The sequence below is a fragment of the Microbispora amethystogenes genome (assembly GCF_016863015.1).
GTDB classification, from domain to species: Bacteria; Actinomycetota; Actinomycetes; order Streptosporangiales; family Streptosporangiaceae; genus Microbispora; species Microbispora amethystogenes.
Window position 1 is genome coordinate 57,672 of sequence record NZ_BOOB01000053.1, and the last position, 47,559, is coordinate 105,230.

Here is a 47,559-nt window from a genome sequence, read left to right on the forward strand (position 1 = left end):
GTGGTCACAGCGTCGTTGAGCTCGCCGAGCAGCCGCATCACGGGGCCGTCCGCGTGCCGGGCCTGGACGCCGATCGTGCCCGCGCCGACCGCGGGCACCATGGAGACGACACCGGTGTCGCAGGAGTGGAACTCCACGGGGAGCACCTCGTGGTGGTACCGGTCGAGAATGCCCAGCCGTACCAGCCCGGCTCGGGCCAGGACCAGGGCGGCGTAGTGGCTCCCGTCTTCAAGCAGCTTGTCCAGCCGGGTATCGATGTTGCCGCGGACGCGTTCCGTGCGAAGGCCGGGCCGGTACATGGTCAGCTGCGCGCGGCGGCGCACCGAGCTGGTACCGATCAGGGATCCGGGGGGCAGGCCGGCGAGCGGTGTGCCGTCGCGGGTGATGACCACGTCGTGGACGTCGTCTCGGGGCAGGTAGGCGCCGAAGGCGGTGCCCTCGGCCAGGGGAACGTCTCCTGGGACGTCTTTCATGCAGTGGACCGCGATGTCGATCTGGCCGGACACGAGGGCGCGGTCGATCTCCTTCGAGAAGGCTCCCTTGCCGCCGACTTCGGCCAGGTCACCGGGCCACAGGTCGGCGCTGACCTGGGTGGGCGCGATCTCGGTCTCGATGCCGGGCGCGTGCTTGCCGATCAGCGCGGCCACGTTCTCGGCCTGGACCCTGGCAAGGGCCGAGGTGCGGGTGCCGATCCGCAACGGGCCGGCGGCGAACCGGGAGAGCAGGATGTCGGGCAGGGCATCGGTCATGGATTGATCTCTCTCGGCGGCTGCGGTTCGGCGGCGGGCCGCGGAAGAGGCGGCCCGCCAGAACGGAAGGTAGCCCTCGCCCGCCTGCCGTACGGGCGATATCGGCGGGCGGGCGGGCGGATGGGCGGTCCCTTCTCGCGGGGGCCGAGGAGGGACCGCCGGGCCCCGTTCGGCGGGGGGACCGCATCGGGCTGGGTTGCGCACCGATGTGCATACTTGCCCCAACCCATGCCCGGTCCACGCCAGTGGGACGGCGAAGGGCTGCGCCAGGTGACGCGTCGTGCGAGCGGAGCGTCCGCCGGGGGGTTCGGGAGTGAGGAGCCGGTGGTGATCGAAAAGCTCATCGCGGAGCTGGGGGCGAGCGTCGGAGTCGCCCTGCCCGCCGTGCATGTCACGGGCCAGGACCCCGTGCTGCCGTCCGTCTTCCGGCTCGGCACGATGGCCGCGGCCTCGGCCGGCGCGGTGAACGCTGCCGTGGCCGCGTACGCCGCCGGGCGCGGGCGCGCCGTTGAGTCGGTCCCTGAACCGAGCCCCGAGCCGAAGCCAGCGCCCAACTTCGGGCTGAACCCAGCGCCGGACCTTGCGCCGAACTCCGGACCGAACTCTGCGCCGAACTCGGGGCCGGGAAGCCGTGATCCCGAGGTGGCGATCGACGTCCGCCACGCCGCCGTGGCCTTCCAGAGCGAGCGCCACTTCCGTACGGACGGGAAGGCCATGGACGTCTGGGCGGCCCTGTCGGGGGACTACCCCGCCTCCGACGGCTGGGTCCGGCTCCACTGCAACTTCGACCACCACCGGGACGCCGCCCTGCGCGCGCTCGGGCTCGCCCCGGGGTCGGGCAGGGAGGCCGTCGAGAGGGCCTGCGCCGGTCGTACGGCCGTGGAGGTCGAGGAGGCGGTCGTCCGGGAGGGTGGCTGCGCCGCCGCGATGCGGAGCAGGGCGGAATGGCTCGCGCACCCGCAGGCGCAGGCCCTCGCCGGCCTTCCTCTGGTCGGTCTCTCCCGCCTCTCGGGCCCCGGCGGCCGGGACAACGGCCGTGGGGCCGGTCACCGTGCCGGTGAAGTTGAAGGCGGAGCGCGAGGTGGGGCCCGCGGCGCAGGTGGTGGCGTGGACCTTTCCGCGGGGCACGGTCCGGGTCTGGGTGAGATGGGGGAGCGCGGCGCGGGTGTGGGGCACGGTTCGGGTCCGGGTGAGGTGGGGGAGCGTGGCGCGGGCGGCGGGGAACGACCGCTCAGCGGCGTCCGGGTGCTCGATCTCACCAGGGTGATCGCCGGTCCGGTGGCCGCCCGCACGCTCGCTGCCTACGGCGCGGAGGTCCTGCGGGTGGGCGCCGCGCACCTGCCGGAGGTGCCGGGGCTCGTGGTGGAGACGGCGTTCGGCAAGCGGTCGTGCCACGTCGACCTGCGCTCGGAGGCGGGCCGGGACCGGCTGCGGGAGCTGGTCCGCGGGGCCGACGTCGTCATCCAGGCGTATCGGCCCGGGACGCTCCAGGCCAGGGGCTTCGGGCCGGACGACCTGGCCGCCCTGCGGCCCGGCGTCGTCCGCGTCGACGTCTCCGCCTACGGAAGCCGGGGGCCGTGGGCCTCCAGGCGGGGGTTCGACAGTCTGGTCCAGATGGCGAGCGGGATCGCCCATGAGAACGGCGACGGCCAGCGGCCCGCGCCGCTGCCCGCCCAGGCCCTCGACCACGGCACGGGATATCTGGCGGCCTTCGGCGCGGTCGCGGCGCTGATCCGGCGCGCGGCCGAAGGCGGCTCCTGGCACGTCGAGGTGTCGCTGGCGAGGACCGCCGCGTGGCTCGACGATCTCGGCCGGATCGACGGCGGGGGAGTGTCGGTCCCCCCGGCCGAGGATCTGCTGGCGACGATGGACAGCCCCTTCGGCACTCTCACCTATGTGACGCCTCCCGGCCTCGCCGGGGGTGCGCGACCGGGCTGGACGACCCCGCCGCCCCGCCAGGGGGAGCATCCCGCCGCCTGGCTCCCCTGAAGCCGCCTCGGCGCCCCGAAGCCGAGGGGGTGCGCCGAGCGGGCCGCACCCGTGGGAATCGCCGAGGTGAAGGTCACTTTCCGGGGTGCCGGGAGGAGTGTGCGGGGTGCCGCCGGGGGCCGCGCCCGTGGAGGGTCATCGGAAGGGGCGGATCCGGGTAGACTGTTCGACGGCCTGCTAGGCCGAATTCGCACGCCCATTCACGAGCCGCCTTTCTCGGTCCGGACCGCGTCCGGTGAAAGCGGCGGCCCGGGGCGTCAGGGCGCGGGCAATAGGGCCCGCGTGACCAACCGAGACCGTGCCCGAGGGCACACGACCATGGAGGACCATCACCATGGCCCCTGTCGTCACCATGCGGCAGCTGCTGGAGAGCGGCGTTCACTTCGGCCACCAGACCCGCCGGTGGAACCCGAAGATGAAGCGCTTCATCTTCACCGAGCGCAACGGCATCTACATCATCGACCTGCAGAAGTCGCTGTCGTACATCGACCGTGCCTACGACTTCGTGAAGGAGACCGTCGCGCACGGCGGCACCATCATGTTCATCGGCACGAAGAAGCAGGCGCAGGAGTCGATCGTCGAGCAGGCGTCGCGCGTCGGCATGCCGTACGTGAACCAGCGCTGGCTGGGCGGCATGCTCACCAACTTCTCCACCGTGCACAAGAGGCTCCAGCGGCTCAAGGAGCTGGAGGAGCTCGACTTCGACAACGTGGCCGGCTCCGGGCTCACCAAGAAGGAGCTCCTCATGCGCCGCCGCGAGAAGGAGAAGCTCGAGCGCACCCTCGGCGGTATCCGTGACATGGCCCGTGTTCCGAGCGCGGTCTGGGTCGTGGACACCAAGAAGGAGCACATCGCGATCAACGAGGCCAAGAAGCTCGGCATCCCGGTCGTCGCGATCCTGGACACCAACTGCGACCCGGACGAGGTCGACTACCCGATCCCGGGCAACGACGACGCCATCCGCGCCGTCAGCCTCCTCACTCGCGTGATCGCCGACGCCGTCGCCGACGGCCTGATGACCCGTGCGGGCGCCGGCCGCGGTGACGAGAAGCCCGCGGGCGTCGCCGCCGCCGAGCCGCTGGCCGAGTGGGAGCGCGAGCTCCTGGAGGCCCCCGCCGCCGAGGCTCCGGCCGCCGAGACCGCTGAGGCTCCGGCCGCCGAGGCCGCCGAGGCCACCGAGACCGCCGAGGCTCCGGCCGCCGAGACCGCTGAGGCCCCGGCTGCCGAGGCCCCCGCCGCCGAGCAGGGCGAGCAGGCCGAGCAGGCCTAGGGATCGGCCACCGGTCCCCGCCGGCTCGGCCTCCGGCCGCTTCCGACAGGCGGGGACCCCAGGGAAGACCTGGTCCCAGGCGCCGGTGCCTCAACCGGGCACCGGCGCCCACGGCTCCACCGGGCGGGCGCGCCACACCGGCCGGCCCTGCCCCCATGACGATTCGCATCCGGGTCCCGAAGAGGAAATGGACAATGGCTTCCGTAAACATGGCCGACGTCAAGCGGCTTCGTGAGCTGACCGCCGCCGGCATGATGGACTGCAAGAAGGCGCTCGAGGAGTCCGAGGGCGACTTCGACAAGGCCGTCGACATCCTGCGCCTCAAGGGCGCCAAGGATGTCGGCAAGCGCGAGGCCCGCACCGCGTCGAACGGCCTCGTGGCCGTCAAGCACGAGGGCGACTCCCTCGCGGCGCTGCTGGAGCTCAACTGCGAGACGGACTTCGTCGCCAAGAACGAGCGTTTCCAGGAGCTCGCCGCCGACATCGTCGCGCACATCGCCGCGAGCAGGCCCGCCGACGTGCCGTCCCTGCTCGAGTCCGAGCTGAACGGCAAGACCGTCAAGGAGCTGCTCGACGAGGCCAACGCGGCGCTCGGCGAGAAGATCGAGATCCGCCGGTTCTCGGTGCTGGAGGGTGGCTTCATCACCTCCTACATGCACAAGACCGACCCGCAGCTCCCGCCGGCCGTGGGTGTGCTCGTGCAGCTCGACACGCCGAACGCCGAGATCGCCAAGGACATCGCCCAGCACACCGCCGCGATGGCCCCGAAGTACCTCAGCCCCGCCGAGGTGCCCGCCGAGGTCATCGAGAAGGAGCGGTCGCTGTTCGAGCAGATGACCCGCGAGGAGGGCAAGCCCGAGGGCGCCATCCCGAAGATCGTCGATGGCCGGGTCAACGGCTGGTACAAGGACTTCACGCTCCTTGAGCAGGCGTTCGTCAAGGACAACAAGAAGACCATCGCGAAGGTCGCGGACGAGGCCGGCGTCAAGGTCCTGGCCTTCACCCGCTACAAGGTCGGCCAGGCTTAGGCTTAATTGCCAGGATCGACCCACGCGACACGAGGAGGCCGCCGCCGTGCAGGAGAACACCAGACCCGCCACGCCGGCGGCTTCGTCGTACGACGGGCCGCTGCGGTGGAAGCGGGTGATGCTGAAGCTGTCGGGTGAGGCGTTCGCCGGTGGCGAGTCCCTCGGGATCGACCCGCGCGTCGTCGCCCAGCTCGCGGACTCGGTCGCCGAGGCCGTCCGCGAGGGCGTGCAGGTGGCCGTCGTCGTCGGCGGGGGCAATATGTTCCGCGGCGCGGCCCTGTCGCAGGGCGGCATGGACCGCGCCCGGGCCGACTACATGGGGATGCTGGGGACGGTCATCAACTGTCTCGCCCTGCAGGACTTCCTGGAGAAGCGCGGCATCGACACCCGGGTGCAGACGGCCATCACGATGCAGCAGGTGGCCGAGCCGTTCCTGCCGCGCCGCGCGATCCGCCACCTGGAGAAGGGGCGCGTGGTCATCTTCGGCGCGGGCCTCGGATCGCCGTTCTTCTCGACCGACACCTGTGCCGCGCAGCGCGCGCTGGAGATCGGCGCCGAGGCGCTGCTGAAGGGCACCCAGGTCGACGGCGTGTACGACTCGGATCCGCGCAAGAACCCCGACGCGGTCCGGTTCGACCAGCTTGAGTACGGTGAGGTGCTGACGCGGGGCCTCGGGGTCATGGACGCCACCGCGATCAGCCTGTGCATGGACAACGGCCTGCCCATCGTGGTCTTCGACCTCATGGGCGAGGGCAACATCCTGCGGGCGGTCCGCGGTGAGAAGATCGGCACGCTGGTGAGTCCGGCAGGGAAGTAGGGAGCCGCAGTGATCGACGAAACCCTCCTCGAGGCCGAGGAGAAGATGGACAAGGCGGTGACGGTCGCCAAGGACGACTTCGCGAGCATCCGCACCGGCCGCGTCACGCCCTCGATGTTCAACAAGATCAACGTTGACTACTACGGGTCGCCGACGCCCGTCCAGCAGCTCGCGTCGTTCCACGTCCCCGAGGCGCGCATGGTGCTCGTGCAGCCGTACGACAAGGGCTCGCTGAACGCGGTCGAGAGGGCCATCCGCGACAGCGACCTCGGCGTCAACCCCAGCAACGACGGCTCCGTGATCCGCGTGGTGTTCCCCGAGCTGTCGGAGGAGCGCCGCAAGGAGTACATCAAGGTCGCCCGCAACAAGGCCGAGCACGGCCGGGTCTCCGTGCGGAACATCCGGCGGCACGCCAAGGAGATCCTCGACAAGCTCGTCAAGGACGGCGAGGCCGGCGAGGACGAGGTCCACCGTGCGGTCAAGGAGCTCGACGACCTCACCCAGAAGCACGTCGCGAAGATCGACGAGCTGCTGAAGCACAAGGAAGCCGAGCTGCTCGAGGTCTGACGCCGCGGTCTCCGGGGAGTGCCTGACAGGGCTTGGTATGTCAGACACGACCTGGGGCCGTACGGCATGACCGTGATCCTTGTGCCGCGCCATGGGCAGGTGCGGCACAAGGATCACGCGTATATGGAGGGTGAGACGCTGTGGACGGAACTGCTGCCGCCGGCGACCGGAACCCGGCGGGGGGCGCGACCGGCCCCTCCGGTGCGGGACACGGCACCGAGAGGGATGATCCGGCGGACGCGGGCGTGCCGGGGCACCCGTCCGGAGACGCCGGGAAGGCGACCGGCCGCACCGGGCGCAACCTCCCGGCCGCCGTGGCGGTCGGCGTCGCACTGGGCGCGGTGGTCATCGGCTCGCTCTACTTTGTCAAGGTGGCGTTCCTGGTCGTGGTCCTGGTGGCCGTCGGCGTGGGAGTGCACGAGATCGTCAAGGCGCTCGGCGACCATGGTGTGCGGGTGCCCCTCGCGCCGCTGCTCGCGGGCATGGCGGCCATGGTGCTCGGCCCCTACTGGGGCGGTGCCACGTTCCTCGTCGGCGCGTTCGCGGTGACCGTGATGGTGCTGCTGACCTGGCGGATGTTCCAGGGCGCCGAGGGCTTCGTCAAGGACGCGACGGGCGCGCTGTTCGTCGCCGCCTATCCGGCGCTGATCGCCGGGTTCGTACCCCTGCTGCTGGCCCCCGAGGACGGGCCCGACCGGGTGATCGTGTTCGTCGCGGTGACGGTCTGCAGCGACATCGGGGGCTACTTCGCCGGGATCTTCCTTGGCAAGCACCGCATGTCGCCGCTCATCAGCCCGAAGAAGACCTGGGAGGGCTTCGCCGGGTCCACCCTCGCCTGCGTCGTCGCCGGCGCCTTACTGGTGCACTTCCTGTTGGGCGGCGATTACTGGGCGGGCGCGATCGTCGGGCTGGCGGGAGTCGCCTGCGCGACGCTCGGCGACCTGGTCGAATCGGTGATCAAGCGCGACATCGGGATCAAGGACATGGGCACGCTGCTGCCGGGCCACGGCGGCGCGATGGACCGTCTCGACTCGCTGCTGTTCACGCTCGTCCCCACCTGGCTGCTGCTCACGCTGCTCGTCCCGGTCGCCTGAAGAACCGGCGGCAGGGTCAGATCCGGCTGGTGAGGGCGAGCCGCTCGGTCACCGCCCGGTGACCGTGCTCGGCCACCAGGCGGAGTTCGGCGTCGGTGAGCGGGAGCAGCCACAGCCACCGTACGACGTCCCCGCCAAACATGAATCCGGACATGTCCGGTAGTCCTGGCGGGTCCATCAGCATGAGGACCCCCTCGTGCCCGCCGCCCAGGGGAAACGTCGCCGGCTTCTGGAACCAGCGGGCCGTGTGACCATGCCCCAGCCAGGTCACCGAACGCCACGGGTACTGCCCGAGCCAGGCGAACACCCGTGCGGCGACCCTCGGATCCTGCCTGGTCGCGAGCGCGAGTTCCACCCGGCACGCCGTGTCGTACATCTCCGCGGTAGGCATCCGCTGGCAGCTCATGCCCACGGTCGACAGGACCGTGTAGTCCCTGGTGAACGTCGGCGGGCGTTCGCTCACGCCGACGAGGGGGAGACGGTCGCCGCCGACGTCCCAGTAGCGTCCCGGCGGGCCGAGTCTGCTGTCGAGGTGGCCCAGCACGAACTGCTGGAAGGTGGCCCAGCTTCCCTCCGCCTGCCGCCACTGCCAGTAGGCGCGGGCCTTGGCCACGCGGGGGGCCAGGCCCTCCAGCGCCTCGGTGAGCGACCAGGCGTACGGCGACTCCCCGACCGCGTCCCTGGCGTACCCCGGCAGGCCGCGTTCCAGGTCGGCCCACGACGGAATGACCGCGAGGAGTTCGCCGTTCTCGTACAGGGCGACGCCGTCGCCCTCCTCGAACCACAGCACCGACAGCGCCGCCGGGTCGAGCGGCGCGGTGCCCTGCGGCCGCGTGGTGCGGGCCGCGGGCAGCACCGGGGGCAGCCCGGCGTCCACCCGCGCGAGGTCGTCCTCGGCGGGCGCCGGCACGTGGTTGGCCAGCCAGACCGCTCCGTGGACGATCCCCCGCGCGTCGCGAAGGTAAGCTACGGAGGAGGTCCGGTCGGCTTCGATCGTCAGCGTGCGGCTCCCGTAGGGGTTGGGGCTGGTGAGCACGACAGTGATGTCCACACCTCACCTCTCGTAGGCCTGCGGGATTTCGCCGCCAGACAGAATGTAGAACCGCTCGCGGCAGCCGTTAAGAGGACGGCCGCGACGAGATGGAAAGGGTTTCGCGTGAGCGAGCAGCCGAAGACCGGGCAGCTGACCTTCGTCGCGCCCCGACGGGCCAAGCCGCAGCGTCATCTGGCCGACCTGACGATGGCCGAGCGCAGGGCGGCCGTGGCCGAGATCGGCGAGAAGCCGTTCCGCGCCGACCAGCTCTCGCGGCACTACTTCACCCGGCTGACCGGCTCGCCGGAGCAGATGACCGACCTGCCGGCGCCGCTGCGCGAGCGGCTGGTGGAGCAGCTCATGCCTCCGCTGCTGACCTCCGTACGCGAGATCACCTGTGACGGCGGCACCACCCGCAAGACCCTGTGGAAGCTGTTCGACGGCTCGCTGGTCGAGTCGGTCCTCATGCGTTATCCCGACCGCGTCACGATGTGCGTGTCCTCCCAGGCCGGGTGTGGCATGAACTGCCCGTTCTGCGCGACGGGACAGGCGGGGCTCACCCGCAACATGTCCACCGCCGAGATCGTCGAGCAGGTCGTCGCGGGGGCGCGGGCGCTGGCCCGGGGCGAGGTCCCGGGCGGGCCGGGCCGCGTCACCAACGTGGTCTTCATGGGGATGGGCGAGCCGATGGCCAACTACAAGGCCGTCATCGGCGCCGTCCGCCGCATGGTCGATCCCTCGCCGGAGGGCCTCGGCATCTCGGCCCGCGGGGTCACCGTCTCCACGGTCGGCCTGGTGCCGGCGATCGGCAAGCTGGCCGAGGAGGGCCTGCCGGTGACGCTCGCCGTCTCCCTCCACGCCCCGGACGACGAGCTCAGGGACACGCTCGTGCCGATCAACACCCGGTGGAAGGTCGCCGAGGTGCTCGACGCGGCCTGGAGCTACGCGGCCAAAACCAAGCGGCGGGTCTCCATCGAGTACGCGCTGATCAAGGACGTCAACGACCAGGAGTGGCGGGCCGACCTGCTCGGCCGCCTGCTCAAGGGCAAGCTGGTGCACGTCAACCTCATCCCGCTCAACCCCACCCCCGGCTCGAAGTGGACCGCGTCGCGTCCCGAGGACGAGCGGGCCTTCGTGCGCCGCCTGGAGTCCCACGGCGTCGCCGTCACCGTACGGGACACCCGGGGCCGGGAGATCGACGGGGCGTGCGGCCAGCTCGCCGCCGCGCCGCAGCCGTAGCGGGTCGGCCGTGGCGGGCTACGGCCGGGTACGGCGCAGCCACCCGTAGGCCGCCAGGCCGATCGCGGGCCACAGCAGCGACTGCGCCGTGAGCAGGAGTGGCTGCTCCAGCAGCACACCGTGGTGCGCGTCCCGCATCCAGGCCATCACCGGCACGGTGAGCCAGCGGGCCCCGGCGAAGCTGAGCGCCAGCATCCACAGGTAGCCGAAGATCAGAGCCATCGTGGAGACCGCCGGGGAGCGCAGGATCGGGCGGCTCGTCAGCGCCCCGAGGACGAGCCCCGCCGCCACCGACAGCAGGTGCAGCCACACGCCGGTCAGCAGCACGCCGAGGGTGGGGGAGCCCGCCAGGCGGGCGAGCAACGCGGCCTCGGCGATCGCGGCCAGCACGAGCAGTGACGCGAACGCCGCCAGCAGCCCGCTCACCGGCTCCCGCCCTCCCAGGGCGGACAGGGCGACGGCGCGCTGTTCGTCCGGCTCGGTGTCCAGCAGGCCGCGGGCGGCCCACGCGAGCACCGGCACGAGCATGGCCGCCGAGTCGGCCGTGGCGGCGATCTCCTGACCGGCGGGCACGGCGCCCGCGTAGAGGATCGCGAGCAGCGCCAGCAGCGCGAGCAGCGGCTGCAGGGCCCGGTGCGAGGCGACGTATCCGGCGACGCGGAACCGCGTCAGGGCGATCACGGGGGTCATTCCGCGGCCTCCCGGGCGACGCGGGCCGTGACACGCACCGTGCAGCCTTCGGCGCGCAGGCGGTCGGCCAGTTCCGCGGCCCTCACCGCGGGCACCGCGACCTCCAGCACGGTCAGGGGCGCCTCGCCGGCCTTCTCAACCGGCTCCAGTTCCCGTACGGCGCGGTCGCGGACCTCGAAACGGCGCAGGCCGGGGAAGTCACGCAGGTCGCCCTGGTGGTCGCTCACCACCACGATCCCGCCGCGCGCGCTGATCTCCGCGATGATCCGGGGAAGCTCGGCGCGGGTCGCGGCGTCGAGCCCGGCGAACGGCTCGTCGAGCACGAGCAGCCCCGGCTCGGCGAGCAGCGCCTGGGCGAGGCCCACCTTGTGGGCGCTGCCCTTGGACAGGTCCGGCAGGTCCCGGCCGAGCAGGTGGTCCATCCCGAGCCGTTCGCTCCAGTGGCCGATCGCGTCCTGGGCCACCCGGCGGACCGCCGCCATGTGCCGCAGGTAGGCCGCCACCGTGAACGGCTGGTCGGCGGGGAAGCGCTCGGGGGCGTACCCGACGACCCGGGGGCGGTCCTCCACGCGTCCGCGTACGGGCCTGAGCAGCCCGGCGGCGAGCCGCAGGAGGGTCGACTTGCCGGTGCCGTTCGGGCCCGCGACCTCGGCGACGTCCCCCGGGTCGAGGACCAGATCGGCGTCGGACAGGACCCACGGGTCGCGCCGTCCGTATCGGAAGGAGACGCTGGCGATCCGCATAGGTCCCCGAGCCTATCGGAGGATTTCCGCCCGTTTCGGGGATTCGTGATCATTGGTCCAGCCTGAAAACCCCATAAATCGCGACAAGTGCCAATCTCGCGGCGTGATGCACCACGATGGTGCCCATGCTTCGCAGATCATCCCCCCTGGCGGCCGCCCTCGCCGCCGGTCTCACGTTGACCGCCTCCCTGGTCGCCGCCCCCGCGGCCGTGGCCGACACCTACACGCCGGGCTCCGCCGGCCTGGGAGACCCGTACTTCCCGCACGCGGGCAACGGCGGATACGACGCCGGCCACTACACGATCAAGCTGAGGTTCACGCCGAAGACGCACCACATCAGCGCCACCACCACGATCACGGCCACGGCGACCACGAACCTGTCCCGCTTCAACCTCGACTTCTCCGGGCCGAGGATCAGCCGGGTCGAGGTGAACGGCAAGCGGGCCGCGTACCGCCGGAAGGGTCAGGAGCTCGTCGTCACTCCCCGGCACGGGCTGCCGTCGGGGGAGAAGTTCACGGTCGAGGTGTCCTACGCGGGCCGGCCCAAGCCGATCCAGGACGAGGCGCTCGGCGCCTCCGGCTGGATCGACACCACGGACGGCGCCGTCGTCGTGGCCGAGCCGGACGGCGCCCGCAGCTGGTTCCCCGTCAACGACAACCCCCGCGACAAGGCCACCTTCAGCTTCCAGATCTCCGCGCCCCACGGCGTCACGGTCCTCGCGAACGGCGAGCCGAAGAACTCCGGGATCGTCGGAGTCCGCGGCGGCTACAGCACGTGGAGGTGGGAGATGTCCCAGCCCATGGCGCCGTACCTCGCCACGGTAGCGATCGGGAAGTTCAAGGTCACCGAGGGCGTCGTCGACGGCATCCCCAACATCACGGCGTACGACCCCTCCCTGGCCAAGGAGTTCAGGTACCTGCACCGCACCACGGCCAAGGCGATCAGCTGGGAGTCCAAGGTCTTCGGCGCCTACCCGTTCGCGTCCACCGGCGGCATCGCCGACCGCCTCGGCGTCCTCTACTCGCTGGAGACCCAGGGCAGGCCGGTGTACGACAAGGGCATGGCCGACGACCTGGTCATCGTGCACGAGCTGGCCCACCAGTGGTTCGGCGACAGCGTCGGCCTGCGGAGCTGGAAGGACATCTGGCTCAACGAGGGCTTCGCGACGTACGCCGAGTGGCTGTACGAGGAGCAGCACGGCGGCCCGTCGGCCGAGAAGACCTTCGCGAAGCTCTACAAGAAGAAGAGCGGCGGCGACTTCTGGAAGCTGAAGACGGGCGATCCGGGGCGCGCCGGCATGTTCGACGGCGACGCGATCTACACGCGCGGCGCCATGACCGTGCACGCCCTGCGCAAGAAGATCGGCGACGAGACGTTCTTCACGCTGCTGCGCACGTGGACGGAGGAGAACCGGCACTCCACCGTCACTACGAAGGACTTCGTGGACCTCGCCGAGCGGCTCTCCGGCCAGGACCTCGGCGCCCTGTTCGACGCCTGGCTCTACCAGGCGCACAAGCCCAAGCTCTGACGGCGGCCAAGCGTTCGCGGCGGGCGCGGGCGGCAGGTGAGACACCTGCCGCCCGCACACCGCCCCCGCACCCGCCGTCTCCGCGCGGCCGTCACCGTGACGCCCACGGCGTTCGCGGCCCCGCACGGCCGCGACACCGGGTCACGCGTCCGCCGGACGTCCCGCGCGACGTCCGGCCTCCACGCGCCCGCGACGCGGGCGCCACGCGACGACGGATCCACGCCGGAGCGGCGGGCGGGGCTCAGCCCGCGGAGGCCGCGGGAGCGGGTTCGAACCCCGCCGTACGGTACCGCTCGATTTCCACCCATGCGGCCGACATCCCGGTGAGGCACCGGTCGAACACCTCCGCCTGCCGGACGTACGCCTCCCGGGCGGGGCCGGGACGCACGCACAGATCGTCGGTGTCGCTGACCGACCAGAGCACGTCGCTGTGGCCGAGCGCGGCGGGCAGCAGTGAGGCGACCCCCCGCGCGCCCAGCTCGCTGGTGAGCTGCCGCCGGACGGGCCGGCCGAGCACGTCGGCGAAGACCTGCGCCCAGACCTCCGACCGCGCGCCGCCGCCGGCCAGCCGCCAGGGCCGGTCGCCGACGTCGGCCCCGCTGGCCAGGACCCGGTCGAGCTGGACCCGGTGATACTGGGCGACCCCCTCGATCACCGCGCGGGTGAGGTGCCCGCGACGGTGGACGGCGGAGAGGCCGAGGAACGTCCCCGAGGCCGCCGGATGCTCGGGGGCGCCGTTGACGAAGGGCAGGAACAGCAGCCCGCCGGCGCCCGCGGCGACCGTCGCCGCCTCCTCCAGCAGGTCCGCGGCCGGGACGCCGCCGCCGGTCTGCCGGTGCGGGGCCGAGGCCGAGCTCAGCCAGTCGAGGTTGGCGGCCGACGTGGGCGCGACCTCCATGGCGAGCATCGTCCCGGAGTCGGGCATCAGCGCGCTGAGCGTGACCTCGGGCGCGGGCGTCGCCGCGGGGACGACGACCCCGTTGATGGCCCACGTCCCCACGATGATCGTGACGTCGCCCGGCGCCCGGCCGCCCGCGCCGAGCGTCGCGGCCACGCAGTCCATGCAGCCCGCGATCACCGGCAGCCCCTCGGGCAGCCCGGTCAGCTCCGCGACCCGCGCGCTCAGCCCGGCGACGATCTGCCCCGACTCCCGCAGCGGCGGGAAGCGGCCGAGGTCCGCGGCCGGCAGCCCCACGAGTTCGAGCGCCGTCGGGGTGTAGGCGCGGGTGTCCAGCGCGACCATCCCGAACGCGCTCGCGTCGCTGTAGTCGGCGCTGGGGACGCCGGTGAGCCGGGACGTCACCCAGTCCTTGCACGACAGCGCCCACCGGGTCCTCGCGTACGCCTCCGGCTCGGCGTCGTGCATCCAGCGCAGCAGCACGGCGGGCTGGGCGGCCCACGGGATGGAGCCCGTCTCGGCGGCGAGGCGGCGGGCCGCCTCCGGCTCGATCGCGTCCACGATGTGCTGTGCCCGGCTGTCGGACGACGCGATGGCCGGCCCGACCGGCCGCAGCGACTCGTCCACGGGATAGAGCCCGTTGCCGTGCGCCGCGACCCCGATCCCGGCCGGCACGTAGCCGTCGGCCGCGAGCTTGCCCGCGAGATCGCCGAGCAGCGACACGACGGTCTCGGCCAGCCCGGCCATGTCCACGTCATGGCGGTGGGCCGTCACGCTGGTGCGCGGCGTGCGGGCGTGCACCACCCCCACCTCGCGGCCCTCCGCGTCGAACGCCGCCGCCTTCGACGCGGTGAGGCCCACGTCGACCCCGATGTAACACGTGGCCTGGTTCGTCATGCCGTCCTCCCGCTGCCGCTGCCGCTGCTCCCGCCCACGCCCCCGCCCGCCGCCTCGGCCAGAGCCCGGGGACGGTGACGCCGCAACTCCTTCTCGTACGCGGCCACCTCCGAGCGGGCCCGGTCCTCGTCCCAGCCCAGGTGGCGTACGGCGACATCCGCGCAGGTCGCGGCGCTGTCCAGACCCATGTCGCCGTTGAGACCGACAAGGATACGTCGCAGCATGACGTCGCCCAGCGTCACCGCCCCCTCCTCGCGCACGGCCATGACGACCTCGGCGGCGAGCGCCCCGGTCTCCTTGTCGACCACCTCGGCGAGCGAGGGGTCCCCGGCGGCGATCTCCAGCACCCTGCGGGCGCGGACGCCGTAGAGCTGGAGCAGGCGGCGGGAGGACGCCCGGTCGAGCGGGGAGTCGCGCAGGAAGTCGCGGACGAACTCCGGCCAGGCCGAGGTCTCCGCGCCGGGCAGCGGCCGTTCCCGGGTGACGCACGGGCGGGGGCGGCGGCCGAGCACGCGCAGCGCCGCGTCGGTGACGTCCTCCGCGAGCGCCCGGTGGGTGGTGAGCTTGCCGCCGATGACGGTCAGCAGCCCCCGGTACGCCGGGCCGTGGTCGAGCACCGTGTGCCCACGGCTGATCTTCGCGTTGTCCGACACCCCGGCCGTGTACGGCAGGGGCCGGATCCCGGCGACGCTCCACAGCACGTCGCCGGAGGTCAACCCGGCCCCCGGGAAGATCCGGTTGGTCTCCGCGAGCAGATAGTCGATCTCCGCGTCGCTCGCGACGACCTCGTCCAGGTCGCCCTCGTACGTCAGGTCGGTGCTGCCGAGCACGTAGCGGCCCTGCCAGGGAAAGACGAAGATCGGCCTGCCGTCGGCCGCCGCCTCGAAGAAGATGCAGGTGTCGGGGGCGCCGGGGAACGGGTCGAGCACGACGTGGCTGCCCTTGGTGCCGCCGTTCAGGCGGCGGCTCTCGATCTGCCCGTCGAGGATCCGGTCGATCCAGGGCCCGGCGGCGTTGACGGTGACGGCGGCCCGGATCTCGCCGCTCTCCCCGGTCCGCACGTCCTCGGTGCGCAGGCCCGCGACGCGGTCGCCCTCGACGACGAGTCCGGTGACGGAGGTGTAGGTGAGCACCCGCGCGCCGAGGCGGCGCGCGTCGAGGAACAGTTCGACGCAGAGCCGCTCCGCCCAGGGCACCTGCGCGTCGTGGAAGAGCGCGGCCCCGCGCAGGCCGTCGCGGGACAGCGTCGGCCATCTGCGGGCCACTTTGCGGACCGGCACGGTCCGGCTCAGGCCGCGTCCCCGGTTCAGGGCCAGCACGTCGAACGCCAGCAGGCCGAGGCGGATCAGCGTGCCGGGCCGGGTGTTCCCCTTGTAGAAGGGGATCAGCATCGGGTAGTCGCGGACGAGGTGGGGAGCGGTGCGGAACAGCAGGTGCCGCTCCCGGATGGATTCGTTCACGAGCGCGAAGTCGTAGCGCTCCAGGTACTTGAGGCCGCCGTGGATGAGCCGGCTGGACGTGCTCGACGTGCCCGAGCCCACGTCGGCGCGGTCGACGACGACGACGCGCAGGCCGCGGGCCGCGGCGTCCCGGGCGATGGCGAGCCCGTTGATACCGGCTCCGATGACGGCGAGATCGACGACGTCGTGCTCGCCGGAGGGGACATGGTGCGACATGGGAGGCTCCCGGGGGAATGACGGGCGCGGGTCCGCGGGCGGCGCGCTCACCGGACCCGCGCCCTTGGGGGTTCAGATCGCGGCGCCGGCGGCCTTCTCCTTGAAGATCTCGTACGCCTCCTCGGGCTTGAGCCCGTCGTGCACGACCCCGCGGACGGCGGCGAGCATCCCGGCGGGGCTCTCGCTCTGGAAGATGTTGCGGCCCATGTCGACGCCCGCCGCGCCCTCCTGGATCGACCGGTAGGCCATCGTCAGGGCGTCCAGCTCCGGCAGCTTCTTGCCGCCCGCGACGATGATCGGCACCGGGCAGCTCGCGGTGACGGTCTCGAAGCCGTCCTCGACGTAGTACGTCTTGACGATGTGGGCGCCCATCTCCGCGCTGATCCGGGTGGCCAGGCGGAAGTAGCGCGCGTCGCGGACCATGTCCTTGCCGACGGCGGTGACGCCGAGCACGGCCACGCCGTGCCGCTGACCGGCGTCGACCAGCGCGGCCAGGTTGGCCACCGACCGCGACTCGTGCTCACCGCCGACGAACACCTGGATGGCCACGGCGGCGGCGTTGAGGCGCAGCGCGTCCTCCATGTCGAGCGCGATGTGCTCGTCGGACAGCTCGCGCAGGATGCTCGGGCCGCCGCTGGCGCGCAGCACGATTCCCGCGCCGGTGGCCGGGGGGATGCTGGTGCGCAGCGCGCCGCGGGTCATCATGATCGCGTCGGCGTCCGGCGTGAGCGGGGCGATCCGGGTGTCGAGGCGCTCCAGCCCGGCCATCGGCCCGACGAAGTAGCCGTGGTCGAAGGCCAGCATGACCGTGCGCCCGGTGTCCGGCCGGAAGATGCGCGACAGGCGGTTGCGCAGGCCCCAGTCCTGCCCGTGCGCGCCCTTGACGTGGAAGCCGCCCGCCGCGGGCCCGGACGTGCCGAAGTCGTGGGCGTCGAGCAGGCCGTCGGTGTCAGCCATCGGTGTCGTCTCCTGTGATAGTGGTGGTGATGGTGGTTGGGGTGGCGGCCGCGGGTCGCGGACGCCGTCTGAACAGGGAGGCAAGGCCTCCGCTCCGGTCGCCTCCGCCTGCGAGGAACAGGACGAAGAGCACCAGGCCGCCCTTGAGCAGGTTCTGCGCCGCGGTGCTCCACCCGACGAGGTTGACCAGGCCGTCGAGGAGGATGAAGAACAGGGCCGCGCCCCACACGCCCACCGGGACCGCCCGGCCGCCGGAGATCAGCGTGCCGCCGATGACCACGACGGCCACGGAGTCGAGCAGGTAGCGGGTGCCGAGGTCGGCCGAGGGCGCGATGTAGGCGGCGAGCAGCGCGCCGGTCAGCCCGGCCAGCGCCCCGCTCAGCAGGTACGTCATGGCGACGACGCGGGCGACCGGGATGCCCGCCCGTTCGGCGGCGCGGCGGTTCTGCCCCACCGCGACCAGCGACCGCCCGTAGACCGTACGGCGCAGCAGGGCGGCGACGAGCACGGTCAGCACCGCGATCGCCAGCGCGAGGACCGGCACGCCCGCCGGGCGGAGGTTGAGCGCCGCGCGCAGACCGGCGTCCGGCACGGCGGTGAAGCCGTTGGCCGTCGACAGCGTGATCGACGAGGCGACGAGCCCCGCGGCGAGCGTGGCGATGATCGGGGGGACGGACAGGCCGAGGATGGCCACGGTGCTGACCGCCGCGACGAGGACGCCGGCGCCGATGCCCGCGAGGACGCCGACGGCCGCCGATCCGGTCGCGGAGGCCACTGCCACCGAGACGAACCCGGCGAGCGAGATGACCGACGCGACCGACACGTCGATGTTGCCCGGGCCCGCGGTGACGACCAGCATCTGCCCGAGCCCGACGATGACGAGGTAGGGCGCGAGGGACAGGGCCAGCGAGACCGTCTGCCCGCCGCCCTGGCCCGAGATGACCAGGATCACCAGCCACACGAGCGCGGCGGCGGCGAAGCCCCACACCCAGGGGCCGCTCCAGGAGCGCGGCCCGGCCACGCGGATGTTCATCGCAGCACCTTCCCCACGACGACGCGGCCGGCGAGCACGGCCAGGACGATCACTCCCTGTACGGCCGACTGCATGTCGGACCGCACGTCGAGCAGGCTGAGAACCACGCTGACCAGGCCCAGCGTCACTCCGCCGACGGCCGCGCCCCACGGCACCGCGGTGCCGCCGGCGAAGGAACCGCCGCCGAGGATCACCGCGGCCACCGTCATGAGCGTGTAGCTGGAGGCCGACGACACGTCACCGCCGCCCGTCTGGGAGGCCAGGACGAGTCCCGACAGCACGCCGAGCACGCCCGCCGTGGCGTAGGCGGCGACGCGGGAGGCCACCGGGCGCAGCCCGGCCCGCCGCAGCGCGACCGGGTTGCTGCCGAGGCCGCGCATCCGCACCCCGAGGGCGCTGCGCGCGGAGAGCAGGTAGACCAGCAGGGCGACGACCACGAGGGGCACCAGCGGCGCGGGGAGGCCGGCGGGCTGCCACGCGCCGAAGGACGCCAGCCATCCCGGGGTCGTGCCGCCTGGAGTGGGCAGTAGGAACAGCCCGAGGCCGAGCCAGACGAACGACGCGCCGAGGGTCGCGATCAGCGCCGGCACCTGACGCAGGTGGATGAGGAGGCCGAGGACGGCGTACGCCGCGACCAGCCCGGCCAGCACGAGGACGCCCTTCAGGGGCGACGACACCAGCAGGGTGGCGGAGACCACGGTGACCAGGCCGACGAAGTTGCCGATCCCGAGGTCGATGTCGCCGACGGCCATCAGCGTCATCTGGGCCTGCGCGGCGATCACCAGCGGCACGGTCGCGGACAGGACCAGGGTGAGGCCCTCTACTGTCAGCACGCCCGGCTGGAGCGACGAGCAGACGCCGATCATCACGATCAGGGCCACGGTGCTGACCGCGGCGGGCGCGGAGCGGCGCATCCGCGCCCGGCCCGGCAGGGCGGGGGCGAGAAGCTGGGCCATCAGTCGTCTTCTCCCTTCTCGGCGAAGGAGACGCCGATGATGCGTTCCTCGGAGATCTCCTCGCCGGTGAGCTCGGCCACCACCCGGCCGGCGCGGAAGACGTAGACCCGGTCGCAGTGGGCCATCTCGGCGTTCTCGCTGGAGTACCAGACGACGCTGCGGCCCTTCGCCGCCTCCTGCCGGATCAGGCCGTACAGATCGGTCTTGGTGTGCACGTCCACGCCCCGGAACGGGTCGTCGAGCAGCACGAGCCCGGCGGGGGAGGCGAACGCGCGGGCGACGATGACCTTCTGCTGGTTGCCGCCGCTCAGCTCGGTGATCCCGGCCTCCGCGCCGCCCCTGATCGACAGGCGCTTCACCCAGTCGGCGACGACCGCGCGCTCCTCCGCCGGGCGGCGCAGCCCGCGCCGGGCGATCCCGCGCAGCGCGGTCACGATCAGGTTGTCGCCCACGCTCCAGAGGGGCAGCACGCCCGAGCGCTGCCGGTCGCCGGGCACGTACGCCCGGCTCACACCGACGGTGGTGTCGCGCCGGACGGGCCGCCACAGGCGTTCGAGCACCTCCTGCTGGCCCTGGCCGGCCAGCCCGGCGAGGCCCACGACCTCGCCCTTGCCGACCCGCAGGGTGACCTCCCGCAGGCCGGGGCCGGTGGCCCCGAGCAGTTCGGCCACCGTGTCGCGGGCGATGGTCCCGGCGGCGGTCGGCGCCCCGAACGTCGGCGGAGCGGCGACGTGCGCGCCCATCAGCCCCAGGACGTCCGGTTCGGTCAGGCCGGAGGCGGGCCGTTCGGCGGTGACCGCGCCGTCGCGCAGGACGGCGACGCGGTCGGCCACCGAGAGGACCTCCCGGATGCGGTGCGAGATGAGCAGCACGGCCGTCCCGGCCTCGGTCAGCCGCCGCACGTAGGCGTACAACGACCGGGCGGCGTCCGGGCCGAGCGACTCGGTGGGCTCGTCGAGGATCAGCAGGTCGAGCCGGTCCACCAGGCACGCGCGGGCGATCTCCACCATCTGACGGCGGGAGAGCGACAGGTCCTCCACCCGGTCGCGGGGGGAGACGCCGTGACCGGGGAACATCTCGTCGAGGCGGCGGCGCACCGCGTCGCTCGCGGCGCGCCGCCACCGGACGCGGGGCAGGCAGTGCCGCGACGACACCCACATGTTCTCCGCCACGGTGAGATCGGGGCACAGTGACGTCTCCTGGTAGGCCATCCGCACCGTGCGGAAGTCTCCGGCGGACGCCTGGCGGCCGTGGACGAGGACCGTGCCGGTGTCGCAGGGCTCCAGCCCGGCGAGGACCCGCATGAGCGTGCTCTTGCCGGCGCCGTTGTGGCCGACCAGCCCGAGCACCTCACCCGCGCGGACCGCCAGGTCCACGCCCGCCAGGGCCCGGGTCCGCCCGTACGCCTTGGTCACGCCCCTGGCGGTGACGACGGGCGGCGGACCGGCCGGTCCCGTGTCCGTGCCCGGCGGCGCGGCGCCGCCGGCCGGGAGATTGTCGACGTGCATCCCGGGTCTCCTCCGTCTCCTGCGTGCCGTCGGGTGGGTGGAGCGGGTCAGCCCTGCGCCGACGGGATCGGCGGCCGCACCGGCTCGCCGCCGGACTTGACGGCCTCGACCTGCTGCCGGAACAGTTCGCGGGTCCACGGCCAGGCGGCGTACTCGTCGGGCTTGAGCGCCGCGGCCCAGGCGTCGCGGTCCTTCTGCTCGATCAGGACGATCGGGAAGGTCATCTGCTTGGGCACGTCCTTGCCGTCGAGCAGGTCGAGTGCCTCCCAGAGGGCCGCGACCGACTGACCGGGGTCGGACATGACGGCGACCGAGCCATTGTCGATCTTGTTGTCCCGCCAGTAGCTCAGCGCCCGGCCGTTGGTCTCGAAGTCCACCGCGGGCACCGGCTTGCCGGCCGTGGCGAACGCCTGGGCGACGCCGTAGCCGTCGCCGCAGCCGATGACGCCGTCGACCTTCGGCACGCTGGACAGCACGCCGAGGACCGCCTTCTGCGCGGTGGCGCCGTCGCACATGCCGGTCACCGTCGCCACGGTCTTCACCCCCGGGTAGTCCCCGAGGATCTTCTTGGTGGTGTCGAGCATCTCGGCCTCGGGCTGGGAGCCGACGACGCCGCGGCTCACGATGACCGAGCCCTTGCCGCCGATGCCCTCCAGGAGCGGCTTCGCGGCGTACGTCGCCCAGTCGACGAAGCTGTTCTGCAGCACGTGCGCGCAGGGCGCGTCGATGGCCGAGTCGAAGACCACGACCTTGACGCCCGAGTTGCAGGCCTGCTGGATGACGGGCTGGAGAGCGGTCGGCGAGGCCGGGTCGATGAGCAGGGCGTCGGGCTTCTGCAGCAGCAGGCTCTTGATCTGGGCGACCTGCTCGGTCGCGGAGTTGTCGCCGGGCGCGTTGACGACCTTGTACTTGCCGATCAGCCCGTCGCTCTTGGCCTGCTGGGCGGCGGCCTCGAACTTGGCGATCATCGTCTGCCGCCAGCCGTTGCCGATGAAGCCGTTGCTCAGCGCGATGAAGGGCTTGCCGCCGCCGCTGCCGCCGCTCGCGGTCCCGTCCGCGGCGTCGGCGGTGTCACCGGAGCCACCGGAGCCGCAGCCCGCGGCCAGGACGGCGAGGGCGGAGATCGCCGCGGCCGAGGCGGCGCGCCAGGGCCGGCGTGTGGGACGCATGTGCATGGTGTCTCCAGACAGAGCGGGTTCGCGAGGGGGGAGATCGGCTGGGACGCGTCGGCCCAGGTGCCGACTTGTCATTACAGGCCTGTAGTGACAAGCAAACTAAGACGGCGTTTCGGGCATGTCAAGAGGCTCTTTCCGGTCAGGTCCGTGCGGAAGTCATGGGTAATCTTGATGACAGCCTCGGCCACTTGTAGTGACAGGCGTTGGTCGGGCATGCTGCTGCGGTGCCGCCGAGGAGGTTTCTGTGACCCTGACCTATCCGCCCCTTGACCGTGACGGGGCGGAACCGCTGTGGATGCAGCTCATGCGGGCGCTGCGCGCTGAGATCGAGAGCGGCGAGCGCGGCCCCGACCGGCCGCTGCCGTCGGAGGCCGAGCTGAGCGACCTGTTCGGCGTCTCCCGCACGGTGGTCAGGGAGGCGCTGCGCGAGCTGGTCCAGCAGCGCCTGATCTACAAGGTGAAGGGCAAGGGGGCCTTCGTCGCCCCCCGCAAGACCGAGCTGAGGTTCGTCGGGTCGACGTCCGGATCCGCCGACGACCTGCGGGAGTCGGGGCGCCGGGTGACCACCCAGACCATCCGGCAGACGCTCGGCGAGGCCGACGAGAGGGAGGCCGCGCTGCTGCGGATCCCGCAGGGGGAGCAGGTCGTACGGCTGCGCAGGCTCCGCCGCGTCGACGGCCAGCCGTGGCTGCTCGTGGAGACCGCCCTGCCCGCCCGGCTCGTCCCCGGCCTGGAGCGGGTCGTCCTGGAGAACCAGTCGCTCTATGACACGCTGCGCCGCCGGTACGGCATCGAGCCCGCGGCGGCCGACCGCTGGATCGAGGCGGTCTTCCCCAGCCGGGAGGACGCGGCGCTCCTGGAGGTCTCCACCTCGACGCCGCTGCTCGGCATCGAGTCGGTCGCGTGGCTGGAGGACAACACCAGGTTCGAGGCCTACCACGCCCTCCACCGCAGCGACCAGACCCGCTTCTACGTCGGCATCCGCTGACCTGGCGGGGCGTCATCCCTCGCTTCGGAGGGCGGCCTCCGGTTGGACGACGCCCCGCCCAGGTCACCAGGTCGTGCCGGCCTGCTCCCGGATCGTACGGTTGATCCGGTTGAAGAAGTTGGTCAGCGCGATCTCCAGATTGAGCGCGGACAGCTGCGCCTCGTCGAAGTGGGCGGCGGCGGCGTCCCAGATCTCGTCGGTCACACCCGGCGCGCCGTCCTGGATCCGGGTGGCGGCCTCGGTCAGCGCGAGCGCGGCTCGCTCCGACTCGGTGAAGAAGGGCGTCTCGCGCCAGGCGGCCACGTTGTGCAGCCGTTCGTCGGTCTCCCCGTGCCTCCTGGCCGCCGCGACCCCGGCGAAGACGCACGGGCTGCAGCCGTTGATCTGGCTGGCCCGCAGGTGGACCAGGTCGAGCACACGCGGGTCGACGCCACCCGCGTGAATCGCCTTGTAAAGGTGCTGGATCGCCGTCGTCACGTCGGGATTCGCCCGGCTCTTCATGCGTGCTTCCATCGGTGTCGCCCCTTCATCGGTTACCCGCGCCCGTCCGGGCCCGTCATCACCCATGACGTGGCAGATTCGAGGAAGGTAACAACATGTTCGACACCAGCCCGGCCGACCCGGTGAGCGAGGCGTTCGAGGCCCAGCGCGACCGGCTGCACGCGGTCGCCTACCGCATGCTCGGCTCGCAGGCCGACGCGGAGGACGTGGTCCAGGAGGCCTGGCTGCGGCTCTCCCGTCAGGGCGCGGCGACCATCGACAACCTCGCCGGCTGGCTGACCACGGTGGTCGGCCGGATCAGCCTGGATGTTCTGCGGTCGCGCCGGGCGCACCCTGAGGCGCCCTACGACGACCGGCTGGCCGAACTCGTGGTGACGGCCGACGACAGGCCCGCGCCGGAGGACGACGTGGCGCTCGCCGACTCGGTCGGGGTCGCACTACTGGTCGTCCTGGAATCGCTCCGGCCGAGCGAGCGGCTGGCGTTCGTGCTGCACGACCTGTTCGCGGTGCCGTTCGACGAGATCGGCCGGATTCTCGGCAGGTCCGCCGACGCCGCCAAGATGCTCGCCAGCCGCGCCCGCGGGAAGGTGCGGGCGAACCCTGAAGAGCCTGGACGGCCGAGGGCCGCCGGACGGGAACAGCGCGAGGTGGTCCAGGCCTTCCTTGCGGCGGCTCACGGCGGCGACTTCGAGGGCTTGCTGCGCGTGCTCGATCCCGAGGTGAAGCTGACCGTCGACACCTCCGACGGCGTGGTCGTCGTCCTCGGCGCCACCAAGGTCGCCGCCGGCGCGACCGCGCGAGTCGCCGCCGGCGCGGCCGCGCGAGGGCGAGCGGTGCTCGTCAACGGCCTTCCCGGATTCGTCTCCTGGCGCGAGGACGGAACTCCGCTCTCGGTCATGGCGTTCACGGTCGTCGAGGGCCGGATCGTCGCCATCTCCACCGTCATCGACCCGGCCAGGCTCGCGTCGACGGATCTCCCGGACCCGGCCTGAGCCACCGCCGGGGCATGAGATCGCGGCCCGCGAGCCACGCGGGCACGCGAAGCCGTCCTGAAGACCGAGGTCCGTACCGGCCCTAGAGACCGCCGAGCTGGGAGGCGGCGCGGATGGCCAGCCACACCTCGGCGAAGTCGCCGGTCGCCGACAGGTCGCGGCCGGTCAGCGCCCCGAACCGGCGCAGCCGGTACGCCAGCGTGTTGGGGTGGACGTGCAGGGCCCGCGCGGCGTCGTCGACGCGGCGGTCGCGCTCCATCCAGGTCCGCACCGACGTGACCAGATCCGATCCGTGCTCGGCGTCGTACCGCAGGGCGTCGCCGAGCACGTGCTCGACCAGGGCGGCCAGCACGCCCACGTCGTCCGGGAGCCACCGGCCCGTGGTGTCCTCGCCGTACGTCACGAGCGGCCGGCCCGACTCGGCGGCGCGGGAGGCCGCCCACAGCGCCTCGCGCTGGGCGACCCGCAGCGACGACCCGGGTGGGAGCGGTCGGCTGACGCCGGCCGCGATCCCCGGGATCTCCCGCAACGCCGTCCCCGCCTCTCCGTCGCCCGCCCGGCCGTCCTCCCGCGGGTCACGCGGCGCGGTGGCCGTCCCCGCGTCGCCGCTGATCACGGAGGCCGGCGTCAGCACGTACAGGTCGCGGTGGCGGCGGAGCATGAGGTGGGGGTGCTCGCCGAGGGCGCCCACGACGGCGTCGTCCTCGGCGTCGCGCACCACGAGCAGCACGACCTCGCCGTCCGGCGGGAGGCCCATGAGGGCGAGCCTGCGCCGGGCGGTCTCCGGGTCGAGCACGTCCTGCAGCAGTTCGGCCAGCGTCTCCGCGCCCTGCCGCCGCAGCGTCTCGCGCCGGCTGCGCACCATCGCGAGCCGCAGCGCGGCGACGGTCGCGATGTGCTGCACCACGGCCAGCCCGGCCGGGCGGGCGCCCTGCCGTTCGAAGGCCACCAGCCACCCCGCCGGGCCGCCGGGCGCGGGGACCGGGAGCGCGAAACCGCCGGGGATGGTCGGCGGCGCGTCCGCCGAGGCGGGCAGCCGTACGCCGGGAGGGGGCGCGGGCACGCCGGGCAGCAGCGGACGCCCCTGCGGGGTGCTCAGGTGGATGGCGTACCCCGACAGCCGTTCGAGCCGCTGGAACAGCCCCGCCGTGTCGAGCCCTTCCGAGGCGAGCCAGCGCAGCGCGCCGAACACCTGGAGCTGGGCTCCCAGCCGCTGCCGGGCGTCCTCCTGCACGGCCGCCGCGACCTCCTGCGCGATCGCGATGAACGGCACGGCCAGCGGCACCTCCAGCACCGGGAACCCCCGCTCCTCCGCGGCGTCGAGGAAGGCCCGGCGCAGCGGCGGGACGTGCAGGCCCGCGCTGAGCGCGAGCGCGGCCACCCCCGCGTCGTCCAGCCGCTCCAGGTACGCGCGCTGCGCGGCGGCGGCGCGCGGCACGCCGATGCCGGTCGTCATGATGACCTCGGCCCCGAGCAGCCAGGGGGTCGGGTCCTCCAGCTCGCTCACGTGGGCCCAGGAGACCGACCTGCCGAGGCCGCGCTCACCGGCCACGACCCTCAGTTGCAGCGCGGGGGAGCGCAGCAGGTCCTCCACCGTGGTGTGCGTGTCCACATCGTGGAGCCTATTTCCCGCGATGGGCCCGATTGTCCTTATTCGGGGCCGTGAGGCACACTCAAGCGGTCTCGCTTGACCTGGAGGAACGCATGACAGGCCGGCCCGTGATCGAAGCAACCCCGGGACCACCGCGTACGGCCGTGACGCGGGTCGCCGTGGCGCAGGTCGCGCTGCGGGTGGGCGAGCCCGAGGCGAACCGGGCCGCCGCGGAGGCGGCGATCACGGAGGCGGCCGGAGCCGGCGCGCGGCTGGTGGTGCTGCCCGAGCTCGTCAACAGCGGTTACGTCTTCACCGGCGCCGAGGAGGCGAGGAGCCTCGCCGAGCCCGCCGACGGCCCGACCGTGACCGGGTGGGAGAGGCTGGCCGGGGACCACGACCTGGTGATCGTCGGCGGGTTCTGCGAGCTGGCCGGCGGCGTCCTGCGCAACAGCCAGGTCATGGTCGACGCCACCGGGACCAGGGCCGTTTACCGCAAGGCGCACCTGTGGCACGACGAGCGGGACGTGTTCATCCCCGGCGACGCGCCCCCACCCGTCGTGGACACCGCGCTCGGCCGGATCGGCATGATGGTCTGTTACGACCTGGAGTTCCCCGAATGGGTGCGCTCGGCGGGGCTCGCCGGGGCGGACCTGCTCGCCGTCTCCACCAACTGGCCCGCCTCGCCGGTGCCGGCGGGGGAGCGGCCGGTGCTGGTCGCGTACGCACAGATCGCCGCCGCCGCCAACCGCATGTTCGTCGCGGTCGCCGACCGGTGCGCGGACGAACGCGGCGTGAGCTGGGTCCGCGGCACGTCGCTGATCGGGCCGGACGGTTACCCGCTGGCCGGGCCCGTGCTCACGGACGGCCCCGCCGTGCTGACGGCCGACTGCGACCTGACCCGGGCCAGGGACAAGGCCACCGGCCCCCGCAACGACGTCCACCGCGACCGCCGGACGGACCTCTACTGATCCCTTCGCCGGTCGTACGATCTGAACGGCCTGCTCGCGCCGGGCAGGGCCGGACGCGGGGGAGAAGTGATGATCGTCGACCTGTCGGTGCCCGTCGTGAGCGGCATGCCGGTCTACCCCGGAGATCCGGAGGTGGAGATCACGCCCGCTCTCACGGTGGCGGAGGAGGGCGTGAACGTCCTCCGCCTGCACCTCGGGTCGCAGTCCGGCACCCACGTGGACGCGCCGTGCCACATCGACGACGCGCTGCCGGCGCTCGACGACCTGCCGCTGGAGCGGTTCCTCGGCCCGGCGGCGGTCCTCGACGCCCGGGGGCTGCCGCCGCGGGCGCCGATCACCCCCGCGATGCTCGGACCGGTCGCCGGGCGGCTGGGGCCGGGGACCATCCTGCTGGTCGCCACCGGCTGGGACGCCCACTGGGGCGCGCCCGGCTACCTGGCCCACCCGTACCTGGAGGCGGAGACCGCCCGCCTGATCGTCGCCGCGGGCGTGCGGACCGTCGGCGTCGACGCCCTCAGCGTCGACCCGACTCCCGCTCCCGCCGACCTGCCCGCGCACCGGGTGCTGTGCGGGGCGCACGGCGTCATCGCGGAGAACCTGCGCAACCTCGGCCCGCTCCTGGAGGCCCAGGCCGCCGGGCGCGCCGTCGAGGTCTCCCTGCTGCCGCTGCGGCTCCACGCCGCCGACGGAGCCCCCGTACGCGCCGTCGCCGTCATAACCTAGAAGCGGTCACGACTCGGGAGACGTCAGCGCGTGCCCCAGGAGTAGGTCTGCTTGTGCAGCTTGAGGTAGACGAACGTCTCGGTGGCGCGCACGCTGGAGATGGCCCGGATCTTGCCGAGGATCTCCAGCAGGTGGGTGTCGCCCTCGCAGACCACCTCGACCATGATGTCCACCGAGCCGGCTGTGAGCACGACGTAGTCGATCTCGGGGATCTGCGACAGTTCGTCGGCGACCTGCTCCAGGTCGCCCTCGCACTTGATGCCGATCATCGCCTGGCGGGGGAAGCCCAGGGTCAGCGGGTCGGTCACGGCGACGATCTGCATGACGCCGAGGTCCAGCAGGCGCTGCACCCGCTGGCGCACCGCGGCCTCCGACAGGCCCACGGCCTTGCCGATCGCGGCGTACGGCCTGCGCCCGTCCGTCTGAAGCTGCTCGATGATCTGCTTGGAGATCTCGTCGAGCACCACCGGCCCGCCCTTCGCGGCAGCCGCGCGGGACTTAGGCGGAGTCGTCATCCTCGGGGGGTGTCCTCTCTTGGAGAGCGCGTCGGTCCTACCGACCTCGTGTTACGGCACCGTTTTCGACACGTTGCGATCTTGCTCTGACATGGTGTCAGCTGAGTCGCTTCCGTCAAGCGATTCCGTAGCAGTTTGGTATCTTAGCCACGAAATCCCTTGTCGTAGGCTCTTTTCTCTGTCAGAGTCGCGACATCCTAGCTACCTCAACAGGAGGTCAACGGTGACCACCCGTCTCCAGAACTTCGTGAACGGGAAGTTCGTCGACGCCGCGAGCGGCCGTTTCTCCGACGTCGTAGACCCTACGACGGGGGAGGTCTACGCCCAGGCACCGGTGTCGGGTCAGGAGGACGTCGACGCCGCGTACGCCGCCGCGACGGCCGCCTTCGAGACGTGGGGCCAGACGACGCCGGGTGAGCGCGCGGCGCTGCTGCTGAAGGTCGCCGACGCGATCGAGGCCCGGGCCGACGAGATCAACGAGGCGGAGTGCCGCAACACCGGCAAGCCCCGGGCGCGCATGGCCGAGGACGAGACCCCGATCGCCGCGGACCACTTCCGCTTCTTCGCCGGTGCGGCCCGCACCCTGGAGGGCCCGACCTCCGGCGAGTTCATGGCCGACCACACCTCCGTTATCCGGCACGAGCCGATCGGCGTCATCGGCCAGGTCACGCCGTGGAACTACCCGATGATGATGGCCGTGTGGAAGATCGCCCCCGCGCTCGCGGCGGGCAACACGGTCGTGCTCAAGCCGTCCGACACCACCCCGGCCTCCACGCTGAAGCTGGCCGAGATCCTCGGCGACGTCCTGCCCGCCGGTGTCTTCAACGTCGTCACCGGCGACCGGGAGACCGGCTCGCTGGTGGTCGGCCACCCGGCCGCGAGCATGGTCGCGATCACCGGCTCGGTGGGCGCGGGCATGGCGGTCGCGAGGACCGCCGCCGACGACGTCAAGCGGGTCCACCTGGAGCTGGGCGGCAAGGCCCCGGTCGTGGTGTTCGACGACGTCAAGGACATCAAGGCCGTCGCCGAGGGGATCGCCGGGGCGGCCCTCTACAACGCCGGTCAGGACTGCACCGCCGCCTGCCGCGTGCTGGTGCACGAGAGCATCCACGACGAGTTCGCCGCGGCGCTGACCGAGGCCGCCGCCGCCACCAGGCTGGGCGGGCTCGACGACGAGGACGCCTACTTCGGCCCGCTGAACAACGCCAACCAGCTCGCCCGGGTCGAGTCGTTCTTCGAGCGGCTTCCCGGGCACGCGACGGTCCTCACCGGCGGCGCCCGCGTCGGCGACAAGGGCTACTTCTTCGCCCCGACGGTGGTCGACGGGCTGCGGCAGGACGACGAGATGGTGCAGGACGAGATCTTCGGCCCGGTCATCACCGTCCAGACGTTCACCGACGAGGCCGACGCGCTGGCCAAGGCGAACGGCGTCCGCTACGGCCTGTCGAGCTCCGTCTGGACCTCCGACCACGGGCGCGCGATGCGGATGTCCAAGCGCCTCGACTTCGGCGTGGTCTGGGTCAACACCCACATCCCGTTCGTGTCCGAGATGCCGCACGGCGGCTTCAAGCACTCGGGCTACGGCAAGGACCTGTCCGTCTTCGGGCTGCACGACTACACCCGCGTCAAGCACGTGATGCACTACATCGGCGAATAGGTTCCCCCGGCGCGAGCCGTACGACCTATCGATAAAGAGGGATAAGCCTGGAATGACAGATATCCAGGCGGGCCCGGGGGCGGCGGTCGCCGCCGCCCCCGGATCAGGCAGCGTGCCCGCCATCGAACTCGACAACGTGGTCAAGGAGTACGTCTCGCACGGCGAGGTCGTACGGGCGGTCAAGGGCGTGAGCCTCGCGATCGCGGAAGGGGAGTTCTTCTCCCTCCTCGGGCCCTCCGGCTGCGGCAAGACCACCAGCATGCGGATGATCGCCGGGTTCGAGGACCCCACCCAGGGGGTCGTCAGGCTCCACGGGGAGGACGTCACGCACGTCCCGCCGAACAAGCGTGACATCAACATGGTGTTCCAGTCGTACGCGCTGTTCCCGCACATGAACGTCTGGGACAACGTCGCGTTCGGGCTCAGGCGCAGGAAGGTCCCCGACGCGGAGATCAGGCGCCGCGTCGGCGAGATCCTGGAGGTCGTGGACCTCACCGGCCGCGAGAAGCGCCGTCCCAAGGAGATGTCGGGCGGCCAGCAGCAGCGCGTCGCGCTCGCCCGCGCGCTGGTCAACCGGCCCCGCGCGCTGCTGCTCGACGAGCCGCTCGGCGCGCTCGACCTCAAGCTCCGCCAGGCCATGCAGATCGAGCTCAAGCGCATCCAGCGCGAGGTCGGCATCACGTTCGTCTACGTGACGCACGACCAGAGCGAGGCGCTGACGATGAGCGACCGCATCGCGGTCATGAACGACGGCCTCGTGGAGCAGCTCGCCGACCCCCGCGAGATCTACGAGCGGCCCGCCAGCACGTTCGTCGCCGGCTTCATCGGCACCTCCAACCTGTTCGGCGGCACCGTGCAGCAGGTGAGCGGCGACACGGCCGTGCTCGCCCTCGGCCCGAGCGACCGGATCCTCGTCCCGGCCGACGGCGCGCTCTCCGCCGGGCAGACCGTCGATCTCACCGTCCGCCCTGAGAAGATCAAGCTCGCCAAGGAGCAGCCGGAGGGCGACCTCAGCGTCGTCCGGGGGACCGTGGCCGAGGTCGTCTATCTCGGCACGTACAACAGCTACGTCGTGGTGCTCGGCGACGGCGCCGAGATCACGGTGTTCGAGCAGAACGCGAACGACAGCACGATCACCGCCGAGCGCGGCGACGAGGTATGGCTCTCCTGGCAGCCCCGGCACTCCTACGCGCTGAGGTAAAACCCCGAACTCCCCGGAGCACACGAACCCCATGAACCATCCCCACGGGAAGGACCCCGCCTTCCTCCGCGGCATGACCCAGCGCCGGCTCGGCAGGCGCGACGCCTTCCGGCTCGCGGGGCTGTCGGCCGCCGGGCTCGCCCTCGCCGCCTGCGGCGTGAAGGGCAAGGGCACGGCCAAGCCGACCTCCTCCGCGCAGGCCCAGTCCGAGGTGGAGGCGTACTGGTCGGGCAAGACCAAGAACGGCCACGTGGACTTCGCCAACTGGCCGCTCTACATGGATCCCAAGCAGCCCGAGCTCAAGCAGTTCACGAAGCAGACCGGGATCACGGTGACCTACAAGGAGGTCATCCAGGACAACCCGAGCTGGTTCGCCAAGATCCAGCCGCAGCTCGCGGCCGGGCAGTCGATCGACTACGACCTGATGGTCGTCACCAACGGCCTGCACTTCACCCAGCTCGTGCAGCTCGGCTACCTCGTCCCGCTCGACCACGCCAAGCTGCCGAACTTCACGGCCAACGCCGGAGAGCGGTACAAGAACGAGTCGTTCGACCCCGGCAACGTCTACAGCATCCCGTGGGCGTCCGGCATGACCGGCATCGCGTACAACCCGAAGTACGTCGACACGCCGCCGACCAGCATGGCCGACCTGTGGAACCCGAAGTACAAGGGCAAGGTCGGCATGATGTCCGACTCCCAGGAGATCGCCAACTTCGGCCTGTTCGCGCTCGGCATCGACCCCGACAAGTCGACCGAGGCCGACTGGGAGAAGGCCGCGGCCAAGCTCCAGGCGCAGCGCGACGCCGGCATCGTGCGCAAGTACTACGACCAGGCGTACATCGACCCGCTGGCCAAGGGCGACATCTGGCTCACGATGGCGTGGTCGGGCGACGTCTTCCAGAAGAACGTCTCCGACGGCACGGACCTGAAGTTCGTGCTCCCCAAGGAGGGCGCGACCATCTGGACCGACAACATGATGATCCCGAAGACCGCGGCGAACCCGGTCGACGCGATCACGCTGATGGACTTCTTCTACGACGTGGACGTCGCCGGGAAACTGGCGGAGTACATCAACTACGTCACCCCGGTCCCGGCCGCCAAGGACGTCATCGCCGCCGACGCCGCCAAGGCCACCGGCGAGGACAAGAAGCTCCTCGACATGGTCGCGGGCAGCGAGCTGGTGTTCCCGACCGACGACGACTACGCCAGGCTGCGCAGCTACAAGAACTTCGCGACGCCGCAGGAGCAGAAGAAGTTCGAGTCCATCTTCCAGGCGATCACGACCGCATGAGCAGGCTCAGGGCTTCGCTGACGCCGTACGCGCTGCTCTTCCCGGGCACGCTCTGGCTGGCGATCTTCTTCGTCATCCCGACGGTGGTCATGCTGTCGCTGTCGCTGCAGTCGGGCGACGTGGTCAACGGCTACGCGTTCACGTTCAACTGGCACAGCTACGTGGACGGGATCAGCACCTACCACGACCAGATCATCCGGTCGCTGGTGTACGGCCTGGCCTCGACGCTGATCCAGATCGTCATCGGGTTCCCCGTGGCGTACTGGATCGCCTTCAAGGGGGGTAGCCGCAAGTCGGTCTACCTGTTCATGCTGCTGCTGCCGTTCCTCGTGTCGTTCGTGCTGCGCACCATCTCCTGGCAGTTCTTCCTGTCCGACAACGGCCTGCTGCTCGGGCCGCTCAAGTCGGCCGGGCTGGTGCCGCAGGACTTCCACATCCTGGCCACGAGCGCGGCGGTGATCGGCGGCCTGGCCTACAACTTCCTGCCGTTCATGATCCTGCCGATGTACGTGGCGCTGGAGCGGATCGACCCGCGGGTCCTGGAGGCCGCGCAGGACCTGTACGCCAGCAAGGCGCAGACCTTCCTGCGGGTCGTGCTGCCGCTGTCGCTGCCGGGGGTGTTCGCCGGAGTGCTGATGACGTTCGTCCCGGCCACGTCCGACTACGTCAACGCGTCCGTGCTCGGCGGCACCAGCAACACGATGGTCGGCAACGTCATCCAGAACCAGTTCCTGATCAACCAGGACTACCCGACCGCCTCGGCGCTGTCGTTCACGCTGATGGCCCTGCTGCTGGTCGGCATCTTCGCGTACGCGAGGGCGCTCGGCACCGAGGACGTGCTGGAGGTGGCGGCGCGATGAAGCGTGGCCTGCTGCGGGGCCGCGGCCTGCAGATCTACACCTGGCTGGTGATCGCGTGGCTGGTGCTGCCGATCGCCGTCATGATCCTCTTCGGGTTCAACGACACCCACGGCCGGTTCAACACGAGCTGGCAGGGCTTCACGCTCAAGTGGTACGGCAAGCTGTTCGAGATCGGCGACCTCACCCAGGCCCTGGTGAACTCGCTGGTCATCGCCGTGCTGACGATGCTGGTCGCCGGGGTGCTCGGGTCGCTGATCGGGCTGGCGCTCGGCCGCTACCGCTTCCGCGGGGCCGGGGCGATGAACCTGGTGATGTTCGCGGCGATCTCCTGCGCCGAGATCGTGATGGGCGCGTCGCTGCTGTCGCTGTTCGTCACGCTCGCCGTGCCGCTCGGGTTCTGGACGATCGTGATCTCGCACGTGATGTTCTCGATCTCGTTCGTGGCCGTGACCGTGCGGGCCCGGGTGATGACGCTGGACGCCTCTCTGGAGGAGGCGGCGCGCGACCTCGGCGCCGGGCCGTGGACGACGTTCCGGCTGGTCACCCTGCCGATGATCTTCCCGGGCGTGCTGGCGGGCTCGATGCTGGCGTTCGCGCTGTCGATCGACGACTTCGTCATCACCAACTTCAACTCCGGCGGCACGGTGACGTTCCCGCTGTGGATCTGGGGCGCCACCCGTGTCGGCATCCCGCCGCAGGTGAACGTCATGGGCACGCTGATCTTCGCGGCCGGCGTGCTGATCGCCCTCGGCAACGCCCTCCTGGCCCGCCGCCGCGCCAACGCCTAAGAAGGAAGTGGAATTCGTGGTTCCGTCGAAGGCGCTCGCCGACGCGGAGCGCAGGCCGTACTGGCTCGACCGGCCGCTCGCGCCCGAGCCGCTGCCGCCGCTGACCGGAGACGTCACGGCGGACCTCGCGGTGATCGGCGGCGGCTTCACCGGGCTGTGGACGGCTCTGATGGCCAAGGAGCGCGACCCCTCGCTCGACGTGGTCCTCCTGGAGGGCCGCGCGGTCGGGTGGGCCGCCTCCGGCCGCAACGGCGGGTTCTGCGCGGCGAGCCTGACGCACGGGCTCGGCAACGGCCGGGACCGCTGGCCCGCGGAGATCGCGACGCTGGAACGGCTCGGCCGGGAGAACCTCGACGAGATCGAGCGGACCCTCTCCCGCCACGGCGTCGACTGCTCCTTCGAGCGGACCGGCGAGCTGCGTGTCGCCACCGAGGAGTGGCAGCTCGCCGGGCTCGACGAGGAGGTCAGCGCGGCGGCCTCGCTCGGCGTGCGGCTGGAGCGGCTCGACCGGGAGCGGGTGCGGGCCGAGGTCGACTCCCCGACCTACCTCGGCGGGGTGTGGGACCGCGACGGCGTCGCCATGGTCGACCCGGCGCGCCTCGCCTGGGGGCTGCGCGACGTCTGCGTCCGGCTCGGCGTGCGCGTCTTCGAGCACACGCCGGTGCGCTCGCTGCACGACGACGGCACGGCGTTGGAGCTGGGGACGCCGAAGGGCCGCGTCAGGGCCGGGCGGGTGGCGCTCGGCACCGGCGCCTTCCCGCCGCTGCTGCGCCGGCTCAGGCACTTCCTGGTTCCGGTGTACGACTACGCGCTGATGACCGAGCCGGTGCCGGCCGACCTCCTCGCGGAGATCGGCTGGCGGAACCGCCAGGGCGTCGGCGACTCGGCCAACCGGTTCCACTACTACCGGCTGACCGACGACAACCGCATCCTGTGGGGCGGCTACGACGCCGTCTACCACAACGGCGGCCTGGTCAGGCCCGAGTACGACCAGCGCGACGCCACCTTCGAGAAGCTCGCCACCCACTTCTTCGAGACGTTCCCGCAGCTCCACGGCCTGCGCTTCACCCACCGCTGGGGCGGTGTCATCGACACCTGCAGCCGGTTCAGCGCCTTCTTCGGCACGGCGTACGGCTCCCGCCTCGCCTACGCGGCCGGATACACCGGCCTCGGCGTGGGGGCGGCCCGCTTCGGCGGCAACGTGATGCTCGACCTGCTGCAGGGGCGTCTCACCGAGCGGACCGAGCTGGAGATGGTGCGGCACAAGCCGATGCCCTTCCCGCCCGAGCCGGTGCGGTCCGGCGTCATCCAGCTCACCCGCTGGTCCATCGCCCGCGCCGACGAGCACGAGGGCCGCCGCAACGCCTGGCTGCGCACCCTCGACGCCTTCGGCGTCGGCTTCGACTCCTGACGCGGCGCCTCCGTCACCGGTCGTGGACCTCCAGGAAGTGCCGGTTGTACATCACGCCGAGGACGTTGCCGAAGGGATCGACCACGGAGGCGGTGACGAAGCCCGGGCCGTGCTCCACCGGCTTCTCGTACGTCGTGGCGCCGAGGGCGAGCAGCCGTCCGAAGGCGGCCTCCACGTCGTCCACGGCCCAGTAGACGACCGCGCCCGCGGGCTCGTCCCGCCGGGGGCCGGGGGCGAAGCGGCGGTCGACGATGCCGAGCTCGTCCTCGTCGTCGCCGATCCGGAACTCGGCGTAGGCGAGCGTCTCCTCGACGGAACGCGTGAAGTACGGCTCGATGCCGAGCAGTCCGGCGTACCAGCGGACGGCGGCGGTGACGTCGTCGGCGTAGAAGCTGACGGTGGTGAGGCCTCGCAACATCGGAATTTCCCTTCTCAGTGGGTGATGCCTCAATCCTCCGACGTGAAGTGCTCACCTTCTGAGCACTTTTCCGGGCAGAATCGGGAACCGTGCGTGCCGACCGTCTCGTCGCCGTCCTGCTGCTGATGCAGGCTCGCGGCCGGGTGACCGCGGCCGAGCTGGCCGTGGAGCTCGAGGTGTCCGTGGCCACCGCCCGCCGGGACCTGGAGGCGCTGTCGGCGGCGGGCGTCCCGGTCTATCCACAGCCGGGGCGTGGCGGCGGCTGGTCGCTGGTCGGCGGCGCCCGCACCGACCTGAGCGGTCTGTCGGCGCCCGAGGCGCAGGCGCTGTTCCTGCTCCTCGGCCCGGCCGCGGCCGGGTCGGCCGAGGCCGGAGCGGCGCTGCGCAAGCTCCTGGCGGCCCTGCCCCGGACCTTCCGCGCCGACGCCGAGGCCGCCCGCGACGCGACCCTGGTCGATCCCGTCCCGTGGGGGGAACGCGACCGCCCGCGGCCCGAGACGGTCGACCTGCTGCAGACCGCCGTGGTGAGCCGTCGCAGGGTCCGCCTGACCTACGCCGGCCCGAAAGCGGAACCCGCGGAGCGGCTGGTCGACCCGTGGGGGCTGATCGACAAGGACGACGTCTGGTATCTGCTGGCGGGAACCGACCGGGGACGGCGGACCTTCCGCGTCGACAGGATCGTCCGGGCCGAGGTGACCGGCGAGACCGCCGAACGCCCTACCGGCCTCGTCCTCACCGCCGCCTGGCAGGAGGTCGTCGACGAGATCGAGGGGCGGCGTTCGCGCACGTGGGCGACTGTGCTCGTCGAGGAGCGGTTCGTGCCGGTCCTGCGCGACCGGTTCGGGCGGCACTGCCACACCGACGGTGACGTGGGGGGACGCGTCCGGGTGCGCCTCGCCGCCCCGACCCCGCTCGACCTCGCCCGTCACCTCGCGGGGTGGGGCGCCCTGATCGAGGTCGTCGAGCCGCGCTCCGTCCGGGACGAGCTCGCCCGCATCGGCGCCGAACTCGTCGCCCGCAACTCCGGGCCGGAGCCGGTCTGAACGATCGGGGCGACGGCGCAGTCCGGTTCCGTTCACATCAGGTTCGCGCGGGGGTCCGTACGTTTCCCGCATGCGAAGATTCTTTGCCGGATTCCCGGCGGGACTGACCGTCGTCGCCCTGCTCCTGACGGCGTGCGGCGCCGGGCCGAGCCGGCCGGCGCGTACGCCCGAGGCGTCCGCGTGCGACCCCGCGCTCGGCCGCGCGTTCGGGGCGTGGGCGAAGGCGGGGTTCAGCGGGTCGGTCGCGATACTCAGGGACGGCGCGTTCGAGTGCCGCGCCGCGTACGGCATGGCCGACACCGGCGCCCACCGGCCGAACACGCCCGGCACGGTGTTCAGCATCGGCTCGGTGACCAAGGCGGTCACCGCGGCCGCGATCCTCCGGCTCGCCGACGAGGGGAGGCTGTCGCTCGACGACCGGGTGGGCGCGATCCTGCCGCGGTTGCGCGGCCCGGTGGCCGACGCGACGATCAGGCAGCTTCTGCTGCACACCAGCGGCCTCAACGGGACCCACGGCGGCGACTACGAGCCGCTGTCGCCGGACGCGGCGCTGGCCGCGATCGGCAGGTTAAGGCTCGCCTTCCCGCCGGGCACCGGGTACGTCTACTCCAACGCCGGATACACCCTGCTGGCCCTCGTCGTCGAACGCCTGTCGGGCCGCGGCTACCGGGACTACGTGACCTCCACCGTCCTGCGGCTTCCCGGCGGGCGTACGGCGGGCGGCTTCTGGGACGGGAGCCCGGCCGCGCCCGGCCCGAGAGCGGTCGGCTACCTCGACGACGGGAAGCCGGGCCATCGGGGCGGCTTCGCCGGTCCCTACTGGGGCGTGGAGGGCAACGGCGGGCTGGCGATGACCGTGCCCGACCTGGCGGAGTGGACGTACGCGCTGTTCACCGGCCGGGTGGTCACGCCCGCGTCGGCCGAGGTCATCGCCCGCGCGGGGTGGCCGCGCGGGGACGGCAGGTCGGAGACGCCCGGCTGGGTCGCCTTCGACCGGTCGGTCTACGGCGAGCGGTTCCTGAGCACCGCCGGCGGCGGTGGCGACGTCGGCCACAACGCGGTCGTCGCCTGGGTCCCGGCCCAGCGGCGCGTGGTCGCCATCGCGTCGAACACCGCGGCGCTCTCGGCCGAGGCGCTGCTGCGGGCGGTGGGACCCGCGCTGCTGGCCGGACGCCCGCTGCCCGCGCCCAGCGCTTCCGGCCCTGCCGCCACTCCTGCCCGTGGCGGGGATCTCGCGGCTATGGTCGGGACGTACCGGCTGGAGAGGGGAGGCGAGTTCCAGGTGTCCGCCGAAGGGGGCAGGCTGACCGTCTTCGCGACCGGGGCGAGCGCGGTCCGCGCGCTGGCCCCGCCCGGGGCGGAGGTCACGGAGGCGGCGCTGCGCGCGCACGAACAGCGGGTGCTGGCGCTGCTGAACGGCCAGACCCAGGAGGGCCGCAGGGAACGGGCCTCGCTCGAAAAGGTCTTCGGCGCGGTGTCGGGCCTCACGCTCGCCGGCACGGTCGCGAAGGGCGCCGACACCCGCACGTACGTCACGCTCACCACCGGCAAGGGCCCGGTGCTCGCCTGGTACGCGGTCAACGAGGAGGGCGGGGTGATGGCCGCCCAGATCCCGGCGAAGCCGCCGGCGTTGACGCTCGTGCCGTCGGGCGGCGCCGGGCGGTTCCGCCCGGACGATCCCACCGGCGCCGGCCCCCGTGTGGAGGTCGCGTTCGAGGGCCGCCGCATGACCGTCACGGGCGCACCGGGCGCCGTCACCGCCGAGCGGTCCGGCTGACCCGCCGTGCGCGTGCTCCTCGTCGAAGACGACCCCGAGCTGTCGGAACTGGTCGCGCTCGGCCTGCGCAACGAGTCGTACGCCGTGGACGTGGCGGCGACGTACCTCGAGGCCGAGGAGTCGCTGCGGGTCACCTCCTACGACGTGGCCTGCCTGGATCTGGGCCTGCCCGACGGCGACGGCCTGGACCTGCTGCGCCGGCTCGGCGGCGACGCGCACCTGCGCCGCCCCCGGCGCACGCTCGTCGTCACCGCCCGCGACGCCGTCGGCGACCGCGTCGCGGGGCTGGACGCGGGCGCCGACGACTACCTGGTCAAGCCGTTCCACTTCGCCGAGCTGGTGGCCCGGCTGCGGGCGCTGGGCCGCCGCGGCGACCAGCACGGCACGCTGCTGCGGGTGGGCGACCTGGAACTCGACCCGGCCACCCACCGGGCCTGGCGGGCGGGCTCCGAGCTGGAGCTGACGTCGCGCGAGTTCTCCCTGTTGCGCTACTTCATGCACCATCCCGGCCGGGTGCTGTCGGCCGAGGACCTGCTGGAGCACGTGTGGGACGCCAACGCCAACCCCTTCACCACCTCGGTGCGGGTGATCCTCAGCCGGCTGCGCAGGAAGCTCGGCGACCCGCCCGTCATCACCACCGTCACCGCGGCCGGTTACCGCCTGGAGGGGCCGTGAGGCGGCAGTGGCAGTGGCGCTCGCTGCGCGTCCGGCTGGCCGTGCTCGCCTTCCTGGGGTTCTACGTGCCGCCGCTGCTGCTGTTCGGCGTGGTGCTGCTGACCGACACCGAGACGACCGCGCAGGCGCTCAACGGGGCCGAGCACGTGCGCAGCGCCTCGGCGCATCGCTCCCCGTGGGTCTCCTGGACCATCCTCGCGCTCGCCCCGGCCGCCGCCGCGGCGGCCTGGTGGTGGGCGGGACGGGCCGTCGCGCCGATCAACCGGATCCGCGCCGTGGCCGGGGACATCGGCGGCACCGATCTGAGCCGCCGGATCGGGCTCGGCCGCGGTCCGCTGGAGGTGGTGGCGCTGGCCGCCGAGTTCGACGCGATGCTGGACCGGCTCGCGGCGGCCGCGACGACCCAGCGGCGGCTGCTGGAGGAGACGAGCCACGAGCTGCGCAGCCCGCTGTCGGTGCTGATGGCCAACGCGGAGGTCCTGCTCGCCCACCCCGAGCCCACCCTTGAGGTCTACCGCGACGGCCTGCGCCGCTCGGGGAGCGTGGCCGGGCGGTTGCGGGCGACCGTCGACGACCTGCTGACCGAGGCCCGCGGACGCGCCCGTACGCTCGACCGCCGCCCGGGCGACCTCATGGAGGTGGCGCGTGACGTGCTCCGGCACGCCGAGGTGCTGGCCGCCGGAAAGCGGATGACGCTTCGTCTGGAGGGCCCGGCGGAGGCCATGTGCCCGGTCGACGAGGCCACGGTGACCCGCGCCCTCGCCAACCTCGTCGACAACGCCGTGCGCTACGGCCCGGAGGGCACGCCCGTGACCGTGGAGATCGGCCTCACCCCCGGCCTGGCCGTGGTCACGGTCGCCGACCGGGGGGCGGGCATCCCCGAAGAGGAGCGGGAGCGCGTGTTCGAGCGGTTCTGGCGCGGCCACGGCGACGTGCCCGGCACCGGCCTCGGCCTGCCCATCGCCCGGCAGATCGCCCGGGCGCACGGCGGCGACCTCACCGTCACGTCCGGCGCTCCGTCTGGCTGTGTCTTCCGCCTCACCCTGCGCCGGCCGCGCGGCCAGACGAATCGGTGAGTCCGGGCGGTGTGTCAGGCCGTGATGTCAGGCGGCGAGGCGGCCCTGGCCGGCGGTGAGCCAGCGGAGGGGGTTGTCGTGGGTGACGAGACGCAGGGTGCCGTCGTCCACCCCGGCGGCCCGCAGGGCCGGCACGACCGAGGAGAACAGCCGGCCGTACCCCTGCCCGCCGTAGCCGGCCAGGTGCTCGCGCAGCCGTACGCCGCTGCTGACCAGGATGCGCTCGGCGTGACCGGCGTCGAGGAGGGTGAGCACGTCGTCCGCGCAGGAGACGCTCACGTACGCGCCGGTCTCGGCGATCTTGCGCTGGGCCGGCGTGTCGGCGCCCGGGGCGCTGAGCCGCTGGGCGGGCACGTTCTGGGAGAGCAGCAGTTCCAGCAGTTCGAGCCCGCCCGCGGCCACCGGGAGGTCGGTGCGCAGCGAGGCGCGGGCGGCGGCGGTGACCGCCCGCTCCTCGGCGGGGGTGGGCGTCTCACCCCACGACGCGGCGACGATGACGCCCGGCCGGGCGCCGGTCCCGTCCAGCCCGGCGCCGATCTCGTGGAGGAGGTCGGCGGTCAGGTCGTCGACGCCGTACCGGGTGATCGCCGCGCCGGCGAACGGCTGGGGGGCGAAGCCGGTGGCGGCGACGATCGGGACCCGCGCGGCCATGGAGATCCGGGCGAGGGACGCGGGGTCGCGGGCCATGCCGATGCAGCTGTGCTCGACGACGAGACCCAGCGCCTCGCCCCTGCCGAGGTCCTTGAACTCGGCCAGCACATATCGCTCCTCGTCCAGCCACCGGCAGGGATCGGAGTCCACGCCGATCCCCCAGCGGGTGTCGGTGCGCAGGTGCTCGTGGGGGAGCACCGGCCCGTCGATCTCGGAGACGGGAAGGGCGCCGGTGACGGTCTGGATGCGGGGGAAATATGCGCCGGACATGAACGGACATTAACTCATTTTTTGTCAAAACCCTTCGGGATCATCAGATTCTTTACCTCTCTTAAGGTTTGGTCAGCTCATCGTCCGGCCGCCGTTGACGGCGAGGCGCTGCCCGGTGACGAACCGCGCGCCGGGCGAGGCCAGGAAGGCCACCGCCTCGGCGATGTCGAGCGGCACGCCCATGTGACCCAGCGGCACGTCGCGCAGATAACCGGTGTAGTCCTCGGGCGGCACGTCCGCGTGGCGCTCCACCGGGATCCAGCCGGGCTCGACCGTGTTGACGGTGATCCCGTACGGCCCCAGCTCCCGCGCCCACGACCGGGTGAGCCCGTGCATCGCGGCCTTGGCCGAGACGTAGTGCCCGAACTCGGCGTTGCCGAGATCGGAGACCTCGCTGCCCACGTTGACGATCCGGCCCGAGCCGGCCTCGCGCATGCCGGGCAGCACGGCCTGCAGGAGCAGCAGGGGGGCCTTGACGAAGAAGCGGAGCTGGCCGAGGTGGTCGTCCCAGGTCTGCTTCTCCACCGGCATCATCGGCTGCGGGCCGGTGGCGTTGTTCACCACCACGTCGACCCGCCCGAGCTCGGCCACGCCCTCCCGTACGGACCGCTCGTCGGTGACGTCGAACCGGGCAGGGGTCGCCGAGCCGCCGGCGGCGGCGATGCGGTCGGCGACGGCGGAGGCTCCGGCGGTGTCGTTGGCGTAGTTGACGGCGACGTGCCAGCCGTCGGCGGCGAGCCGTTCCGCGATGACGGCGCCGAGCCCTCGCGAGGCGCCGGTGACAAGTGCGATTCCCATGGGAACCGTGCCTATCACACGATCTCACGGGCATGATGGGGCGCATGGATCAGATCGCCGCACTGGTCGACCGCGCCGAGATCGTGGACGTGGTGACCGCAGTCTTCGACACCGTCGACGCAAAGAACTGGCCGGTGTGCCGGGAACTGTTCGACGACGAGGTGGACGCCGACTTCACCAGCCTGAACGGCGGGGAGCCGGCCCGGATCACCGCCGACGCCCTCGTGGACGGCTGGCGTACCGGCCTGCACGCCCGCAAGCAGAGCTTCCACACCGTGAGCAACTTCGCGGTGACCGTGGACGGCGCCGAGGCGCACGTGACCGCGAAGGGCTACGCCTACAACGTGCTCGACGAGGGGCTCGGCGGCGGCCTGTGGGAGGTGTGGGGCGTCTACCGGCTCGGGCTCGTACGGCAGGCCGAGGGCTGGAAGGTCACGGCCCTGACGTTCGACGCCTGGCACACCCGGGGCGACGAGGCGGTGCGCGCCCACACGATGGACTGAAATCCAGCGACAGTCCGGGATCGCGGTCGCGATCCGGACGGGCAGGGTGTGCCGGCTGAACTCTCCTGCTGAACCCCGCCTGAACCCCGCGCCTGAACCCCGCGCCTGAACCCCGCGCCTGAACCCCGCGCCTGAAACCCGCGGCCTCGCCCGGCGCACGCCGGGCGAGGCCGCGGCCGTCGGGGGCGAAATAAGCCGTTGTCGTGTATCGGGGGTCCGTGCCTCAGCCGGGGGAGGCGCGGCCGGTCAGGAGCCTGTCCAGCCCGTCCAGCAGACAGCGGAGCCCGAACTCCAGGGGCTCGTCCGTGGTCTGGGAGTACCCGCCCCCCTCGATGGCGGCGACCAGGGCCGGAAAACGGTCGCCGTGCCGGCGGAGCCGTTCCCCGAGATCGGCCGACCACTCGTCGACCCGTAGCCGATCGGCACCCGTGGTGTACTGCGCGACGCTGCGGACGTGCCCGTTCACGAGCAGGAACGCGTCGTGCTGCTCGACCGGCGTGAAACCGGCGTCCGCGAGTACGGCGAGCGCGGCGTCCAGCCAGCCCAGCTCGTTCGGGCCCATGACGCGATTGCCGCCGGTGGCCGCGAGCAGCCAGGGGTGGCGCACGTAAAGCCGCAGGCACCGGCGGGCCCATTCCGCCAGCCGGTCGCGCCACCCGCCCGGCACCCCGCCGAGGTCGGGGCGGTCGCCGATCGCGGTGTCGATCATGAGGGCGACCAGCTCCGCCTTCCCCGGCACGTACCGGTACAGGGACATGGTCGTGAAGCCGAAGGCGGCGGCGATGCGCTGCATGGAGACGGCCGCCAGCCCTTCGGCGTCGGCGATCTCGACGGCGGTCCCGGTGATCCGGTCGACGGACATGCTCGGCTTCGGGCCCCGGCTGGGCCTGCCGACCGTTCCCCACAGAAGGTCCATGCCGCGGGCCGGATCGCCGGCGCCCTTGTCACCTTTCGCCGCCACCGGCCCTCCTGGTTCTCCTTGCGCCCGTGCCAAGAACTGTATATAACATAGACAAACAGTGTGCGGCATAAACAATTGGCTGCGTGCCGCCGCATGAGCAGAGGAGCTGGGCGTGATGAGCAAGCTGGCGGGTAGGACGGCGCTGGTCACCGGTGGTTCGCGGGGCATCGGCCGGGCGATCGCCCAGCGCCTGGCGGCGGACGGCGCGTACGTCGCCGTGCACTACGGGCGTGACGAGTCCGCGGCCACGGAGACGGTCGCCGAGATCGAGCGGGAGGGCGGTCGCGCCTTCGCCGTCCGGGCGGAGCTCGGCGTGGCCGGCGACGTCGACACGCTGTTCGCCGGGCTGGAGGAGGGCCTGGCCGGGAGGTCGCTGGACATCCTGGTCAACAACGCGGGCGGCACGATGGGCATGGGCTCGATCGACCGGACGACCCCCGAGGAGTTCGACCGGCTGATCGCGCTCAACATGCGCGCGCCGTTCTTCATCATCCAGCGGGCGCTGCCCCTGCTGAGCGACGGCGGACGCGTCATCAACATCTCGTCCGCCGACACGCGCATCGCCATCACCCACGAACTCGCCTACTCCATGGCCAAGGGCGCGATCAACGTGCTCGGCCGGACGCTGGCCCACGCGCTGGGCGAACGAGGGATCACCGTCAACACGGTGGCGCCCGGCGTGACCGACACCGAGGCGAACGCCTGGATCCACTCCAGCCCGGAGTTCGAGGCGCTCACCGCGGCGGCCTCCGCGCTCAACCGCATCGGCCGGCCGTCCGACATCGCCGACATCGTGGCCTTCCTCGCCTCCGACGACGCCCGCTGGATCACCGGCGACCTCATCGACGCCACCGGCGGCACGTTCCTCGGCCCCCGCCTGTGACCACCCGCACGGGCCCGGGCGTCACTCAACCGGTGACCGCAGGGGCCTCCGTGTGCAGCCGCCGCAGGACCCGGCGGAACGCCCAGACGGACGCGAGGAAGGCGATCCCGGTGATGACCGCCACGGCGGTCGTCCGGACCAGCAGGTAGGTGCCGATCGACTGGTGCAGCAGCAGCCAGATGCTCACGCTGGAGTTGACCAGCAGCACGAACGCCCACAGCAGCGTGATCCGGGCGAAGAACCGCTGGACGCGCTGGTGCCGCAGCACGAAGGACGGCAGGTGGATGTAGTCGAGCGTCAGCTTCTCCACGAGGGGGCGGCGCATCCGGACGGACGCCAGCAGCACCATGCTGATCACGATCGTGCCGAGTTCCGGCTGGATGAAGTAGACCACCGCGCTGCCGCTCCACAGGCCGAGCACCGTCCGTACGGTGATGGCGATGGCGGCGAAGATCATTGTGCCGGGCACCGGCTGGCGCCGCACCAGGCGCCACAGCACGCCGAGGTAGACCCAGGAGATCGCGGCCATCAGCGCGCCGCGCAGGCCGAGCACCGCGAGCGCCGCGTAGAACACGGCGAGAGGGGCCACCACGCCTTCGAGGAGCCGGGGGACCGCCTGTTTGATCAGGGCGGTGAGCCTGGGCATGGCGAAGGGCGTGTGGTTCATGACACTCCAACGGGCCGGCGGGGGAGACCGACGCTGTAGTTGGCAAACGCGCCTACCCGGACATCGCGGTCGGAAACGCCCAGGGAAGGTGTTGCATCGGTGGCTTACCGTACCTGACGGTACGGCCTTGACGGGCCGGAAGCACTGAGCGAGGCGACGTCCGATACCGATGCGGCATGTCATTTGAGAGTCCGCCGAGGAAACGATTGCGCTGGTCGCCGCTTCGTCGCGCGCCTCGGGCCGCTCTCTCCACGGACGCGGACGCGGGTTACGGTGACGGGATGAATACGGGATTCGGGTACTTCGCAACTCATGATGCGGTTCGTCCGGATACGCTCGCGCGTCTCGTGGAGCAGCGCGGCCACGAGGCGCTGCTGTTCACCGAGCACACGCACATCCCCGTGCCGCCCGGCGGCGAGCCGCCGAAGGACGCGCGGGGCGGCGAACTGCCCCGGCGCTACCGGATTCGTCCGCAGTGCTCCGGCCTTCAGGACTCCGTTGGTAAATCCGCAAATCGGGCTTGGTGATCAGGCTGTGAGGGCGAGGTCGGTCAGGCGGGATGTGCGGGTTGCGCCGAGTGGGGACTCGGTGAGCCAGGCGTCCATGCGGGTGATGTTGATGGCTGCGGCGGCGAAGACGTGGCCGAGGCGGGTCTTGGATAACCCGATATATCGGGTCCGGCGGATGCCGGTACGGCGGACGGCTTGGGAGATGGTGCTTTCCACTCCGGCGCGGATGTCGTAGCGCTGTTTCCATTCCGGGGTGAGCTGCTGCTGGCGTCGCTGGTCGAGGACTTCTTGCTGCTCGCAGGGCAGCAGGGTGAGGTTGTGCCCGTAGCGGCCCTTGGGCGAGGCCCGGGTGCAGGCCGGGCGCAGCGGGCAGGGACGGCAGTCGGTGGCGGCGAACTGGACCCGGCTGATCGGGGTGCCGCTGGATTTGACCTGGCCGGACCAGCTGATGCTGACAGCGCCCTGCGGGCAGATCACCTTGCACCGGTCCCAGTCGACGGTGAAGGCGCTTTGGGACAGGCCCGGCCCCTCACCGTCCGCAGTGCCGTGGTGGGTGTCGGCTCCGACCGGCCCCACCAGATCGATCCCATGTGTGTCGCGGGCGGTGACGATGTGCGCGGCGGTGACGTACCCGGCATCCACGACGTGCTCGGCGGGCAGCAGCCCGCGTCCTGCCATCGCCTGGTGGATATCCGCGGTGACCTCGGTGTCGGTGACTGTGGCATCCGTGGTCAGCACGCTAATGATCAGGCGCGGCGCGTCCGGCTCACACGTCTCGCTCAGGTGGACTTTGTAGCCGCACCAGCCCGCGCCGCGCTTGAGGCCGTAGCGGGCATCGAGATCCATAGGGCGAGGACAGCCGCTGTCTGGCCGGCGGGAGGTCTTTGCCCTCCCGCCAGCGCACCCCCTCCTGATCGCGGTGATACTGCTCGATCCAGGCCCGGGCAAGCACCTGGACAGCCGGGATCTGGCGCAGCCAGCCAGGGGAGGCAGGGGCGTGGACCGCCTCCAGGAGAGCGAAACCGTCCCGGCCGACCTGTTCGGCCCACTCCTGGCGGGCGTTGTCCCCCCTTGGGAAGCGATAGGAATCGACCCGGGCCCCATAGCGGTGGACCCATTCGCTGGTGATCACCGCCTCCAGCCACTGAGGGGCGGCCGCCGCCAGCGCCTCCAGCGCGGCCCGCAGGGTTTCCCCGACGAATTCCATCCGGTTCAACGTCCGCACCGCGGCCAGCACGTGCGTGGAATCGGTGCGCCGACGGCCGCCGGACCGCAGCAACCCCACCTCACTGACCCGCTGAAGGATCACCTCGAGGATCCTGTCTTCCAGGCCATGCTCGATCAGACGGGCGCGAAAGTCGCTCAGGACGGAAAAGTCGAAGCCGGGGTCATCCAACTCCAGCCCGAGCAGATACTTCCAGTCCATAGGCGCCCGCACCTGGTCGGCGGCCTGTCGGTCGGTCAGCCCCTCCGCGTACTGCAGCACCGAGACCAGCGCTCCTGGCGAGACCGCCGGACGGCCACGGCGGGAGAATGCCTCGGCGAAGGACTCGTCAGCGAACAACGGCCCGAGCGCTTCACGCACCCGAACAGCCAGTGCGCCCTTCGGGAATGCCGCCCGCACCACCCGCGCAGTCAACTCCGGCACCCCGTGATCATTTCGGGCATCCAGCGACACTGTCCCACCTCCGGCAACGATCGGCACACCGATCCTGCCCGCCACCACCCGACAAGAGGGGGATTTGCGGATTTACCAACGGAGTCCTTCAGGCCGGGGGTGAGGAACCCGACCACAGCTTGTTCGCCCGGTAGTAGTGGCGGGCCGGTTCGGGGAACTCGGTCCACATCCGCCGGAAGGACACCCCTTTTCACAGAGTTGACAAGGCGGGACAGGGCGACCTTGGGCGGGAGGTTCACCAGCAGGTGCACGTGGTTGGCCGCGCCGGTGAACTTGGCCAGTTCGCACTCGAAGTCCGCCCAGACGTCCCGCA

General features: G+C 72.0%; 46 protein-coding genes and 1 pseudogene (1 of these 47 cut by a window edge). 25 read left to right on the forward strand and 22 right to left on the reverse strand.

Features of this window, described 5'->3' with window-relative positions; genetic code table 11:
• Positions 1 to 749, reverse strand: the 5' portion of a protein-coding gene (hemC, locus tag Mam01_RS30635; protein ID WP_204288667.1) for a hydroxymethylbilane synthase. 256 nt of this gene lie to the left of the window's left edge; 749 of the gene's 1,005 nt are visible here — the first part of the coding sequence; the start codon lies at positions 747 to 749; its stop codon lies off the left edge, out of view.
• 327 nt (positions 750 to 1,076) lie between these two features.
• On the opposite strand from hemC, the gene Mam01_RS30640 reads away from it, so the two are divergent.
• The 6 genes from Mam01_RS30640 to Mam01_RS30665 all read left to right on the forward strand — a co-directional run bounded on the left by Mam01_RS30640 (position 1,077) and on the right by Mam01_RS30665 (position 7,514).
• Complete coding sequence (locus Mam01_RS30640; protein ID WP_204288668.1) at positions 1,077 to 2,738, forward strand: CoA transferase; 1,662 nt, start codon at positions 1,077 to 1,079, stop codon at positions 2,736 to 2,738.
• 334 nt (positions 2,739 to 3,072) lie between these two features.
• On the forward strand, positions 3,073 to 4,008 hold the full coding sequence (gene rpsB, locus Mam01_RS30645) for a 30S ribosomal protein S2 (RefSeq protein ID WP_204288669.1): 936 nt from the start codon (positions 3,073 to 3,075) through the stop codon (positions 4,006 to 4,008).
• 194 nt (positions 4,009 to 4,202) lie between these two features.
• Positions 4,203 to 5,036: a translation elongation factor Ts gene (gene tsf / locus Mam01_RS30650; RefSeq protein WP_204288670.1), complete on the forward strand. Its 834-nt coding sequence runs from the start codon at positions 4,203 to 4,205 to the stop codon at positions 5,034 to 5,036.
• A 118-nt stretch (positions 5,037 to 5,154) separates the two neighbouring features.
• On the forward strand, positions 5,155 to 5,853 hold the full coding sequence (gene pyrH, locus Mam01_RS30655; RefSeq protein WP_244460937.1) for a UMP kinase: 699 nt from the start codon (positions 5,155 to 5,157) through the stop codon (positions 5,851 to 5,853).
• A gap of 9 nt (positions 5,854 to 5,862) precedes the next feature.
• A complete protein-coding gene (gene frr / locus Mam01_RS30660) occupies positions 5,863 to 6,420 on the forward strand; it encodes a ribosome recycling factor (protein WP_204288671.1) in 558 nt (185 codons plus the stop codon).
• A gap of 140 nt (positions 6,421 to 6,560) precedes the next feature.
• Complete coding sequence (locus Mam01_RS30665; protein ID WP_239101750.1) at positions 6,561 to 7,514, forward strand: phosphatidate cytidylyltransferase; 954 nt, start codon at positions 6,561 to 6,563, stop codon at positions 7,512 to 7,514.
• A gap of 16 nt (positions 7,515 to 7,530) precedes the next feature.
• Here the strand turns inward: Mam01_RS30665 and Mam01_RS30670 are convergent, their stop codons facing one another.
• The gene (locus Mam01_RS30670; RefSeq protein ID WP_239101751.1) at positions 7,531 to 8,565 is read right to left on the reverse strand and encodes a suppressor of fused domain protein; all 1,035 of its coding nucleotides are present in this window, start codon (positions 8,563 to 8,565) and stop codon (positions 7,531 to 7,533) included.
• Positions 8,566 to 8,670: 105 nt separating this feature from the next.
• Here Mam01_RS30670 and rlmN point away from each other — a divergent pair, with 105 nt between their 5' ends.
• A complete protein-coding gene (gene rlmN, locus Mam01_RS30675; RefSeq protein WP_204288672.1) occupies positions 8,671 to 9,786 on the forward strand; it encodes a dual-specificity RNA methyltransferase RlmN in 1,116 nt (371 codons plus the stop codon).
• 18 nt (positions 9,787 to 9,804) lie between these two features.
• Here rlmN and Mam01_RS30680 read toward each other — a convergent pair whose 3' ends face one another.
• Complete coding sequence (locus Mam01_RS30680; RefSeq protein WP_204288673.1) at positions 9,805 to 10,476, reverse strand: hypothetical protein; 672 nt, start codon at positions 10,474 to 10,476, stop codon at positions 9,805 to 9,807.
• On the reverse strand, positions 10,473 to 11,219 hold the full coding sequence (locus Mam01_RS30685) for an ABC transporter ATP-binding protein (protein ID WP_204288674.1): 747 nt from the start codon (positions 11,217 to 11,219) through the stop codon (positions 10,473 to 10,475). The genes Mam01_RS30680 and Mam01_RS30685 overlap by 4 nt, the downstream gene beginning before the upstream one ends.
• A 125-nt stretch (positions 11,220 to 11,344) precedes the next feature.
• Between Mam01_RS30685 and Mam01_RS30690 the strand changes: the two genes are divergently transcribed.
• Positions 11,345 to 12,748: a M1 family metallopeptidase gene (locus tag Mam01_RS30690; RefSeq protein ID WP_204288675.1), complete on the forward strand. Its 1,404-nt coding sequence runs from the start codon at positions 11,345 to 11,347 to the stop codon at positions 12,746 to 12,748.
• A 241-nt stretch (positions 12,749 to 12,989) separates the two neighbouring features.
• Here the strand turns inward: Mam01_RS30690 and Mam01_RS30695 are convergent, their stop codons facing one another.
• The 7 genes from Mam01_RS30695 to Mam01_RS30725 all read right to left on the reverse strand — a co-directional run bounded on the left by Mam01_RS30695 (position 12,990) and on the right by Mam01_RS30725 (position 21,842).
• Positions 12,990 to 14,543, reverse strand: a complete 1,554-nt coding sequence (locus tag Mam01_RS30695) for an FGGY-family carbohydrate kinase (RefSeq protein WP_204288676.1) — start codon at positions 14,541 to 14,543, stop codon at positions 12,990 to 12,992.
• On the reverse strand, positions 14,540 to 16,219 hold the full coding sequence (locus Mam01_RS30700; RefSeq protein WP_204288677.1) for a glycerol-3-phosphate dehydrogenase/oxidase: 1,680 nt from the start codon (positions 16,217 to 16,219) through the stop codon (positions 14,540 to 14,542). The genes Mam01_RS30695 and Mam01_RS30700 overlap by 4 nt, the downstream gene beginning before the upstream one ends.
• 72 nt (positions 16,220 to 16,291) lie before the next feature.
• The gene (gene lsrF, locus Mam01_RS30705) at positions 16,292 to 17,176 is read right to left on the reverse strand and encodes a 3-hydroxy-5-phosphonooxypentane-2,4-dione thiolase (RefSeq protein WP_150940374.1); all 885 of its coding nucleotides are present in this window, start codon (positions 17,174 to 17,176) and stop codon (positions 16,292 to 16,294) included.
• A complete protein-coding gene (locus Mam01_RS30710; protein WP_204288678.1) occupies positions 17,169 to 18,209 on the reverse strand; it encodes an ABC transporter permease in 1,041 nt (346 codons plus the stop codon). The genes lsrF and Mam01_RS30710 overlap by 8 nt, the downstream gene beginning before the upstream one ends.
• The gene (locus Mam01_RS30715) at positions 18,206 to 19,165 is read right to left on the reverse strand and encodes an ABC transporter permease (RefSeq protein ID WP_204288679.1); all 960 of its coding nucleotides are present in this window, start codon (positions 19,163 to 19,165) and stop codon (positions 18,206 to 18,208) included. The genes Mam01_RS30710 and Mam01_RS30715 overlap by 4 nt, the downstream gene beginning before the upstream one ends.
• Positions 19,165 to 20,673, reverse strand: a complete 1,509-nt coding sequence (locus Mam01_RS30720) for a sugar ABC transporter ATP-binding protein (protein ID WP_204288680.1) — start codon at positions 20,671 to 20,673, stop codon at positions 19,165 to 19,167. Before Mam01_RS30720 ends, Mam01_RS30715 begins: the two co-directional genes overlap by 1 nt.
• Positions 20,674 to 20,720: 47 nt before the next feature.
• Complete coding sequence (locus tag Mam01_RS30725) at positions 20,721 to 21,842, reverse strand: ABC transporter substrate-binding protein (RefSeq protein WP_239101752.1); 1,122 nt, start codon at positions 21,840 to 21,842, stop codon at positions 20,721 to 20,723.
• Positions 21,843 to 22,092: 250 nt separating this feature from the next.
• On the opposite strand from Mam01_RS30725, the gene Mam01_RS30730 reads away from it, so the two are divergent.
• Positions 22,093 to 22,836, forward strand: coding sequence for a GntR family transcriptional regulator (locus tag Mam01_RS30730; protein WP_150940364.1), 744 nt, complete (start codon positions 22,093 to 22,095; stop codon positions 22,834 to 22,836).
• A gap of 63 nt (positions 22,837 to 22,899) precedes the next feature.
• On the opposite strand, the gene Mam01_RS30735 is transcribed toward Mam01_RS30730, so the two are convergent.
• Positions 22,900 to 23,349, reverse strand: coding sequence for a carboxymuconolactone decarboxylase family protein (locus tag Mam01_RS30735; protein ID WP_204288682.1), 450 nt, complete (start codon positions 23,347 to 23,349; stop codon positions 22,900 to 22,902).
• Positions 23,350 to 23,432: 83 nt separating this feature from the next.
• Between Mam01_RS30735 and Mam01_RS30740 the strand changes: the two genes are divergently transcribed.
• The gene (locus Mam01_RS30740; protein ID WP_204288683.1) at positions 23,433 to 24,329 is read left to right on the forward strand and encodes a sigma-70 family RNA polymerase sigma factor; all 897 of its coding nucleotides are present in this window, start codon (positions 23,433 to 23,435) and stop codon (positions 24,327 to 24,329) included.
• 82 nt (positions 24,330 to 24,411) lie between these two features.
• Here Mam01_RS30740 and Mam01_RS30745 read toward each other — a convergent pair whose 3' ends face one another.
• Positions 24,412 to 25,941, reverse strand: coding sequence for a PucR family transcriptional regulator (locus Mam01_RS30745; protein ID WP_204288684.1), 1,530 nt, complete (start codon positions 25,939 to 25,941; stop codon positions 24,412 to 24,414).
• A 92-nt stretch (positions 25,942 to 26,033) separates the two neighbouring features.
• Here Mam01_RS30745 and Mam01_RS30750 point away from each other — a divergent pair, with 92 nt between their 5' ends.
• A complete protein-coding gene (locus tag Mam01_RS30750) occupies positions 26,034 to 26,891 on the forward strand; it encodes a nitrilase-related carbon-nitrogen hydrolase (RefSeq protein WP_204288685.1) in 858 nt (285 codons plus the stop codon).
• Between the two features lie 69 nt (positions 26,892 to 26,960).
• Entirely contained in the window at positions 26,961 to 27,614 is a 654-nt protein-coding gene (locus tag Mam01_RS30755; RefSeq protein ID WP_204288686.1) for a cyclase family protein, read from the forward strand.
• Positions 27,615 to 27,637: 23 nt separating this feature from the next.
• Here the strand turns inward: Mam01_RS30755 and Mam01_RS30760 are convergent, their stop codons facing one another.
• Complete coding sequence (locus Mam01_RS30760) at positions 27,638 to 28,129, reverse strand: Lrp/AsnC family transcriptional regulator (RefSeq protein WP_204288687.1); 492 nt, start codon at positions 28,127 to 28,129, stop codon at positions 27,638 to 27,640.
• A 223-nt stretch (positions 28,130 to 28,352) separates the two neighbouring features.
• Between Mam01_RS30760 and Mam01_RS30765 the strand changes: the two genes are divergently transcribed.
• Genes Mam01_RS30765 through Mam01_RS30790 form a run of 6 tightly spaced genes read left to right on the forward strand, consistent with a single transcriptional unit; the run spans position 28,353 to position 35,337 of the window.
• Positions 28,353 to 29,786, forward strand: a complete 1,434-nt coding sequence (locus Mam01_RS30765; protein WP_239101753.1) for a gamma-aminobutyraldehyde dehydrogenase — start codon at positions 28,353 to 28,355, stop codon at positions 29,784 to 29,786.
• Positions 29,787 to 29,838: 52 nt separating this feature from the next.
• Entirely contained in the window at positions 29,839 to 30,987 is a 1,149-nt protein-coding gene (locus Mam01_RS30770) for an ABC transporter ATP-binding protein (protein WP_204288689.1), read from the forward strand.
• 31 nt (positions 30,988 to 31,018) lie between these two features.
• Positions 31,019 to 32,278, forward strand: coding sequence for a polyamine ABC transporter substrate-binding protein (locus Mam01_RS30775; protein WP_204288690.1), 1,260 nt, complete (start codon positions 31,019 to 31,021; stop codon positions 32,276 to 32,278).
• Entirely contained in the window at positions 32,275 to 33,138 is an 864-nt protein-coding gene (locus Mam01_RS30780; RefSeq protein WP_111701947.1) for an ABC transporter permease, read from the forward strand. Before Mam01_RS30775 ends, Mam01_RS30780 begins: the two co-directional genes overlap by 4 nt.
• The gene (locus Mam01_RS30785; protein ID WP_204288691.1) at positions 33,135 to 33,926 is read left to right on the forward strand and encodes an ABC transporter permease; all 792 of its coding nucleotides are present in this window, start codon (positions 33,135 to 33,137) and stop codon (positions 33,924 to 33,926) included. Before Mam01_RS30780 ends, Mam01_RS30785 begins: the two co-directional genes overlap by 4 nt.
• Before the next feature lie 16 nt (positions 33,927 to 33,942).
• Positions 33,943 to 35,337, forward strand: a complete 1,395-nt coding sequence (locus tag Mam01_RS30790) for an NAD(P)/FAD-dependent oxidoreductase (protein WP_204288714.1) — start codon at positions 33,943 to 33,945, stop codon at positions 35,335 to 35,337.
• Between the two features lie 13 nt (positions 35,338 to 35,350).
• Here the strand turns inward: Mam01_RS30790 and Mam01_RS30795 are convergent, their stop codons facing one another.
• Positions 35,351 to 35,755: a VOC family protein gene (locus Mam01_RS30795; protein WP_204288692.1), complete on the reverse strand. Its 405-nt coding sequence runs from the start codon at positions 35,753 to 35,755 to the stop codon at positions 35,351 to 35,353.
• An 89-nt stretch (positions 35,756 to 35,844) separates the two neighbouring features.
• On the opposite strand from Mam01_RS30795, the gene Mam01_RS30800 reads away from it, so the two are divergent.
• From Mam01_RS30800 to Mam01_RS30815, 4 genes are all read left to right on the forward strand, one after another.
• Entirely contained in the window at positions 35,845 to 36,798 is a 954-nt protein-coding gene (locus tag Mam01_RS30800) for a helix-turn-helix transcriptional regulator (RefSeq protein ID WP_204288693.1), read from the forward strand.
• Between the two features lie 70 nt (positions 36,799 to 36,868).
• A complete protein-coding gene (locus tag Mam01_RS30805; protein WP_204288694.1) occupies positions 36,869 to 38,575 on the forward strand; it encodes a serine hydrolase domain-containing protein in 1,707 nt (568 codons plus the stop codon).
• A 6-nt stretch (positions 38,576 to 38,581) separates the two neighbouring features.
• Positions 38,582 to 39,250 (forward strand): response regulator transcription factor, encoded by a 669-nt coding sequence (locus Mam01_RS30810; RefSeq protein WP_204288695.1) that lies wholly within the window; start codon positions 38,582 to 38,584, stop codon positions 39,248 to 39,250.
• Positions 39,247 to 40,326, forward strand: coding sequence for a HAMP domain-containing sensor histidine kinase (locus Mam01_RS30815; protein ID WP_204288696.1), 1,080 nt, complete (start codon positions 39,247 to 39,249; stop codon positions 40,324 to 40,326). The genes Mam01_RS30810 and Mam01_RS30815 overlap by 4 nt, the downstream gene beginning before the upstream one ends.
• A gap of 27 nt (positions 40,327 to 40,353) precedes the next feature.
• Here Mam01_RS30815 and Mam01_RS30820 read toward each other — a convergent pair whose 3' ends face one another.
• Both Mam01_RS30820 and Mam01_RS30825 read right to left on the reverse strand, forming a co-directional pair.
• On the reverse strand, positions 40,354 to 41,247 hold the full coding sequence (locus Mam01_RS30820) for a phosphotriesterase family protein (protein ID WP_204288697.1): 894 nt from the start codon (positions 41,245 to 41,247) through the stop codon (positions 40,354 to 40,356).
• A 72-nt stretch (positions 41,248 to 41,319) separates the two neighbouring features.
• The gene (locus Mam01_RS30825) at positions 41,320 to 42,045 is read right to left on the reverse strand and encodes an SDR family oxidoreductase (RefSeq protein ID WP_239101754.1); all 726 of its coding nucleotides are present in this window, start codon (positions 42,043 to 42,045) and stop codon (positions 41,320 to 41,322) included.
• Between the two features lie 44 nt (positions 42,046 to 42,089).
• Here Mam01_RS30825 and Mam01_RS30830 point away from each other — a divergent pair, with 44 nt between their 5' ends.
• Positions 42,090 to 42,548, forward strand: coding sequence for a nuclear transport factor 2 family protein (locus tag Mam01_RS30830; RefSeq protein WP_204288698.1), 459 nt, complete (start codon positions 42,090 to 42,092; stop codon positions 42,546 to 42,548).
• 223 nt (positions 42,549 to 42,771) lie between these two features.
• Here the strand turns inward: Mam01_RS30830 and Mam01_RS30835 are convergent, their stop codons facing one another.
• The gene (locus Mam01_RS30835; protein ID WP_204288699.1) at positions 42,772 to 43,509 is read right to left on the reverse strand and encodes a TetR/AcrR family transcriptional regulator; all 738 of its coding nucleotides are present in this window, start codon (positions 43,507 to 43,509) and stop codon (positions 42,772 to 42,774) included.
• Between the two features lie 115 nt (positions 43,510 to 43,624).
• Here Mam01_RS30835 and Mam01_RS30840 point away from each other — a divergent pair, with 115 nt between their 5' ends.
• Positions 43,625 to 44,392, forward strand: coding sequence for an SDR family NAD(P)-dependent oxidoreductase (locus Mam01_RS30840; RefSeq protein WP_204288700.1), 768 nt, complete (start codon positions 43,625 to 43,627; stop codon positions 44,390 to 44,392).
• A gap of 25 nt (positions 44,393 to 44,417) precedes the next feature.
• Here the strand turns inward: Mam01_RS30840 and Mam01_RS30845 are convergent, their stop codons facing one another.
• Positions 44,418 to 45,059 carry a VC0807 family protein gene (locus Mam01_RS30845; RefSeq protein WP_150940329.1) on the reverse strand — a complete coding sequence of 214 codons (642 nt, stop codon included), beginning with the start codon at positions 45,057 to 45,059 and terminating at the stop codon, positions 44,418 to 44,420.
• 281 nt (positions 45,060 to 45,340) lie between these two features.
• Here Mam01_RS30845 and Mam01_RS30850 point away from each other — a divergent pair, with 281 nt between their 5' ends.
• The gene (locus Mam01_RS30850) at positions 45,341 to 45,586 is read left to right on the forward strand and encodes a hypothetical protein (protein WP_204288701.1); all 246 of its coding nucleotides are present in this window, start codon (positions 45,341 to 45,343) and stop codon (positions 45,584 to 45,586) included.
• Here the strand turns inward: Mam01_RS30850 and Mam01_RS37875 are convergent, their stop codons facing one another.
• The 3 genes and pseudogenes from Mam01_RS37875 to Mam01_RS30865 all read right to left on the reverse strand — a co-directional run.
• Complete coding sequence (locus tag Mam01_RS37875; protein WP_204288702.1) at positions 45,587 to 46,414, reverse strand: transposase; 828 nt, start codon at positions 46,412 to 46,414, stop codon at positions 45,587 to 45,589.
• Positions 46,335 to 47,246 carry a transposase gene (locus tag Mam01_RS37880; RefSeq protein WP_204288703.1) on the reverse strand — a complete coding sequence of 304 codons (912 nt, stop codon included), beginning with the start codon at positions 47,244 to 47,246 and terminating at the stop codon, positions 46,335 to 46,337. Before Mam01_RS37880 ends, Mam01_RS37875 begins: the two co-directional genes overlap by 80 nt.
• 188 nt (positions 47,247 to 47,434) lie before the next feature.
• Positions 47,435 to 47,559, reverse strand: a pseudogene (locus tag Mam01_RS30865) (transposase); the annotation flags it as partial.

Bases quoted from the DNA above. Each gene is read 5' to 3' on its own strand.
- lsrF (WP_150940374.1), bottom strand. From the start codon at position 17,176: ATGGCTGACACCGACGGCCTGCTCGACGCCCACGACTTCGGCACGTCC.
- Mam01_RS30695 (WP_204288676.1), bottom strand. From the start codon at position 14,543: ATGACGAACCAGGCCACGTGTTACATCGGGGTCGACGTGGGCCTCACC.
- Mam01_RS30805 (WP_204288694.1), top strand. From the start codon at position 36,869: ATGCGAAGATTCTTTGCCGGATTCCCGGCGGGACTGACCGTCGTCGCC.
- Mam01_RS30680 (WP_204288673.1), bottom strand. From the start codon at position 10,476: ATGACCCCCGTGATCGCCCTGACGCGGTTCCGCGTCGCCGGATACGTC.
- Mam01_RS30690 (WP_204288675.1), top strand. From the start codon at position 11,345: ATGCTTCGCAGATCATCCCCCCTGGCGGCCGCCCTCGCCGCCGGTCTC.
- Mam01_RS30775 (WP_204288690.1), top strand. From the start codon at position 31,019: ATGAACCATCCCCACGGGAAGGACCCCGCCTTCCTCCGCGGCATGACC.
- Mam01_RS30740 (WP_204288683.1), top strand. From the start codon at position 23,433: ATGTTCGACACCAGCCCGGCCGACCCGGTGAGCGAGGCGTTCGAGGCC.
- Mam01_RS30780 (WP_111701947.1), top strand. From the start codon at position 32,275: ATGAGCAGGCTCAGGGCTTCGCTGACGCCGTACGCGCTGCTCTTCCCG.
- Mam01_RS30725 (WP_239101752.1), bottom strand. From the start codon at position 21,842: ATGCGTCCCACACGCCGGCCCTGGCGCGCCGCCTCGGCCGCGGCGATC.
- tsf (WP_204288670.1), top strand. From the start codon at position 4,203: ATGGCTTCCGTAAACATGGCCGACGTCAAGCGGCTTCGTGAGCTGACC.
- Mam01_RS30820 (WP_204288697.1), bottom strand. From the start codon at position 41,247: ATGTCCGGCGCATATTTCCCCCGCATCCAGACCGTCACCGGCGCCCTT.
- Mam01_RS30785 (WP_204288691.1), top strand. From the start codon at position 33,135: ATGAAGCGTGGCCTGCTGCGGGGCCGCGGCCTGCAGATCTACACCTGG.
- Mam01_RS30760 (WP_204288687.1), bottom strand. From the start codon at position 28,129: ATGACGACTCCGCCTAAGTCCCGCGCGGCTGCCGCGAAGGGCGGGCCG.
- pyrH (WP_244460937.1), top strand. From the start codon at position 5,155: ATGCTGAAGCTGTCGGGTGAGGCGTTCGCCGGTGGCGAGTCCCTCGGG.
- Mam01_RS30720 (WP_204288680.1), bottom strand. From the start codon at position 20,673: ATGCACGTCGACAATCTCCCGGCCGGCGGCGCCGCGCCGCCGGGCACG.
- Mam01_RS30845 (WP_150940329.1), bottom strand. From the start codon at position 45,059: ATGAACCACACGCCCTTCGCCATGCCCAGGCTCACCGCCCTGATCAAA.
- Mam01_RS30795 (WP_204288692.1), bottom strand. From the start codon at position 35,755: ATGTTGCGAGGCCTCACCACCGTCAGCTTCTACGCCGACGACGTCACC.
- Mam01_RS30840 (WP_204288700.1), top strand. From the start codon at position 43,625: ATGAGCAAGCTGGCGGGTAGGACGGCGCTGGTCACCGGTGGTTCGCGG.
- Mam01_RS30850 (WP_204288701.1), top strand. From the start codon at position 45,341: ATGAATACGGGATTCGGGTACTTCGCAACTCATGATGCGGTTCGTCCG.
- Mam01_RS30685 (WP_204288674.1), bottom strand. From the start codon at position 11,219: ATGCGGATCGCCAGCGTCTCCTTCCGATACGGACGGCGCGACCCGTGG.
- Mam01_RS30735 (WP_204288682.1), bottom strand. From the start codon at position 23,349: ATGGAAGCACGCATGAAGAGCCGGGCGAATCCCGACGTGACGACGGCG.
- Mam01_RS30825 (WP_239101754.1), bottom strand. From the start codon at position 42,045: ATGGGAATCGCACTTGTCACCGGCGCCTCGCGAGGGCTCGGCGCCGTC.
- rpsB (WP_204288669.1), top strand. From the start codon at position 3,073: ATGGCCCCTGTCGTCACCATGCGGCAGCTGCTGGAGAGCGGCGTTCAC.
- Mam01_RS30700 (WP_204288677.1), bottom strand. From the start codon at position 16,219: ATGTCGCACCATGTCCCCTCCGGCGAGCACGACGTCGTCGATCTCGCC.
- Mam01_RS30715 (WP_204288679.1), bottom strand. From the start codon at position 19,165: ATGGCCCAGCTTCTCGCCCCCGCCCTGCCGGGCCGGGCGCGGATGCGC.
- Mam01_RS30755 (WP_204288686.1), top strand. From the start codon at position 26,961: ATGATCGTCGACCTGTCGGTGCCCGTCGTGAGCGGCATGCCGGTCTAC.
- Mam01_RS30830 (WP_204288698.1), top strand. From the start codon at position 42,090: ATGGATCAGATCGCCGCACTGGTCGACCGCGCCGAGATCGTGGACGTG.
- Mam01_RS30710 (WP_204288678.1), bottom strand. From the start codon at position 18,209: ATGAACATCCGCGTGGCCGGGCCGCGCTCCTGGAGCGGCCCCTGGGTG.
- Mam01_RS30770 (WP_204288689.1), top strand. From the start codon at position 29,839: ATGACAGATATCCAGGCGGGCCCGGGGGCGGCGGTCGCCGCCGCCCCC.
- Mam01_RS30750 (WP_204288685.1), top strand. From the start codon at position 26,034: ATGACAGGCCGGCCCGTGATCGAAGCAACCCCGGGACCACCGCGTACG.
- Mam01_RS37875 (WP_204288702.1), bottom strand. From the start codon at position 46,414: ATGGATCTCGATGCCCGCTACGGCCTCAAGCGCGGCGCGGGCTGGTGC.